This window comes from Streptomyces ovatisporus (genome assembly GCF_042653885.1).
Lineage (GTDB): Bacteria > Actinomycetota > Actinomycetes > Streptomycetales > Streptomycetaceae > Streptomyces > Streptomyces ovatisporus.
On the sequence record NZ_JBHSFH010000007.1, the window covers coordinates 195,278 to 252,225 of the forward strand.

At 70.2% G+C, this 56,948-nt stretch carries 52 protein-coding genes, 2 tRNA genes and 1 other RNA gene (1 of these 55 cut by a window edge); 33 read left to right on the forward strand and 22 right to left on the reverse strand.

Going from position 1 to position 56,948, the window contains the following annotated elements; genetic code table 11:
- From ACFPA8_RS14670 to ACFPA8_RS14680, 3 genes are all read right to left on the reverse strand, one after another.
- On the reverse strand, positions 1-262 hold a 262-nt coding region (locus tag ACFPA8_RS14670), incomplete at its 3' end, for a sigma factor (RefSeq protein ID WP_386448085.1).
- 402 nt (positions 263-664) lie between these two features.
- Positions 665-1,798, reverse strand: coding sequence for an aspartate-semialdehyde dehydrogenase (locus tag ACFPA8_RS14675; protein ID WP_386448088.1), 1,134 nt, complete (start codon positions 1,796-1,798; stop codon positions 665-667).
- Positions 1,795-3,147: an aspartate kinase gene (locus tag ACFPA8_RS14680; protein ID WP_386448091.1), complete on the reverse strand. Its 1,353-nt coding sequence runs from the start codon at positions 3,145-3,147 to the stop codon at positions 1,795-1,797. Before ACFPA8_RS14680 ends, ACFPA8_RS14675 begins: the two co-directional genes overlap by 4 nt.
- A gap of 319 nt (positions 3,148-3,466) precedes the next feature.
- Between ACFPA8_RS14680 and ACFPA8_RS14685 the strand changes: the two genes are divergently transcribed.
- The 4 genes from ACFPA8_RS14685 to ACFPA8_RS14700 all read left to right on the forward strand — a co-directional run bounded on the left by ACFPA8_RS14685 (position 3,467) and on the right by ACFPA8_RS14700 (position 6,138).
- Positions 3,467-3,847, forward strand: a complete 381-nt coding sequence (locus ACFPA8_RS14685) for an ArsR/SmtB family transcription factor (protein ID WP_386448094.1) — start codon at positions 3,467-3,469, stop codon at positions 3,845-3,847.
- Positions 3,844-4,485, forward strand: coding sequence for an SRPBCC family protein (locus ACFPA8_RS14690; protein ID WP_386448097.1), 642 nt, complete (start codon positions 3,844-3,846; stop codon positions 4,483-4,485). Before ACFPA8_RS14685 ends, ACFPA8_RS14690 begins: the two co-directional genes overlap by 4 nt.
- Before the next feature lie 140 nt (positions 4,486-4,625).
- A complete protein-coding gene (locus ACFPA8_RS14695) occupies positions 4,626-5,102 on the forward strand; it encodes an SRPBCC family protein (RefSeq protein ID WP_386448099.1) in 477 nt (158 codons plus the stop codon).
- 271 nt (positions 5,103-5,373) lie between these two features.
- Positions 5,374-6,138, forward strand: a complete 765-nt coding sequence (locus tag ACFPA8_RS14700) for a vWA domain-containing protein (RefSeq protein WP_386448102.1) — start codon at positions 5,374-5,376, stop codon at positions 6,136-6,138.
- Between the two features lie 93 nt (positions 6,139-6,231).
- On the opposite strand, the gene ACFPA8_RS14705 is transcribed toward ACFPA8_RS14700, so the two are convergent.
- The 6 genes from ACFPA8_RS14705 to ffs form a co-directional block, all read right to left on the reverse strand.
- Complete coding sequence (locus ACFPA8_RS14705) at positions 6,232-6,522, reverse strand: DUF1905 domain-containing protein (protein WP_386448105.1); 291 nt, start codon at positions 6,520-6,522, stop codon at positions 6,232-6,234.
- A gap of 209 nt (positions 6,523-6,731) precedes the next feature.
- Positions 6,732-7,406, reverse strand: coding sequence for a DUF5063 domain-containing protein (locus tag ACFPA8_RS14710; RefSeq protein ID WP_386448108.1), 675 nt, complete (start codon positions 7,404-7,406; stop codon positions 6,732-6,734).
- Positions 7,399-7,998, reverse strand: coding sequence for a recombination mediator RecR (recR, locus tag ACFPA8_RS14715; protein WP_386448111.1), 600 nt, complete (start codon positions 7,996-7,998; stop codon positions 7,399-7,401). Before recR ends, ACFPA8_RS14710 begins: the two co-directional genes overlap by 8 nt.
- A gap of 262 nt (positions 7,999-8,260) precedes the next feature.
- Positions 8,261-8,605: a YbaB/EbfC family nucleoid-associated protein gene (locus tag ACFPA8_RS14720; RefSeq protein ID WP_386448114.1), complete on the reverse strand. Its 345-nt coding sequence runs from the start codon at positions 8,603-8,605 to the stop codon at positions 8,261-8,263.
- Between the two features lie 244 nt (positions 8,606-8,849).
- The gene (locus ACFPA8_RS14725) at positions 8,850-11,348 is read right to left on the reverse strand and encodes a DNA polymerase III subunit gamma and tau (RefSeq protein WP_386448117.1); all 2,499 of its coding nucleotides are present in this window, start codon (positions 11,346-11,348) and stop codon (positions 8,850-8,852) included.
- Positions 11,349-11,514: 166 nt separating this feature from the next.
- An RNA gene (gene ffs / locus ACFPA8_RS14730) (signal recognition particle sRNA small type) lies at positions 11,515-11,613 on the reverse strand.
- Between the two features lie 73 nt (positions 11,614-11,686).
- On the opposite strand from ffs, the gene ACFPA8_RS14735 reads away from it, so the two are divergent.
- The 6 genes from ACFPA8_RS14735 (at position 11,687) to ACFPA8_RS14760 (ending at position 18,697) form a co-directional block, all read left to right on the forward strand.
- Positions 11,687-11,771, forward strand: a tRNA-Ser gene (locus ACFPA8_RS14735).
- A 538-nt stretch (positions 11,772-12,309) separates the two neighbouring features.
- Positions 12,310-13,368: a LacI family DNA-binding transcriptional regulator gene (locus ACFPA8_RS14740; RefSeq protein WP_386448120.1), complete on the forward strand. Its 1,059-nt coding sequence runs from the start codon at positions 12,310-12,312 to the stop codon at positions 13,366-13,368.
- 467 nt (positions 13,369-13,835) lie between these two features.
- Entirely contained in the window at positions 13,836-15,341 is a 1,506-nt protein-coding gene (locus tag ACFPA8_RS14745; RefSeq protein ID WP_386448122.1) for a glycoside hydrolase family 32 protein, read from the forward strand.
- 107 nt (positions 15,342-15,448) lie between these two features.
- Entirely contained in the window at positions 15,449-16,792 is a 1,344-nt protein-coding gene (locus ACFPA8_RS14750; protein WP_386448125.1) for an extracellular solute-binding protein, read from the forward strand.
- 73 nt (positions 16,793-16,865) lie between these two features.
- Entirely contained in the window at positions 16,866-17,858 is a 993-nt protein-coding gene (locus tag ACFPA8_RS14755; RefSeq protein ID WP_386448127.1) for a carbohydrate ABC transporter permease, read from the forward strand.
- Positions 17,859-17,860: 2 nt separating this feature from the next.
- Positions 17,861-18,697 (forward strand): carbohydrate ABC transporter permease, encoded by an 837-nt coding sequence (locus ACFPA8_RS14760; protein ID WP_386448130.1) that lies wholly within the window; start codon positions 17,861-17,863, stop codon positions 18,695-18,697.
- 283 nt (positions 18,698-18,980) lie between these two features.
- Here the strand turns inward: ACFPA8_RS14760 and ACFPA8_RS14765 are convergent, their stop codons facing one another.
- Both ACFPA8_RS14765 and ACFPA8_RS14770 read right to left on the reverse strand, forming a co-directional pair.
- On the reverse strand, positions 18,981-19,919 hold the full coding sequence (locus ACFPA8_RS14765) for a sigma-70 family RNA polymerase sigma factor (RefSeq protein WP_386448133.1): 939 nt from the start codon (positions 19,917-19,919) through the stop codon (positions 18,981-18,983).
- 10 nt (positions 19,920-19,929) lie between these two features.
- On the reverse strand, positions 19,930-21,120 hold the full coding sequence (locus ACFPA8_RS14770; protein WP_386448136.1) for an NAD(P)/FAD-dependent oxidoreductase: 1,191 nt from the start codon (positions 21,118-21,120) through the stop codon (positions 19,930-19,932).
- A 725-nt stretch (positions 21,121-21,845) separates the two neighbouring features.
- Between ACFPA8_RS14770 and ACFPA8_RS14775 the strand changes: the two genes are divergently transcribed.
- The 5 genes from ACFPA8_RS14775 to ACFPA8_RS14795 all read left to right on the forward strand — a co-directional run bounded on the left by ACFPA8_RS14775 (position 21,846) and on the right by ACFPA8_RS14795 (position 24,380).
- On the forward strand, positions 21,846-22,148 hold the full coding sequence (locus ACFPA8_RS14775) for a hypothetical protein (protein WP_386448138.1): 303 nt from the start codon (positions 21,846-21,848) through the stop codon (positions 22,146-22,148).
- Between the two features lie 267 nt (positions 22,149-22,415).
- Positions 22,416-22,718 (forward strand): hypothetical protein, encoded by a 303-nt coding sequence (locus tag ACFPA8_RS14780; protein WP_386448140.1) that lies wholly within the window; start codon positions 22,416-22,418, stop codon positions 22,716-22,718.
- 279 nt (positions 22,719-22,997) lie between these two features.
- A complete protein-coding gene (locus tag ACFPA8_RS14785) occupies positions 22,998-23,297 on the forward strand; it encodes a hypothetical protein (RefSeq protein WP_386448143.1) in 300 nt (99 codons plus the stop codon).
- Between the two features lie 228 nt (positions 23,298-23,525).
- Complete coding sequence (locus ACFPA8_RS14790) at positions 23,526-23,831, forward strand: hypothetical protein (protein WP_386448146.1); 306 nt, start codon at positions 23,526-23,528, stop codon at positions 23,829-23,831.
- Positions 23,832-24,071: 240 nt separating this feature from the next.
- Positions 24,072-24,380: a hypothetical protein gene (locus ACFPA8_RS14795; protein WP_386448149.1), complete on the forward strand. Its 309-nt coding sequence runs from the start codon at positions 24,072-24,074 to the stop codon at positions 24,378-24,380.
- A 91-nt stretch (positions 24,381-24,471) separates the two neighbouring features.
- Here the strand turns inward: ACFPA8_RS14795 and fdhA are convergent, their stop codons facing one another.
- The 3 genes from fdhA to ACFPA8_RS14810 form a co-directional block, all read right to left on the reverse strand.
- Complete coding sequence (fdhA, locus tag ACFPA8_RS14800; RefSeq protein ID WP_386448151.1) at positions 24,472-25,701, reverse strand: formaldehyde dehydrogenase, glutathione-independent; 1,230 nt, start codon at positions 25,699-25,701, stop codon at positions 24,472-24,474.
- Positions 25,702-25,853: 152 nt separating this feature from the next.
- Positions 25,854-26,639, reverse strand: coding sequence for an Fpg/Nei family DNA glycosylase (locus tag ACFPA8_RS14805; protein WP_386448154.1), 786 nt, complete (start codon positions 26,637-26,639; stop codon positions 25,854-25,856).
- A 103-nt stretch (positions 26,640-26,742) separates the two neighbouring features.
- The gene (locus ACFPA8_RS14810) at positions 26,743-27,492 is read right to left on the reverse strand and encodes a TetR/AcrR family transcriptional regulator (protein ID WP_386448157.1); all 750 of its coding nucleotides are present in this window, start codon (positions 27,490-27,492) and stop codon (positions 26,743-26,745) included.
- A gap of 101 nt (positions 27,493-27,593) precedes the next feature.
- Between ACFPA8_RS14810 and ACFPA8_RS14815 the strand changes: the two genes are divergently transcribed.
- The 4 genes from ACFPA8_RS14815 to ACFPA8_RS14830 are packed head-to-tail and all read left to right on the forward strand — an operon-like array spanning position 27,594 to position 32,066.
- The gene (locus ACFPA8_RS14815; protein ID WP_386448160.1) at positions 27,594-28,085 is read left to right on the forward strand and encodes a 2Fe-2S iron-sulfur cluster-binding protein; all 492 of its coding nucleotides are present in this window, start codon (positions 27,594-27,596) and stop codon (positions 28,083-28,085) included.
- Positions 28,082-29,146, forward strand: coding sequence for an FAD binding domain-containing protein (locus ACFPA8_RS14820; RefSeq protein ID WP_386448163.1), 1,065 nt, complete (start codon positions 28,082-28,084; stop codon positions 29,144-29,146). Before ACFPA8_RS14815 ends, ACFPA8_RS14820 begins: the two co-directional genes overlap by 4 nt.
- Positions 29,143-31,398, forward strand: coding sequence for a xanthine dehydrogenase family protein molybdopterin-binding subunit (locus ACFPA8_RS14825; RefSeq protein ID WP_386448166.1), 2,256 nt, complete (start codon positions 29,143-29,145; stop codon positions 31,396-31,398). Before ACFPA8_RS14820 ends, ACFPA8_RS14825 begins: the two co-directional genes overlap by 4 nt.
- Complete coding sequence (locus tag ACFPA8_RS14830) at positions 31,395-32,066, forward strand: NAD(P)H-binding protein (protein WP_386448169.1); 672 nt, start codon at positions 31,395-31,397, stop codon at positions 32,064-32,066. Before ACFPA8_RS14825 ends, ACFPA8_RS14830 begins: the two co-directional genes overlap by 4 nt.
- Positions 32,067-32,117: 51 nt before the next feature.
- Here ACFPA8_RS14830 and ACFPA8_RS14835 read toward each other — a convergent pair whose 3' ends face one another.
- The 6 genes from ACFPA8_RS14835 to glgC form a co-directional block, all read right to left on the reverse strand.
- Entirely contained in the window at positions 32,118-33,581 is a 1,464-nt protein-coding gene (locus tag ACFPA8_RS14835; RefSeq protein WP_386448172.1) for an FAD-binding oxidoreductase, read from the reverse strand.
- A 643-nt stretch (positions 33,582-34,224) separates the two neighbouring features.
- Positions 34,225-36,180 carry a tetratricopeptide repeat protein gene (locus ACFPA8_RS14840; protein ID WP_386448173.1) on the reverse strand — a complete coding sequence of 652 codons (1,956 nt, stop codon included), beginning with the start codon at positions 36,178-36,180 and terminating at the stop codon, positions 34,225-34,227.
- 167 nt (positions 36,181-36,347) lie between these two features.
- A complete protein-coding gene (locus ACFPA8_RS14845; protein WP_386448176.1) occupies positions 36,348-36,584 on the reverse strand; it encodes a hypothetical protein in 237 nt (78 codons plus the stop codon).
- A 211-nt stretch (positions 36,585-36,795) separates the two neighbouring features.
- Positions 36,796-38,409, reverse strand: a complete 1,614-nt coding sequence (locus ACFPA8_RS14850; protein WP_386448178.1) for a sodium/solute symporter — start codon at positions 38,407-38,409, stop codon at positions 36,796-36,798.
- Complete coding sequence (locus ACFPA8_RS14855) at positions 38,406-38,960, reverse strand: DUF485 domain-containing protein (protein WP_386448181.1); 555 nt, start codon at positions 38,958-38,960, stop codon at positions 38,406-38,408. The genes ACFPA8_RS14850 and ACFPA8_RS14855 overlap by 4 nt, the downstream gene beginning before the upstream one ends.
- Positions 38,961-39,446: 486 nt before the next feature.
- Positions 39,447-40,667 (reverse strand): glucose-1-phosphate adenylyltransferase, encoded by a 1,221-nt coding sequence (glgC, locus tag ACFPA8_RS14860; RefSeq protein ID WP_386448184.1) that lies wholly within the window; start codon positions 40,665-40,667, stop codon positions 39,447-39,449.
- A 372-nt stretch (positions 40,668-41,039) separates the two neighbouring features.
- Here glgC and ACFPA8_RS14865 point away from each other — a divergent pair, with 372 nt between their 5' ends.
- The 8 genes from ACFPA8_RS14865 (at position 41,040) to ACFPA8_RS14900 (ending at position 50,396) form a co-directional block, all read left to right on the forward strand.
- Positions 41,040-41,861, forward strand: a complete 822-nt coding sequence (locus ACFPA8_RS14865) for a response regulator transcription factor (protein WP_386448187.1) — start codon at positions 41,040-41,042, stop codon at positions 41,859-41,861.
- 15 nt (positions 41,862-41,876) lie between these two features.
- Entirely contained in the window at positions 41,877-43,520 is a 1,644-nt protein-coding gene (locus ACFPA8_RS14870; protein WP_386449446.1) for a sensor histidine kinase, read from the forward strand.
- 58 nt (positions 43,521-43,578) lie between these two features.
- The gene (locus tag ACFPA8_RS14875) at positions 43,579-44,049 is read left to right on the forward strand and encodes a hypothetical protein (protein ID WP_386448190.1); all 471 of its coding nucleotides are present in this window, start codon (positions 43,579-43,581) and stop codon (positions 44,047-44,049) included.
- A 258-nt stretch (positions 44,050-44,307) separates the two neighbouring features.
- Positions 44,308-45,372: a tetratricopeptide repeat protein gene (locus ACFPA8_RS14880; protein WP_386449448.1), complete on the forward strand. Its 1,065-nt coding sequence runs from the start codon at positions 44,308-44,310 to the stop codon at positions 45,370-45,372.
- Positions 45,373-45,885: 513 nt separating this feature from the next.
- A complete protein-coding gene (locus ACFPA8_RS14885) occupies positions 45,886-47,112 on the forward strand; it encodes an acyltransferase family protein (protein ID WP_386448193.1) in 1,227 nt (408 codons plus the stop codon).
- Positions 47,113-47,370: 258 nt separating this feature from the next.
- Entirely contained in the window at positions 47,371-49,017 is a 1,647-nt protein-coding gene (locus ACFPA8_RS14890; protein WP_386448195.1) for a M28 family peptidase, read from the forward strand.
- Between the two features lie 267 nt (positions 49,018-49,284).
- Positions 49,285-49,581 carry a type II toxin-antitoxin system VapB family antitoxin gene (locus ACFPA8_RS14895; protein WP_003949502.1) on the forward strand — a complete coding sequence of 99 codons (297 nt, stop codon included), beginning with the start codon at positions 49,285-49,287 and terminating at the stop codon, positions 49,579-49,581.
- 137 nt (positions 49,582-49,718) lie between these two features.
- The gene (locus tag ACFPA8_RS14900) at positions 49,719-50,396 is read left to right on the forward strand and encodes a LytR C-terminal domain-containing protein (RefSeq protein WP_386448198.1); all 678 of its coding nucleotides are present in this window, start codon (positions 49,719-49,721) and stop codon (positions 50,394-50,396) included.
- A 103-nt stretch (positions 50,397-50,499) separates the two neighbouring features.
- Here ACFPA8_RS14900 and upp read toward each other — a convergent pair whose 3' ends face one another.
- On the reverse strand, positions 50,500-51,135 hold the full coding sequence (gene upp / locus ACFPA8_RS14905; protein WP_386448201.1) for a uracil phosphoribosyltransferase: 636 nt from the start codon (positions 51,133-51,135) through the stop codon (positions 50,500-50,502).
- A gap of 246 nt (positions 51,136-51,381) precedes the next feature.
- Between upp and ACFPA8_RS14910 the strand changes: the two genes are divergently transcribed.
- The 6 genes from ACFPA8_RS14910 to ACFPA8_RS14935 all read left to right on the forward strand — a co-directional run bounded on the left by ACFPA8_RS14910 (position 51,382) and on the right by ACFPA8_RS14935 (position 55,071).
- Positions 51,382-51,585 carry a hypothetical protein gene (locus ACFPA8_RS14910; protein ID WP_386449450.1) on the forward strand — a complete coding sequence of 68 codons (204 nt, stop codon included), beginning with the start codon at positions 51,382-51,384 and terminating at the stop codon, positions 51,583-51,585.
- Between the two features lie 362 nt (positions 51,586-51,947).
- Positions 51,948-52,490 (forward strand): tRNA adenosine deaminase-associated protein, encoded by a 543-nt coding sequence (locus ACFPA8_RS14915; RefSeq protein WP_386448204.1) that lies wholly within the window; start codon positions 51,948-51,950, stop codon positions 52,488-52,490.
- Between the two features lie 132 nt (positions 52,491-52,622).
- Positions 52,623-53,129: a tRNA adenosine(34) deaminase TadA gene (gene tadA, locus ACFPA8_RS14920; protein WP_386448207.1), complete on the forward strand. Its 507-nt coding sequence runs from the start codon at positions 52,623-52,625 to the stop codon at positions 53,127-53,129.
- Between the two features lie 101 nt (positions 53,130-53,230).
- A tRNA-Ser gene (locus ACFPA8_RS14925) sits at positions 53,231-53,315 on the forward strand.
- Positions 53,316-53,501: 186 nt separating this feature from the next.
- A complete protein-coding gene (locus tag ACFPA8_RS14930) occupies positions 53,502-54,116 on the forward strand; it encodes a dihydrofolate reductase family protein (RefSeq protein WP_386448209.1) in 615 nt (204 codons plus the stop codon).
- Positions 54,117-54,393: 277 nt separating this feature from the next.
- Entirely contained in the window at positions 54,394-55,071 is a 678-nt protein-coding gene (locus tag ACFPA8_RS14935) for a hypothetical protein (RefSeq protein WP_386448212.1), read from the forward strand.
- A gap of 265 nt (positions 55,072-55,336) precedes the next feature.
- Here ACFPA8_RS14935 and ACFPA8_RS14940 read toward each other — a convergent pair whose 3' ends face one another.
- Positions 55,337-56,948 carry the 3' portion of a SpoIIE family protein phosphatase gene (locus ACFPA8_RS14940; RefSeq protein WP_386448215.1) on the reverse strand. 137 nt of this gene lie beyond the right edge of the window, so 1,612 of the gene's 1,749 nt are visible here — the last part of the coding sequence; its start codon lies off the right edge, out of view; it ends in the stop codon at positions 55,337-55,339.

Consider the following 56,948-nt stretch of genomic DNA (forward strand, 5'->3'; position numbering starts at 1 on the left):
GATAGGCGAGGGTCTTCTCGGGGTCGCGGACGCGCTTGCGCGCCGAGTGGACGCGGATGAAGGCTTCCTGGACGACGTCCTCGCACGAAGCGGTGTCGTCGAGCAGCAGCGCCGCGAGTCCGAGCAGCGAGCGGTAGTGGACGCGGTAGGTCTCGGTCAGATGGTCGACTGTCGTGCCGGCTGTCATCGCGTCGTCAGAGTCCGCGCCTTCGGCAGCGACGCGCGGCGGGCGGGTGGCGGACCACGGCGTTATCACCGGCATACCCCCGGTGTGGAAACCGGTGGTTCCGGGAGCTGCCGCCAATGCCGATCCGAATGCCTCTGCCACGCTTGTTGGACACACACTCCCCCTGGAGGGTTGTACGCGTTCGGCTCAGCCGTTGACGATTCGTCGAACGTCCCCATGCGTACCAGCTCTTCCTGAATGCCCCTGTTGTCACAACGCCCCGACTCCTGGCAGTGGAGTCGAAGACGCCGTCCGCCCCACCGCCGGTTGCAGCAGCAGGAAGCGAAATTCTCGTCCACGCCGGTCGTACCCGCCAGTGCCAAGACCCCTCCGTACGGCACAACTTCGACCAGCGCCTGCATACCGAGGACTGTCGACGGTCGGCGCACCCGGCCCTCCGGGGCTCCCGCGGAGGGCGTGCAGCACCGCGGACGGCCCCTACGCGACGACCCGTTCGGCGATCTGCGCCATGTTCAGCGCGGCGCCCTTGCGCAGGTTGTCCGCACAGACGAACAGCTCAAGCGCACAAGGATCGTCCAGCGACTGCCGTACCCGTCCCGCCCACGTCGGGTCCGTGCCCGCCACGTCCGCCGGAGTCGGGAAGTCTCCCTGCGCCGGGTCGTCGCACAGCACCACGCCGGGGGCGTTCGCGAGGATCGCGTGCGCCTCCGCTACCGACACCTCGTGTGCGAAGCGCGCGTGCACGGACACCGAGTGCGCGGTGAGCACGGGCACCCGTACGCAGGTCGCCGCCACTCGCAGCTCCGGCAGGGCGAGGACCTTCCGGAGTTCCTCCCGCACCGTGAGCTCGTCGGACGTCCAGCCGCCCTCCGCCATCTCCCCCGTGAAGGGCACGACGTTGTAAGCGACGGGCGTCGCATGCGGGTTGGCCGGGTCCCCGGAGGGTGCCGCCGCCACGCTGCCGAGCCCGTCGGCGACGGCGCGCCTGATGTCGCCCGGGTGTCTGCCGAGTTCGGCACCGGCGGCGTCGGCCGAGGTCAGCGCCGCCAACTGGCCGCGCAGCGCCTCGACTCCGGTCCGGCCGGCCGCGGAGACGGCCTCGTAGCTGGAGACGATCAGCTCCTCGAGACCCCACTCCGCGTGCAGCGCACCCATCGCGACGATCATCGAGAGAGTCGTGCAGCCGGGACTGGCGATGATGCCCTTCGGCCGCGACCGCACGGCGTGCCCGTTGAGCTCCGGTACGACCAGCGGCACGTCCTCGTCCATGCGGAACGCCCGCGAACCGTCCACGACCACCGCGCCGTTGGACGCCGCCACCGGAACCCACTCCGCGGCGACCTCGTCCGGCACGGCGAAGAGCGCGACGTCGACGCCCTTGAGCGCCTCCTCGTTCAGAGCACGGACGCTGACGTCCTCGCCCCGTACCTCCCGTACGCGGCCGGCCCAGCGCGGAGAGGCGATCAGCCGGATCTCTCCCCACACGTCCGCCCGCTCCGAGAGCAGCGAGAGCAGGACCGTCCCCACTGCTCCCGTCGCACCGACGACGGCCAGGACGGGCCTGCCCGTACGGTCACCGGCACGGCCGACCGTACGGGCGAAGGGCGTCACCGCCCTGTGCCTCCGTAGACCACGGCCTCGTCGCTCTCGCTGTCGAGGCCGAAGGCCGAGTGCACGGCGCGCACCGACTCGTTGACGTCGTCCTCACGCGTGACGACGGAGATGCGGATCTCGGACGTGGAGATCAGCTCGATGTTGACCTCGGCCTGGCTGAGCGCCTCGAAGAAGGTCGCCGTGACACCCGGGTTCGTCTTCATCCCGGCGCCGACGAGCGAGATCTTGGCGATCTGGTCGTCGTAGCGCAGCGAGTCGAAGCCGATGGGGCCCTGCGCCTTCTCCAGCGCGGCGATCGCCTTGCGTCCCTCCGTCTTCGGAAGGGTGAAGGAGATGTCCGTCAGGCCGGTGGAGGCGGCCGAGACGTTCTGCACGACCATGTCGATGTTGACCTCGGCGTCCGCGATGGCACGGAAGATCACCGCGGCCACACCGGGCTTGTCCGGCACTCCGACGACCGTGATCTTCGCCTCCGAGGTGTCGTGTGCGACACCCGAGATCATCGCCTGCTCCATCGACTGTTCCCCTTGCCCGCTGTCCTTGCCCTGCCCGCTCTTGAGCGCGGCCTGCGCACCGGGGACGCCTTCTCCCCGGCCGTCGTGCCCGCCCGGCGGTTCACTGCTGACCCAGGTGCCCTGCAGCCCCGAGAAGGACGACCGTACGTGGATCGGGATGTTGTAGCGACGGGCGTACTCGACACAGCGGTGCAGCAGCACCTTCGAACCGGAGCTTGCCAGCTCCAGCATGTCCTCGAACGAGATCCAGTCGATCTTACGGGCCTTTTTCACGACCCTCGGGTCGGCGGTGAAGACGCCGTCGACGTCGGTGTAGATCTCGCAGACGTCCGCCTCGAGCGCGGCGGCCAGCGCGACCGCGGTGGTGTCGGAACCGCCGCGGCCGAGCGTGGTGATGTCCTTGCTGTCCTGGGAGACGCCCTGGAAACCGGCGACGATCGCGATGTTGCCCTCGTCGACTGAGGTCTGGATACGGCCCGGTGTGACGTCGATGATCCGCGCCTTGTTGTGCGCGGAGTCGGTGATCAGACCCGCCTGGCTCCCGGTGAACGACTGCGCCTCGTGACCGAGGGATTTGATCGCCATCGCCAGCAGTGCCATGGAGATGCGCTCTCCGGCGGTCAGCAGCATGTCGAACTCGCGCCCCGTCTGGACCGGGGAGACTTCCTTCGCGAGATCGATCAGCTCGTCCGTCGTGTCACCCATCGCCGAGACCACGACGACAACCTGGTTGCCGTTCTTCTTGGCCTCGACGATCCGCTTGGCAACGCGCTTGATGCCCTCGGCATCGGCAACGGAGGAGCCGCCGTACTTCTGCACGACAAGGCCCACGTGTGCTCGCTCCTCGAATCTCAGTCGTTCTGCACCCTTCCCCGCGACGTTCCGCGAGGGGACCCCGTCCGGGAATCCACGGGTCGGCTCATTTTACCGAGAGAGCGAGCCGCCCTCTCGTCCAGCGACCAAACCTGCCCGTTCACGGGAAGCCCACACGAGAACGTAAGGCACCTCACACACCCTGCCGCCACAGTGCGTGCCGGGACGCATGCGAGCAGCACCGCCGGCCTGCGCAGAAGGACGCCGCAGCCGCACGCCGGGGCACAGCCAGGGCTAAGGCGTGACTTATATAAGCCACGGCTGTAACGTGCGGTCCGTGCACGCATTCGACGTTCTCGGCGACCCCGTACGCCGACGGATCCTGGAACTGCTCGCCGACGGCGAGCAGACCTCCGGCGCGGTCTGCGGCCTGATCCAGGCCGAGTTCGGGATCTCGCAGCCCGCCGTGTCGCAGCATCTGCGCGTGCTGCGCGAGGCGGGCTTCGCCTCCGTACGGGCCGAGGGCCCCCGGCGTCTCTACGCAGTCGAGGCCGGCCCCCTGCGCGAAGTCGACACGTGGCTGGACCAGTTCCGCGGCTTCTGGGAGCAGCGGCTGGACGCGCTCGGCACGGAACTGGCCCGCGGCAGACGCGAACGCCGGAGAAGCGGCACCGCCACGGAAGGCGCCCCGCAGCACGGCAAGGAGGAGCAGCGATGAAAGACATCGTCAGCCAGATCAACGACGTCCACCGGCACGTGGGCAGCCGCACCGTTCCGGAGGGCGAAGCCCGTACGGTCCTGCTGCGCCGCACCTACGACGCGGCCGTGGAGGACGTGTGGGACGCCTGCACCGACCCCGCGCGCATCAGCCGGTGGTTCCTGCCGGTCAGCGGCGACTTGAAACTCGGCGGGCACTACCAGCTGGAGGGCAACGCGGGCGGCGAGATCCTGCGCTGTGAACCGCCCGGACTGCTGAGGGTCAGCTGGGTGATGGGCGAGAACCCGGGGTTCAGCGAGGTCGAGGTGCGGCTGACGCCCGAGGGCGAGGAGCGGACGGTCTTCGAACTGGAGCATGCCGCTGTCGTACCGCCGGAGTTCTGGGAGGAGTTCGGCCCCGGCGCGACCGGCGTCGGCTGGGACCTGGGCGTGCTCGGCCTCGGCCTGCACCTGCGGGGCGGCTCGATCGGCGACCCTTCGGCATGGGAAGCGACGGACGAGGCACGGGAGTTCATGACACGCAGCAGCGAGGCGTGGGGCGCCGCGTACGAGTCCTCAGGCGCACCCGCCGAGGCGGTGGCCTCTGCCGTCCGCGCCACGACGGGCTTCTACGCACCGGAGCGGCCGGAAGACACCTGACCGCTGCCTACCCGCTCCCTGAGACCCGCGGCGCTGCCGCGCGGAGCGGCGGGACCGGCTCCGTTGTCAGTGCCCGCTGCTTCAATTCCGGGCACCGGGAAGGACGACGGAGTCCGGCCCCGCTCCAGGAGGCAGAGCTCATGAGCAAACCGCAGGTGACAGTGGAACGCCGCGTCGCGGCGCCGGCCGACCGGGTGTGGGCGGTCCTGACGGACATCGAGGGCTCTCCCCGCGTCATCAGCGGCATCGACAAGGTCGAGATGCTGAGCGACGGCCCCTTCGGTGTCGGCACCCGCTGGCGGGAGACGCGCCGCATGCTGGGCAAGGAGGCCACCGAGGAGATGTGGGTCACGGAGAGCGAGCCGGCGAAGCGTTACGTCGTCGAGGCCGAATCCCGCGGTGTGCACTACGTCTCGGAGTTCCGCCTCACCCCGCAGGGCGGCGACGCCACGTCGGTGCGCCTGGTCTTCGGCTCCGAGATCACGGCCGGAGGCGGTCTGAAGGGCAAGCTGATGCAGGCGCTGGGCTCCATCGGCGCCAGGGCCGCCGCCAAGGCCCTCGCGAAGGACCTCGCCGACATCGCCGCTTCGGCCGAGGCCGGCGGCCCGGCGGAGTAGCGCACGCCGGTCCACCCGGCCCGGCGGGGAGACGGGTGACCCTCGTGGCGGCGAACCTGCCAAGTGACGGATGATGAGAGGTACTTGACGCGCGAGCTGGACGGTTCCCCCGGAACCCGGACGTCGGCGACCCGCGACCCGATGCGTGCTGCCGCCCGCTCCTGCGACGGATCACCCTCAAGGAGTGCACGACCATGTCCAGATCGCACTATTGGGCCTTAATGTTCGCGTACGCGCCGTATGCAATCGTCGCTCACCCCAGGAGGCCCGCGTGTCCATCGACTATGTGAAGCGCCCCGCAGGCTCCTCCGCCCCGGGTGCCGGCGCCGAGCCGGCGGGGGCCACGACCGGACCTGGTCTGGTGAGCCTCCGCAAGACTGCACGCGTGGCGCTGGAGAAGGCCGGCCTGTCGGGCCGGCGAGCCGCCGTGTACCTGGTGCTGGACCGCTCCGGCAGCATGCGCCGCTACTACAGGGACGGCACTCTCCAGCACTTGGCCGAGCAGGTTCTCGGCCTCTCCGCCAACCTGGACGACGACGGTACGGTCCCTGTCGTCCTGTTCTCCACCGAGGTCGAGGGCGTGGCAGAAGTCCGGCTCGACGCCTACGAGAACCGCATCGGCCCCCTCAACGACAGTCTCGGCCACATGGGCCGCACCAACTACCACCTCGCCATGGAAACCGTCGTCGACCACTATGTGGCGTCCGGGACCACCGACCCCGCCTTCGTCGTCTTCCAGACGGACGGCGCCCCCACCTCACGTGCCGCCGCCCAGCGTGCGCTGTGCGAGGCCGCCCGACTGCCGATCTTCTGGCAGTTCGTGGGCTTCGGGGAACCCGGGAGCAAGCAGTTCGACTTCCTCCGCAAGCTCGACGAACTGCCCGTACCGGCCCTGCGGGCCGTGGACAACGCGGGCTTCTTCGCCGCCGGCCCCGAACCGCTGCGCATCCCGGACGAGACGCTGTACGCGGAGCTGATGCGGGAGTTCCCCGCCTGGCTGGATGCGGCGCGCCGGGCAGGAATCCTCTCCCGCTGACGCACGTACGCACCGGGCCCCGGGCAGCGCCGCGCCGGCTCCTCGACGAGGGCGGCGCGAGGCAGCGCCTCCGCCACGCGACGTCCCGCTCCGCTACGCGATGTCCGCGTGGGCCGGCCCGTCCACACGCTCCGTGAGGTGGACAGTCACCGTCTCCCCCGCCTGCTTGCCGATGGCCTTGCGCACTTCGGCCTTCACCGGCAGCTTGTGCGTACCGTCGCCCAGCGCCATGAACGAACTCCGGAACGGGTGCCCGTCGATCGTGCCGCGCACCTTCACCAGCCCCCGGGTCCCGAAGTACTCGACGGAGTCCGGCCAGACGAGATAGGTCCAGCCGCCCACATCGGGGCCCTTCCGCAACGTGGCGGTGAATCGCTTGTCCATGACCGGCCTCCCTCGTCCGTCCACTCCGTGGGCCTTCCGGGAATTGACCGGGAAAACCTGGACAACTCATCGCCGGGAGGCCGGCCGCACGAGGACCACGGAACGGAAGGACGCGGGCAGGGAGAACGCTGAAGGGAGGCGAGGACCCCCGCTCGACGGCGGGCCGGACCTTCAGCCGCGACTGGCATCCTCAGCCGCGGCCGGGAGCTTCAGCCGCGGCTGCCGCCGGGCTGGATCCCCAGCGGTACGCCGATCTCGGCTGCCATCACGGCGCCGGCTTCCTTCTCCAGCAGGCCGTCGTCCTCGTCCGCGTTGCTGTCCGTGTCCAGCCCGTCGAGCGCGCGGAGCGGGGTGTCGAGACGCACGTGCGCCACGAGGGACTGCAGGGCGCGCAGGGCCGCGGACGCCGTGGGGCCCCAGTTCGACAGGTAGGAGAACTGCCACCACCACAGCGCCTCGCTCACCCGGCCCTCCTTGTAGTGGGCCATGCCGTGCCGCAAGTCCGTGATCACGCCGACGAGATCGTCGGAGATACGGCACGCGACAGGGGCCGTACGCGGCTCGTACGGGTCGAAGACCTCGGAGTAGACGTCGACCGGCTCGAGCAGCGCGGCGAGCTTGAGACGCATCTCGTCGACGTCGGGCTCCGGGCCGATGTCCGGCTCGTACCGCTCGACGGGGACGAAGTCCTCGTGTGCGCCCAACCGGCCTCCGGCGAGGAGGAGTTGAGAGAGCTCGAGCAGCAGGTAGGGGACAGCGCTGTCGGGGTCGTCCCCCTTGGCGACCTCCGTCACCGAAACGATGAAGCTCTCGATCTGATCGGAGATCTGGACGGCGAAGTCGTCCGGATTGTTCTTGATCGCGTTCAGCGTGGCGTCAGACATCGAGCAACCTTCTCCCCTCGAAGGCCCGCCCCAGCGTGACCTCATCGGCATATTCAAGATCTCCCCCGACAGGGAGGCCGCTTGCCAGGCGCGTCACCTTCAGGCCCATGCTCGAGACCATACGCGCCAGGTACGTGGCCGTCGCCTCTCCCTCCAGGTTGGGGTCCGTGGCCAGAATCAGCTCGGTGACCGCACCGTCCGCGAGCCTGCTCATCAGCTCCCGGATCCGCAGATCGTCGGGCCCGACGCCTTCGATGGGGCTGATGGCACCGCCGAGAACGTGGTAACGGCCGCGGAACTCACGCGTCCGCTCGATCGCCACCACGTCCTTCGGCTCCTCGACCACGCAGATGACACTGCGGTCACGCCGCGTGTCCAGACATACGCGGCAGTGCTCCTCCTGCGCGACGTTGCCGCACAGGGCACAGAATCTGACCTTGTCCTTGACCTCCAGCAGCGCGTGCGCAAGCCGCCGGACGTCCGTGGGCTCCGCCTGGAGGATGTGGAAAGCGATCCGCTGCGCGCTCTTGGGACCGACGCCGGGCAGTCTGCCCAACTCGTCGATGAGGTCCTGAACCACGCCTTCGTACACGGATGCTCCCGCTTCTCTCTCCTGCTTCCGGACCCTCTGTGCCCGTCCGCCCACAGCCCGGCGAACGGTAGCCGCCCCACGACCGGGCCACCATCGCCCCGGCCCCCGGAAGATCCCCGAGGAACCGCTCACCGGGCGACCCCGTGACGTGAACGACCTGGTGCCCCTTGGCCGTTCCCTGAAACCGGACCGACCGGCCCAAGCCCCGGCCCTTCCGGATCCGCCGGGCCCCGGAAGACTCCGGCGGCCCGAACTGACAGTCCTAGAAGGGCAGTCCCGGAACGCCCCCGCCGCCCAGCCCCTCGGCGAGCGGGCCGAGCTTCTGCTGCTGCAGCTGCTGGGCGCCGCTCACGGCGTCCCGCACGGCGGCGAGCACCAGGTCGGAGAGCGTCTCGGTGTCTTCCGGATCGACGGCCTTCGGGTCGATGACGAGGCCCTGGAGTTCACCGGCCCCGTTCACGGTCGCCTTGACCAGGCCGCCGCCGGAGGAACCGTCGACCGTACTCTCGGCGAGCTCCTGCTGCGCTTCGGCAAGGTCCTGCTGCATCTTCTGGGCCTGCTGCAACAGCTGCTGCATGTCGGGCTGGCCCCCACCACCGGGAATCACGACTTGGCTCCTGGCTCGTCGACGTCTCTGATGTCCGCGCCCCGCCGCCACCGCCACGGACTCGCGGTACGCAGTACGCGGTGCACGCACCGTGCATGTTCTGGGCGCAGTACGCATACGGCACATGACTCACGTAACCGCCGTACGCGTACTTCTCTTTCCACGCTGAGCCTACGTGCTCGGAGCGGAGCCCGCTGAGCCTGTCCTCATCCTGCCGACGGAGTACGGGGCCGTCCGCCCGAGATCACTCGTGCTCGAACTCCTCGATCACCGTGGCCCCGAGCTCCCGCATGATCAAGTCGTGGCCGGAGAGCGCCGATTCGTCGAGGTCGGGATCGTCCTCGGCGGGCATGTCGTCCTCAAGTCCACTGCTGTACGCACCGGACGCCGCGGAGCCCCCAGCGCCCTGGTCGCCGCGCGAGGCGAACGCGGGCCCGCCGGACTGCCCCGGAACCCCCCTCCCCGGCGCCGCCGCGACAGCCGTACCCCCCGCGCCGCCGGAAGCCGGCCCGCTCCGCGCACCCGCCAGCGCCTGACGGGCGCCCATGGCCGCGCCGGCGGCACCTGGTGAACCCGGGCCGCCCTGCCCCGGCTGCGGCCCGGAACCGGACGCCGGCCCCCCGTCCGAAGACACAGCCGAGGACCCAACCGAGGACGCAGCCGAGGGCCCGCCCACGGCACCGGGGGCGCCTCCGCCGCCGAAGCCGCTGCCACTGCCGCCCCCGCCGAAACCTCCACCGGAGCCGCCGCCCGACGGCCCGGCGCCTCCGGGACCGGAGCCCGCTCCACCGGACGGATCGACGATCGCCTCGACCTTCCACTGCACCCCGAGCGCCTCGCTCACCGCCTGCACCAGGACGTCCTCGCTGCCGCCGTTGGCGAAGCTGTCGCGCGCTCCCGCGTTCGAGAAGCCGAGCTGGAGCGTCGTGCCGTCGAAGCCGACGACCTGCGCGTTCTGGCTGAGCAGGATCCAGGTGAAGCGGCGGCGGTTCTTCACCGCCTCCAGGATCTGCGGCCACATCTGCCGCACCTGAGCGGCGCCCTGAGCCGGGTCCTTCGGCCCGCTCGCCGAGGGGCCGGGCTGCGGGGGCGACGCGGGAGAGGCCGGGGGCTCGGGCGCCTGCTCCGGCGGCGCGCTCGGCGCCCCGTCCCCTCCGCCGCTCACCGGCCACGCACCGGGACGCGACGCTTGTCCGGAAGGCGCTTCGGCGCCGCCTCCGGCACTCGTCCCGGCAGGCCACGCGCCGGGCCGCCGCCCGCCACCCCCACCCGACGAGCCCGGGGCGCCCGGGGCGCCGTCCGCCGGACGCTCCGCGACGGGGCCCGGTTCCGCAGCCGCACCCGCACCCGGGGACCCGGCCGGGGACGCGGCCGGGATCTCGGCCGGAGGCTGAGCCGCACCCGGCACCGGAGACCGGGCCGGCGGGGAAGCCTGCCCCGCAGCACCGGCTGCCGGAGCCGCAGCGCCTTCTCCCCCGGCCACGGGACGTACGGGCGGCTCGGCCACCGCGCCCGCCCCCGCCGTGCCGGTGCCGGTTCCAGTTCCAGTGCCGGTTCCAGTTCCAGTGCCGGTTCCGGCGAACGCCGCCCCGCGCTCCAGCCTGTCGAGGCGCGCCTGTACGGAGCGCTCGTCGCTGTAAGCGGCCGGCAACAGCACCCGGGCGCAGATCAACTCCAGTTGAAGCCTCGGCGACGTCGCCCCGCGCATCTCCGTCAGCCCCGCATTGACGACGTCCGCGGCACGGCTCAGCTCCGCCGCCCCGAAGGTCTCTGCCTGCCCGCGCATCCGCTCGACGACGTCCTCGGGAGCATCGATCAGCCCCTTGTCCGAGGCGTCCGGCACGGCGGCGAGAATCACCAGATCCCGCAGCCGCTCCAGAAGATCCGTCACGAAGCGGCGCGGATCGTGACCGCCTTCGATGACCCGGTCCACGATCTCGAAGGCACGCGCGCCGTCACTGGTGGCGAATGCCTCCGCCACCTCGTCGAGCAACGCGCTGTCCGTGTAGCCGAGCAGGGCCGTCGCCATCGCGTACGTCACGCCGTCCTCACCCGCACCGGCCAGCAGCTGGTCCATCACGGACATCGAGTCCCGCACCGACCCGGCCCCCGCGCGGACGGCGAGCGGCAGCACCGTCTCCTCGACCGGGATCGCCTCCCGGGTGCAGACCTCGGCCAGGTAGTCCCGCAGCGTGCCGGGCGGCACCAGACGGAACGGATAGTGGTGCGTACGCGAGCGGATCGTGCCGATGACCTTCTCCGGCTCGGTCGTCGCGAAGATGAACTTCAGGTGCTCCGGCGGCTCTTCGACGACCTTCAGCAGGGCGTTGAACCCCGCCGGGGTGACCATGTGCGCCTCGTCGACGATGTAGATCTTGTAGCGGCTCGACGCCGGCCCGAAGAAGGCCTTCTCCCTCAGTTCACGCGCGTCGTCGACACCGCCGTGGGACGCGGCGTCGATCTCGATCACGTCGATCGAACCGGGTCCGTTGCGCGCGAGATCACGGCACGAACCGCACTCGCCGCACGGTGACGGTGTGGGCCCCTGCTCGCAGTTGAGGCACCGCGCGAGGATGCGTGCACTCGTCGTCTTGCCGCAGCCGCGCGGACCACTGAAGAGGTAGGCGTGGTTGACCCGGTTGTTGCGCAGAGCCTGCTGCAACGGTTCGGTCACGTGCTCCTGCCCGATGACCTCAGCGAAGGTCTCGGGGCGGTACCGGCGATACAGGGCGAGGGACGACACACCCCCGACGATATCGGTGCGCACCGACAAGTCACGCCGCCCTCTTCCCGCCCGGCTCCCATTCCCGCACGAGCGCGTACGAGCCCGTACGACAAGCCCGCCGGAGGATCTTGGGCCCTGGAGGCCGGTGTTCGAAGCCGCCCTCGCGCCGCGAGGGAGCCGCCCGAACGCGAACGCCCCTCACGCACCCGCCAGAGCCCTCCTACCCTTGCTGCCTTCCGGCCCTGGGGGAGTTCAGAGAGATAGCGCCACGTGAGGGGCTGCGCCCAACACTACCCGATGCGCGTACCGGGGATCGAGTTCGCAAGCACGCCTGAACGTCTTGTAGAGTCTGCGGCGGAGGATTCGCCTAGTGGCCTAGGGCGCACGCTTGGAAAGCGTGTTGGGGGCAACCCCTCACGAGTTCGAATCTCGTATCCTCCGCCCAGCCTCACCGGGCTGTCACGAAGGCCCCGACCGGGAAACCGGTCGGGGCCTTCGTCGTCGCCTGGTCTCAGTTTTGGTCTCAGTCGGGGACACGGCAGCACGAGCAGACCTTGGCCGCCACGGTCGCAGTATCTCTGTGAGCCGGCATCACCTCTGAATCTCTGAAAGCCGGCATCACCCCGGGCGCCGCACTGCAGAACCACGACAGCGATAGCCCGGCGGCTCCTCCGCGCGCGGCAAGCGCCTGGTCGACAAGCTCGCCCGCCTCAGCGCCTCAAGGCCCTGTACCCCGCCTTCCGAGCATCCGCCTTCCGAGCACCCGCCTCGCGACACAGGTGAGTTGCGCCATCAGGCGCTTCCCGGGCTCGGCGGTCGGAGCGGATCTCGTCGCGACCGGACGGGGCGGCCCCGTGGCGCGCGCCTTCAAGAGTTTGTAGCGAGCCATTGACAGGAGCTCCGGCCATGGGCACTCTCATGGGCACGCGACTGGCTAAACGATTTGCCAACGCGATATCCACTACTTTGGGCGGGGGCAATGGCACGCCGGATCGGGATCAAGGATGTGGCCGCGGCGGCCGGTGTTTCGACCGCGACCGTGTCGCACATCCTGAACGGCGTCGAGGGCAAGCGGGCCAGCGCGGAGACGCGACAGCGCGTCCAGCAGGTCGCCGAGGAGCTCGGGTACGCGCCGAACGGCCTCGCCCGGGGGCTGAGGCTGAAGCGCTCGCACACCATCGGCTTCGTCAGCGACGAGATCGCCACCACCCCCCACGCCGGCCGGATGATCCTGGGTGCCCAGGAGGCCGCCGCGGCCGAGGGCCTGGTGCTGCTGCTGGTCAACACGAGTGGCGATGCCGAACTGGAGCGCACGAGCATCGAGATGCTGCTCCAGCGGCAGGTGGACGGCGTCCTGTACGCGGCGATGTACCACAGGATCGTGCGCGTGCCGGAGGTCATGGGCTCGACGCCCACCGTGCTGCTCGACGCGCGTTCCGACGATCCCGCCGTCTCCTGCGTGGTGCCCGATGAGGTCCAGGGCGGGTACACGGGGGTGCGTGAGCTGACCGACCATGGGCACCGCAGGATCGGCGTGATCGTGCAGACCGCCGAAATCCCCGCCCGGCAGGGCCGGTTGGAGGGCTATCGCAAGGCGCTGGCCGAGGTCGGTGTGTCGTACGACCCGTCGCTGGTCGCCGCCGAGACGGCAGTGCCCTACGGGTCGACCACCGGTGACGTGGACGCGGGCTACCGGGCCGCGCGGCGCCTGCTGACGACGGAGCAGCGCCCGACGGCGTTGTTCTGCTTCAACGACCGGATGGCCGCCGGTGCTTACCGGGCTGCCGCCGAGTTGGGACTGTCCGTCCCCCGCGACCTTTCGGTCATGGGGTTCGACAATCAGGAGCTGGTCTGCGAGACCGTCCACCCCGCACTGAGCACGGTTCAGCTGCCGCACTACGAGATGGGGGCGCGGGCCGTGGCCCAGTTGCTCACGCTCACCGGAACGCCGGGCCGGCCACCGGGCCCGGACACCCAGGAGATGCTGCCTTGCCCGCTGGTGGCGCGGGCATCGGTCACTTCGCCGCCCCGACTCTGACACCGGGACGGCGAAGCAATTCGCACTTCGACAGGCGACCGTCGCAACCGGTCGTCATCCCTGTCAGCACTTGGAACACTGTGAGGGTACACACATGGCCCCTGAGACCTTCGATGAGTTGTCGAACTGGCGCAGCCGGCTGATGTCCGGCACTGCCGCCGATGCGTCCGCAGGCGTGGGCGAGTTGGTCTGCGTGACCTCGTCTCATTCCTCCAACGCCCCGGCCTCTCAGGCGCGAGAGCACTGAGCCTCGCGCTCCTCGTCGACCTGGCGTCGCCGCTTCAGCAAGCCTTCCCACACCTCGCCGCCGGCATCCCGCCGAACCGCGCTCCCGTCGCCATGCCGTCGGGGGACTGCAGCGCGTGCCGGTGGGGCCGCCTTCACCGTTCCACGAGGGGTTCGAGGCCGGACCCGTCCGGTAACCGTCCGTAGCCGCAAGCTCTTTGCACATACCGAAAGGCACGTGTGTGTCCACCGCACCCTGTGATCCGTACCGGCCCGTCGCGCATCTGCGTCCGCCCCGGAACTCGGTCCACGACCCCAACGGGCTGGTCTTCCATGACGGCCACTACCACGTCTGCTACCAGTACAACCCCTACGGCGCGACCCACGCGAACATGCACTGGGGCCACTTCCGCAGCACCGACCTGCTCAGCTGGGAGCCCCTGCCGATCGCCCTGTCCCCGACCCCGGACGGCGAGGACGCCGACGGCTGCTTCTCCGGCAACGCAGTCTCCGACGGCGACCGGCTGGTCGCCTTCTACTCCGCGCACCGCGAGGACCGCTCGCCCCAGCATCAGCCGGTCACCAGCGCCACTTCCCGCGACGGCGGCCGGACCTTCAGCCCGCGGGGCGAACTTGTCATCCCCGCATGGCCCGACGACTGCACCATGTACCGGGACCCGTACGTCTGGCGGGACGGCGACGGCTGGCGGATGCTCGTAGGCTCCGCCCTCGCGGACGGGCGCGGCGCGGCCCTGCTGTACGAGTCGCCCGACCTGAACGACTGGACCTACCTGGGCCCCTTCGACGCCCGCGAGCAGGAGCCGGTCGGCGGCACCGGCCTGCACACCGGCGAGGGCTGGGAGTGTCCCCAGTACCTCCCCGCGCAGTCCGGACGGCCCGGTGCCCTCATCTTCAGCGCGTGGAACGATCACGACGGCGAACGGTGCGTCACCGCCCTGGTCGGCGAGGAACGCGGCAACGTCTTCGAGGCCGGCCCGCCAGTCCTCGTAGACCACGGACCGGACTGCTACGCACCCGCGCTGCTGCGAGCGCCTGGGGGCACCACCCACGCCGAAGGCGGTGGGGGAGGCAGATGGCTGCTGTGGGGCTGGTCCTGGGAGGCCCGCGAGGAAGCCTGGTCGGTCGCGGACGGATGGGCCGGCGTGCTGACCCTTCCCCGAGAGATCTCAGTCAGCGGCGACGGCACGCTGCGGCAGCATCCCGCTGCCGAACTGCTCGCCCTGCGCGGCGGGCACGCAGTCCACGCCGAGGACACGACTCACGGCCCGGAGCCGGTCGAACTCGGCAGTGTGGGCCGCGCCTTCGATCTGACGGCCCGGCTGGAGACGACCGGGGCGGCGGGCCTGCGGCTGCTCACCACGCCGGACGGATCCGAGTACCTCGACATCCGTCTCGATGCCGCCGCGGGTGAACTGCTCGTCGACCGCGACCACGCCTCGCTGGACGCCCGCGCCCACGGTGGCTCCTTCCTGATGCCCTGCCCCACTGATCAGCCGGTCGACCTGCGCCTGGTCGTCGACCACTCCATGGCCGAGGTCTTCCTGACCTCCACCGGCCAGGTGCTCACCCTGCGCTTCTACCCGACGGGGGACGGCCCATGGCGACTGCAGGCCCGCACCACGCGTGACGCGCGCCTGAACTACGCGGTCGACGCCTGGGAGTTGCTGCCCCTCGCGATCAAGGAGCAGAGCGCCGACACCGAACTGCCGCAAGGGCGGCCCACATGACGGATCCATCGCCCACGAGGCCATCAGGCCGGCGCCGGTCCCGAATCCCCACGATGCACCTCCACACCGTTCACTCTCACCCGCACCACACACCGGAGGCACCCACCATGAACGTCGGCAGCAGAAGTTACCGCCGGACAGCCTGTACGGCCCTGGCTCTCGTCCTTCCCCTGGCGGCACTCGCCGCCTGTGGCGGAGGCAGCGGCACCGGCACCTCCGCCGAGAAGGGCAGCGGCACGGGCACCATCAAGGTCTGGGCCCACCAGGGTCAGGCGAGCGAAGCCGCCGCCCTGCAGAACGCGGTGAAGACCTTCAACTCCTCGCAGAAGAAGATCAAAGTCAAGCTGACGCTGATCCCCGACACCGACTACACCAAGACCATCACCACCACCGACGCCGCCAAGCTGCCGGACGTGATGGAGTTCGACGGCCCGACCATGGCGAACTTCGTCTACAACAAGAAGCTCGCTCCGATCGACGGCTACGTCTCCGCCAAGACCCGGACCAACGCCACGGACGCCATCAAGGCGCAGGGCCGGGTCAAAGGCAAGCAGTACGGGCTGGGCATGTACGACTCCGGGCTCGGCATATACGGCAACAAGAAGCTGCTGGACGACGCCGGGGTGAAGTACCCCAGCGGCCTGTCCGACGGCTGGACCTCAGCTCAGTTCACCGACGCCGTGAAGAAGCTGGCAGCCGAGGACTCCGACGGCAAGAGCCTGGACCTGCAGGAGAACAGCGGCCTCGCCACCGAGTGGGGCACCTACGGCTTCGCCCCGATCGTCTGGTCGGCCGGCGGCTCCCTGCTGAAGAACGGCAAGGCCGCCAGCGCCGTGGACAGCCCGGCCGTGGTGTCGGCGATGAAGACCTTCCAGTCCTGGAAGAGCTACACAGACCCCAACACCGACGGCAATGCCTTCGCCAAGAGCCGCGTGGCGCTGAGCTGGGTCGGCCACTGGATGTACCCCGCCTACAGCAAGGCTCTCGGCAAGGATCTCGTCGTCCTGCCGCTGCCCGACTTCGGCAACGGCCCCAAGACCGGCCAGGGCTCCTGGGCCTGGGGCATCGGCGCCAACACCAAGAACGGCAAGGCCGCCGGCGCCTTCCTCGACTCCCTCCTGAACGACGCCAACGTCACCGCGATGACCAAGGCCAATGGCGCCCCTCCCGGCACCCGGTCCGCGCTTGCCAAGAGCGAGCTGTACAAGCAGGGCGGCCCGCTCCAGCTCTTCGCCGACCAGCTCGCCAAGCCCTGCGGTGACACCGACATCGACAAGTCCTGCGTCGCTGTGACCCGCCCGGTCACCGGCGGATACCCGACCGTCACCGCCAAGTTCAGTCAGGCGCTGAAAGCCGCCTACGGCGGCGCCGCCCCGAAGACCGCCCTGGCCAAAGCCGCCCGCGCCATCGACCAGGACTTCTCGGACAACGCCGGCTACAAGCTGCCGTAGCCGGCATCCATCGGCCGGGAGGGACACACGCCGACGGCGCCCATCCCTCCCGGCCGGGAAGGGGACTCCCATCGTGACCACCGTGAACCCGGCACCGGCCACGCCCGACGGGCGGAAGCCAGGCCCACCACCGACATCCGCCGAGCCCGTACGATCCAGGCGCCGCCCCAACCGCGACTGGGTGCACGGACTGCTGATGTCCGCACCCGCCCTCGGCGGGCTGATCGCGTTCGTCGGCGTGCCGTTCGTCTACGCCGTCTTCCTGTCCTTCCACAACGTGCTGCTCGGCTCACCGCTCGCGCCGCGCTTCTTCGGCCTGGAGCAGTACCGGCGGATCTTCACCGACCCCGACCTGTCCGGCCCCTTCCTGCGGGCCCTGCTCAACAACCTGACCTTCGCCGTGGCCGTCGTCCCCCTGCAGACCGCCCTCGCCCTGGGCCTGGCCATACTGCTGAACCGCAAGCTCAAGGCCATCGGCGTCTTCAGGTCCCTGTTCTTCATGCCGGTCGTGTTCCCCATGGCGCTGGTCGCGGTCATCTGGCGGCTCATCCTGGCCCGCAGCGACCAGGGCATGCTCAACTCCGCGCTGCATGCGGTGAGTTTCGGCGACTGGGGCGCATTCGACTGGCTCGGCAACGGTGCCACCGCCATGGCCTCGATCATCGTGCTGTCCATCTGGCAGGGCGTCGGCTTCCAGATGGTCATCCTGCTCGCCGGTCTCCAGCAGATCCCCGGCGAACTCTACGAGGCCGCCCAACTCGACCGGGCCTCCCGCTGGCAGCAGTTCCGCCACGTCACGCTGCCCGGCATCCGCGGCACCCTCGTCTTCGTCGCCATGCTCACCTCGGTGCTGTCCTTCCGCGTCTTCGACCAGGTCTACGTCCTCGTCAAGGGCGGCGGACTCGACGAGGACGCCACCCGCACGGTGATGTACCAGGCCGTCACCACCGCCTTCGACCAGAACAACATCGGCCAGGCATCCGCGATCACCATCGTCTTCTTCCTGATCGTCGTCGTCCTGACTCTCATCCAGCGCCGCTTCGTCCGCCCCGGCAACGAGGACTGATCATGCCCCGCACACCCCTGCGCCGCTTCCTCGACTACACCGTCCTGAGCGTGCTGGCCTTCATCTTCAGCCTGCCCGTCCTCTACCTGATCCTCGGCAGCTTCAAGCCCTCCGACGAGGTGCTCAACGGCCTGACCGGCTTCCTGCCGACCCACCTGTCCTTCCACAACTACGCCGCCGTCCTGAACAACTTCAACTCCGAGGCCACCGGCTACTTCTGGCGCTTCATGGGCATCTCACTGCTGCTGGCCACCGTCGTGGTCCTCGGGGGCCTGATCGTCAACTCCATGGCCGCCTACGGACTCACCCGACTTCGCTGGCGAGGCCAGCGCGCCGTCTTCACGCTCGTCCTGCTCCTGATGCTGGTGCCGTTCGAAGCGGTCGCGGTCCCGCTCTTCTACATGTTCAACGAACAGCGCAACACCATCTACATCCAGGCCATCCCCTTCATCGCCTACGCCTTCTCCATCTACCAGTTCGCCACCTTCTTCCGCGCGATCCCGTCCAGCATCGAGGAAGCCGCCCGCATCGACGGCGCCGGCCCCTGGCGTACCTTCTTCGCGATCATCGTCCCCATGAGCAAACCGGCGTTCGCGTCGGTCGCGATCCTGACCTTCCTCATCCAGTGGGGGTCCTTCCTCTGGCCCGTCCTGATGGTCTCCGACCCGTCACTGCGCCCGCTGCCCCTGGCGATGAGCGTCTTCCAGGGCCAGCAGCCCGTGGACTGGGGCCAGGTACTCGCCTTCGGCGTGCTGTTGGTCCTCCCCGTCCTGGTCGTCTTCGCGTTCTTCCAACGATGGTTCGTCCAGGGCGTCGCGAGCTCCGCGGTCAAGGGCTGAGCATTCCGGACGTCAGAAGCAGCCGGGGTGCGCCATCCGGCGCGGGACTTGGCCGACTTGGCCAACTCGGGCTCACGCCATACCTGTTCACGCCGCGCGCAGTGACCGGCCTTCCTGCCGGACGGCGAACTGCCGCAGCCATGGCGGTACCGGACGATCCGTAGTCGGCCGCTGTGCCGACCCGATCGTCGTCGGCGATCGGGGGGTCCGAAACTGCACGGCCGAGTCCGATTCGGGAGTCCGACGTGCTCCGGCCCGGGTCACTGGATTCCGGCGGCTCCGGTCACCATGCGTCGATGACCGGCGCACCGGGTTCGTGCTGCCGCCAGGCCTCGTTGAGGCGCGCGAGCCGGTCCGCGGCGGCCATGCCGTGCAGGGACGCGACCTTGCCGTCGCCGACTTCGAACACAACGGCGCCCACGACCCTGTCGTCGACCACGGCGAGGACGGCCGGGGAACCGTTGACCAGCGCGAAGTGCATCGCGGGCGAACCGCCGGCCAGCCGCCGCTTCGCCGGCGTGGGCTTGAAACCGGCCCGCACGTAGGAGGCGACCCGCTCGCGCGTCTTGTACCGCAACAGCCGCTTGCCCAGTCCGGCGCCGTCCGAGACCGCCGTCACGTCGTCGGTGAGCAGCGCCACCAGACGCTCGGTGCGCCCCGACGTGGCGGCGGCGAGGAACTCCTCGACGACCCGGCGCGCGGACGCGGGGTCCGCCTCGCCGCCACGGCGGCGCTCGGCGGTGACCCGGATCCGGGCCCGGTGGACATGCTGCTGGCTCGCGGACTCGGTGATGTCGAGGATTCCGGCGATCTCGGCGTGGCTGTACGAGAAGGCCTCACGCAGGACGTAGACGGCCCGCTCGACCGGCGAGAGCCGCTCCAGGAGGGTCAGTACGGCCAAGGACACCGACTCGCGCTGCTCGAAGGTCTCGGCCGGTCCGAGCATCGGGTCGCCCTCGAGGAGCGGCTCGGGCAACCAGTCACCGGCCGCACGCTCGTGACGCGCCTGCGCCGAGCGGAGCCGGTCGAGGCAGACGTTGGTGACCACCTTGGTCAGCCACGCTTCCGGCATCTCGACCCGTTCACGGTCCGCGGCCTGCCAGCGCAGGAAGGTGTCCTGCACGGCGTCCTCGGCGTCGGCGGCCGAGCCGAGCAGACGGTACGCGAGCGAGGCCAGCCGGCCCCGGCTGGCCTCGAACCGATCGATGGCTGCGCTGTCCATGCGCAACAACCTATGCGGCGACCCTGACAGCGGCCCGGTCAGTCGCGGTGGCCAGGCGGCGCTTGCGCTTCGGCATGCCGAAGGTCGGGTGGGCGATGCTCCACCCGGCTCCCTTGAGCACACCCGACTTGAGCCGCGCGGCGGTCCGCCCGCCCAGGTACCAGGACTTCGACCGGACGTCCCCGTCCACCATCTGGAAGATCGCGTCCCGCCGCCCGAGGCTGATGTGGTTGCCGTAATACTTCAGCCCGGTGGCCGGGACCTCGCCGCCCGTCAGGCGCGCGATGATCGCGGCGGTCGCCTGCATGTTGGTGAGACCGGCCGAGGCGCAGGACATCGGCAGCGGCCGGCCGTTCGCGCCGATCGCGTAGGCGCAGTCACCGGCGGCGTAGACGTCCGGGTGCGAGACCGAGCGCATGGTGCGGTCGACGACGATCTGGCCGGTCCCGGCGACCTCCAGGCCGCTGGCGGCCGCGATGGGGTGCACGGCGAACCCGGCCGACCACACGGTCACGTCGGCCGGGACGGACGTGCCGTCGGCCGCGACCGCCCGTGCCGGCTCGACGGCTTCGATGACTGTGTGCTCGTGGACGGTGATGCCGAGCCGGTCGAAGGCACGGCGCAGGTGACGGCGGGCCTTCGGGGAGAGCCAGGCGCCCAGCTCGCCGCGGGCGGCGAGCGCGACCGAGAGGTCGGGCCGGGACTCCGCGAACTCGGTGGCGGTCTCGATGCCGGTCAGCCCCTCACCGACGACCAGTACGGTGCCGCCCTCGCCCAGGCCGGCCATGCGCTCGCGCAGGCGCAGCGCCGAGGACCGGCCGGACACGTCGTAGGCGTACTCGGCCACGCCGGGGACGCCGTGGTGAGCCACGGAGCTGCCGAGCGCGTAGAGAAGCGTGTCGTACGCGAGCTCGCCATCGCCGTCCTCGCCGGTCACGGCGACGGTCCTGCGCTCGGGGTCGACCCCGGTGACGCGCGCCAGGCGCAGCCGCACCCCCGTGCCCGCGAACACGTCGGCGAGCTTGCGGAACGCGAGGTCCTGGCCGATCGCGAGCTGGTGGAGCCGCATCCGCTCGACGAAGTCGGGCACGGCGTTGACGACGGTGATCTCGGTGTCGGCGGAGGAGAGCCGGCGGGCCAGGTTTCCGGCGGCGAAGGCCCCGGCGTATCCGGCGCCGAGTACGACGATGCGGTGCTTCATGGCGTGCTCCTGTCTCGTTCGCGTGCCCTTCGAACGAGACGGCGCCCCGATAACTGACAGGTGCCGGGTGTGACACGGATCACCTCACCAGGACGAGCAGCTGAGCCTCCGGCAGACGCTCGGGCCGTCCCGGGCAGTCGGAACGGGGCGATGGCCGACCACCGGCCGGCGTCACATGCGCTCGCTCGCCATCGCGGACAGACGCACCTCGGGCCTCAATTGGGCAGAGGCAAGCGCTCGGCCAGGTCGCCACCGTCTCAGTTTCCGTCTCGTTCGCCGTCGTTCGCGGACGTTCGCGGACGTTCGGACAAGGCCGGAAGCCGATCTCGTATCCGCCGCCCAGCCTCAACGGGCCGAACGCAGGCCCCGACCGGAAACCGGTCGATGCCTTCGTCGTTGACCACACTCCGGCGGCACTTCTCGCAACTCCCCGCGCAGCTGGGCTTCCCGACCCGGCCGACCCATCGGGTTCAGCTCTCCGGGTCCGCTTCCGCCTCTCACTCCGCCCGGACGCGTCGGGCAGCCGGCGCACCCCACCCCCCGTCTCACTGACGGGTCCCGATCGCGCAGTTGCGTCCCGTCACGGACTGCACGGGGCAGCTGACGCCCAATCAGCTCGAACGGCGTGTTGCTGACTAAATGCATAACTCCTCCCATACCGTGTGTCACTGCCTACATGCGATCGATTACTGATCGTGTACAGCCCTCATGGAAGTGGAGATGAAATGCGCAAGCTTCGCGAAGCTGCCGTAGTGGCCGCCATGGTCGGTAGCGTCAGCATGGTCGGTGCCGGCATCGCAACCGCCGGAGGCTGGGAGCCCGAGCCCGAGCAGCTCCCGACGGTCACCTGCACCCAGGACGCGAGCGAGACCAACGCCGACGTGATCATCGGCGGCACCGTCGACCTCCTCGGCGGTGGCGGCGACGCCGACGCCAGCGCCACTCAGCAGATCTGCGGCATCGGCAACGAAGAGAACGAGAACACCGCAGGCGAGGCCACCGGCGGCGCCGGCACGGACGCTCTCTGATCCGCAGGACCTGACCCGACAGGGCAGATTCAGGGACCGGGCCCCAGCGGCCCGGTCCCTGAGCCATGTCGAGCGCCTCATTCCTCTGTCCGCTCGACGAATCCGGGCCGGTCGACGGCCGGAGATTCAAGGCGCTCGTAGCTTCCGGACATTCCATATCAAACGGCGTGTTGCCGGTGAAACCGGTAAACGCTGTTCTACCGTCTGTCACTGCCTACATGCGATCGATTACTGATCGTGTACAGCCCTCATGGAAGTGGAGATGAAATGCGCAAGCTTCGCGAAGCTGCCGTAGTGGCCGCCATGGTCGGTAGCGTCGGCATGCTCGGTGCCGGCGTCGCAACCGCCGGAGGCCACCCGGAGCCCCAGGAGTTCCCGTCGGTCAACTGTGAGCAGGACGCCAGCAACACCAACGTGGACCTGATCGTCGGCGGCACCGTCACCGTTGCGGGCAGCAGCGGCGGCGACGCCGACGCCAGCGCCACCCAGCAGATCTGCGGCATCGGCAACGAAGAGAACGAGAACACCGCAGGCACCGCCGTCGGCGGCGCCGGCACGGACGCTCTCTGATACGCAAGACCTGACCCGACAGGGCAGATTCAGGGACCGGGCCCCAGCGGCCCGGTCCCTGAGCCATGTCGAGCCACCGCCGCGAGGGATCGTGACCCTGGCCAGTGCTGCGAACGAGCCGATCGAGGAAAGCCAGGGCCGTTGATCAGCCACGGCGCCAATAGGGACGTAACAGCGTGTTGCAGATCAAATGCTTCTCAACCGGGGAATATGGTTCAGCCACTGACTACATGCGATCGACAACTGATCGTGTACAGCCCCCTGGAAGTGGAGATGAAAATGCGCAAGCTTCGCGAAGCTGCCGTATTGGCCGCCATGATCGGTAGCGTCGGCATGCTCGGCGCCGGCATCGCGACCGCCGGAGGCCACGAGGAGCCCGCGACGGTCAACTGCGAGCAGGACGCCAGCCGCGTCAACGCAGACGTGACCTTCGCGGGCACCATCACCGCTGCGGACACCCCGGGCGGCGACGCCGACGCCAGCGCCACCCAGCAGATCTGCGGCATCGGCAACGAAGAGAACGAGAACACCGCAGGCACCGCCGTGGGCGGCGTCGGCACCGAGGTCCTCGGCGGCTGACCTCCACCCCTTGCCCCATCGGAACATCTCAGGGACCGAGCACGGCAGCTCGGTCCCTGAGCCGTGTCACGGCCACTACCGACTCGGACCGCACGCGAGGCGGAGAGTGCGCAGCTGCGATCAAGCGGCGTGTTGTCGAAGCGAATTGCCCGATTTGCGAAATATGCTTTCACACTGCGCCATGCGACCACCCCTCGGTCGCGCCAAGCCTTTGGAAGTGGAGACGAAATGCGCAAGCTTCAGAAAGCCGCCGTAGTGGCCGCCATGATCGGTAGCGTCAGCATGGTCGGTGCCGGCGTCGCAACCGCCGGAGGCTGGGAGGAGCCCCAGGAGCTCCCGACGGTCAACTGCGAGCAGGACGCCAGCAACACCAACGTGGACCTGATCGTCGCGGGCACCGTCACCGTTGCGGGCAGCAGCGGCGGCGACGCCGACGCCAGCGCCACCCAGCAGATCTGCGGCATCGGCAACGAAGAGAACGAGAACACCGCAGGCACCGCCGTAGGCGGCGTCGGCACCGACGTTGTCGGCTGATCGGTCTCGACTGACGGGCCATCTCAGGGACCGAGTCCAGCAGCTCGGTCCCTGAGCCGCGTCGGACACCTGAATGAATTCGGTCCACGCATCGCTCTGCCGACGGGATCCGGCGACGTCCACAGCTGTGGACGAACGGCGTGTTGGTAAGGGGAATTGCCCTATTTCCGGAATACGCTTTTTCACTGCGCCAGCGATCAGTTATTGGTCGTGTCAAGCCCTCATGGAAGTGGAGATGTAATGCGCAAGCTTCGCGGAGCTGCTTTTGTGGCCGCCACGCTCGGTAGCGTCAGCATGCTCGGTGCCGGCGTCGCGACGGCCCAGGGCGGCGAGGAACAGCCCAGGCCCGTGACGGTCAACTGCTACATGGACGCCAGCCGTACCGACAACTCGACGCAGTTCGGCGGCCTCATCACCGTCACCGGTCCTCTGATCGACCTGGGTGACGCCGACTCGAGCGGCACCCAGCAGGTCTGCGGCATCGGCAACGAGGACATCACCAACTCCGGCGGCGACTCCACAGGGGGCACCGGGACCGACGTCGTCTGACCGATCGGCACGGCACGATCCTCCGGGCAGCTCAGGAACCTGGTCACCGGGTTCCTGAGCTGCCCGTCGTCATGCCCGGACGCGTAGTCCGTCAGGCGGCCTTCTTGAAGCGCTGCAGCGCGCCGTGAGGGTCGAGGACGTATTTGCGGCTGGCGCCCTTGTCGAACTCCTCGTAGCCGCGCGGGGCTTCGTCCAGGGAGATGATCTGGGCGTTGACGGCCTTGGCGATCTGTACACGGTCGTGGAGGATCGCCATCGCGAGCTCACGGTGATACTTCATGACCGGGCACTGGCCGGTGGTGAAGCTGTGGCTCTTGGCCCAGCCCAGACCGAGACGGAGCTTGAGCGAGCCCGACTGGGCGTCGCTGTCGATGCCGCCGGGGTCCTCGGTGACGTACAGGCCGGGGATGCCGAGGGAGGCGCCCGCCCTGGCCACCGACATGAGCGAGTTGAGCACGGTGGCGGGGGCTTCGTGGGCGTCCTTGCCGTGGCCCTTCGCTTCGAAGCCGACGGCGTCCACGGCCGCGTCCACCTCGGGTTCGCCGATGATGTCCTCGATCTGGTCCTCCGGGGCGCCGCGTGTGAGGTCGACCGTCTCGCAGCCGAAGCTGCGTGCCTGGGCGAGGCGCTCACCGTTGAGGTCGCCGACGATGACGACGGCCGCGCCCAGCAGTTGGGCCGACGCCGCGGCGGCGAGTCCGACCGGTCCGGCGCCCGCGATGTAGACGGTGCTGCCGACGCCCACACCCGCGGAGACGCAGCCGTGGAATCCGGTGGGGAAGATGTCCGAGAGCATGGTCAGGTCGAGGAGCTTCTCCCGGGCCTGGTCGGCGTCGCGGAAGCGGAGCAGGTTGAAGTCCGCGTACGGGACCATCACGTACTCGGCCTGACCGCCGGCCCAGCCGCCCATGTCCACGTAGCCGTAGGCGGAGCCGGGGCGAACCGGATTGACGTTGAGGCAGATGCCTGTCTTGCGCTCCTTGCAGTTGCGGCAGCGTCCGCAGGCGATGTTGAAGGGGACGGACACGATGTCGCCTTCGTGGATGTACTCGACGTCCGGGCCCTTCTCCACCACTTCACCGGTGATCTCGTGGCCCAGCACGAGGCCCGCGGGTGCGGTGGTGCGTCCGCGGACCATGTGCTGGTCGCTGCCGCAGATGTTGCTCGCCAGCACCTTGACGATCACTCCGTGGCGGCAGTCGCGGCCGACGTTGCGGGGGTCGACCCCCGGACCGTCGTGCAGCCGCAGGTCGGGATAGTCGATGGTCTCGATCTCGACGACGCCGGGTTCCACGTAGGCGACGGCCTTGTTTCCACTCATGCGCTGTCCCTCCGGCCTTGTACGGGCACACCATTCATCCCTTTCGTGGCAGTTTGCGGCACGCGCCACGTGTCGGCCAGTGCGGACCTGCGGGAGGGCTTTGACCTGCGGATTCGCTCCGTACGGGCTCCCGGGCCGTGGGGTGTCCCCCGTCAGGACGGCGCGGGCTGGCAGTCCGGGCACCAGACGGTGCCGCGGCCCGCGACGCGGTCGCGGTGCAGGCCGGTGCCGCAGCGGGGGCACTTCGGGTCGGCGTCGTCCCGGTGGCCCGTGAGCCAGGACCGGCGGGGCGGCACGCAGTCGGCCTTCATCGAGGAGCGCAGGACCGTGCGCATGTCCGCGTGGAGGCGCCGGCGTTCGCCGTCGGCGAGGTCGCGTGCCTGGCGGGCCGGGTGCAGCCGGGAGCGCCAGAGGATCTCGTCGGCGAGGAGGTTGCCGATTCCGGCGAGCACGGACTGGTCGGTGAGGCCGGACTTGACGGTCCCGCGCCGGTGGGCCAGCGCCGCGTCGAACTCCTTGCGGCCGACTGCCGCCGCGTCAGGCCCCTGGGCTTCCAGGGTGCGCGCGACGGCCGCCTCGTCGGCGAGCCAGAGGCCCTTGAGCTTGCGCTGGTCCCGGTAGCGGAGTTGGCGGTCGCGGCTGAGGGTGAAGGTGATCCGGTCGTGGGGGGCGAGTTCGTCGCGCGGGCTGCAGCACAGCAGCCCGCCCGTCATGCCGAAGTGGAGCAGGACGGTGGGCCCGTCGGTGCGGGCCAGGAGCCACTTCCCGTGCCGCTCGGGCTCGGAGAACGTACGGCCCTCCAGGTCGCGGCGGAGGCGTTGCGCGCTCACGCCGTGCAGGACGCCGCTGTCGTGCACCTCGACCCGCGCGATGCGCCGGCCCCGGGCGCAGGAGGCGAGCACCTTGCGGAACCCTTCGACGTCCGGCAGTTCGGGCATGCCGTCACCACCAATCCTCGTGGAGGCCGTAGCAGCGACTCCGGGACGGGGTCGTTCCGAGCGTACGGCTGCGCAGGTCGCCCGGCAGCACGGCCGGGGCTGCTCAGGCTCCCGGGGTGCGGAGCGCCGGGAGCCCGACGGCGAGGGCCGAGACGGCCCGGTGCAGCGTGGGGAGCATCCGGGGGCAGGCGGCGGCGAGTTCGGGATCGGCGGCGTAGAGCTCGGCCAGGACGGGTGAGGGCGTGGCCACGGGGTAGAGCGTGCCGGCGAGGGCGGCGGCGGCCTGCACCAGCTCCGCGCCTTCGCTCTCGCTGAGCTCGGGGCATGCGGCGGACACCTGGGCTCCGAGGCGCGAAATCACGCCGTGCGCTGCGTACTTGAAGCTGCGCGCCGCCTCCAGGGAGATGTTGTGCTCCAGCGTGGTGGTGGTGTGGCTGAGGAGGTCGCAGAAGAAGGGACGCTCGGCGAGGGTCTCGGCGAGAGCGGAGACCGTCCGGGTGCGACGGGCCTCGGCCTGTCCGCCTTGCTCCCGGGCGCCTTCCGGGGCGGCCTTGCCCGTCGCCCCGGTTCCGGTCCCCGTTCCCGTCTCCGTCTCCGCACTGAGCCGTGCCTGCGTGGCGAGCTCCCACTCCTGCCAGCCGGCCGCCGCGAGTTCCAGGAAGATCTCCTCGCGGGTGCCGAAATAGCGCACGACGTTGGATTTCGCCAGGCCGACGGCCTGAGCGACGCCTCCGAGGGTCACGTTGCGCACGCCGGACTCCGTGCCGAGCTCCCGCGCGGCGGCGAGGATCGCCTCGCGCCGCTGCTCCTTCTGTTCCGGCCGCCGGGCCCGGACAAATCCCGCATCTGTCATGACGGTGCCAGCATACGAGGCACTTAAAAGACCGCCGTTCCTTTAATAATAGAACGACGTTCTGTTAGTGTCCTTGGCACTGCGCCACACAGGAGGACGCCATGGTTGAAGTGCGCCTGCGGGTCAACGGAACCGCCCGCGAGATCGACGTAGAACCCCAGGTCAGCCTGCTCGACGCGGTGCGCGAGCGACTCGGCCTGACGGGGACGAAGAAGGGCTGCGACCAGGGCGCCTGCGGTGCGTGCACCGTGCTGGTGGACGGGGAGCGCATCTGTTCCTGCCTCGCCCTGGCCGTGCAGTACGACGGACGCGAGGTCACCACCATCGAAGGCGTCGACCATCCGCTTCAGGCGGCCTTCACCGAGCACGACGGCTTCCAGTGCGGCTACTGCACGCCCGGCCAGATCTGCTCGGCGATCGGCATGCTGGCCGAGCACAAGGCCGGTGCGCCCAGCGCCGTGACGGAAGAACTCGACGGCGGCGAAGCCGAGTTGACGGACGACGAGATCCGCGAGCGGATGAGCGGCAACCTGTGCCGCTGCGGTGCGTACAACGGAATCGTGGACGCGGTCAGAGAGGTGGCCGGCCGATGAGGCCCTTCGCCTATGTCAGCGCGCCCGACGTGGAGACCGCCGTCGAGGCCGTCTCGGAGCATCCGGGGGCGAAGTTCCTCGGCGGCGGCACGAACCTCGTCGACCTGATGCGCGAGGGCGTCGAACGTCCCGTGACGGTCGTCGACATCAGCAGACTGCCGCTCACCGAGATCGAGGAACTGCCCGACGGGGGACTGCGCATCGGGGCCCTCGTACGCAACTCCCGCCTGGCCGCGGACCCGTTGGTCCGCAGCCGCTACCCGGTGCTCGCCCAGTCGGTGCTCAACGGCGCCTCGGGACAGTTGCGGAACATGGCCACGGTCGGCGGCAATCTGCTGCAACGCACCCGTTGTCCGTACTTCTACGACACCGCCGCACGCTGCAACAAGCGGGACCCGGGCGCCGGTTGTGACGCGATGGAGGGCTTCAGCCGGTCCGCCGCCGTGCTCGGCACGAGCGAGAGCTGCATAGCCGCGCACCCGTCCGACATGTGTGTGGCGCTCGCCGCCCTGGACCCGGTCGTCGAGGTGCGGAGCGTACGCGGGACGCGGCGCTTCCCGTTCGCGGAGCTGCACCGGCTCCCGGGTGCCACACCGCACATCGAGACCCGGCTCGACGAGGACGAGCTGGTCACGGCGGTGGAGCTGCCCCCGCTGCCGCCGGCCGCCCACTCGCGGTACAGGAAGGTCCGGGACCGGGCCTCGTACGCCTTCGCGCTGGTGTCGGTGGCGGCGGCGCTGGAGGTACGGGACGGCACCGTCGCGGACGTGCGGCTCGCTCTCGGCGGAGTGGGGGCGAAGCCGTGGCGGGCGCACGGAGCGGAGGCGCTGCTGCGGGGTGCGCCTGCGACCGAGGAGTCGTTCCGGCGTGCGGCGGAAGCCGAATTCGCCGCCGCGGTGGGCAGGTCGAGCCGTACCGGCATGCCGGACAGCCGGAGCGGGGCGGAGTCGGCGCCCGGCGGTCAGGGCGCCCGGGCAGGCAACGAGTTCAAGATCGAGCTGGGGCGCCGCACGGTGGTAGCCACCCTGCGCCGGCTCGCCGACGAGGGGAGCAAGGCATGAGCAGCCCGGAGAGCCCCGACGGCCCGGTCGCCGCCGGCAGCACCGCCGTGGCCGCCGTCCCCGCGGAGGCGGCCGGACCCGCCGCCGTGGGCAGGGCCGTCGACCGCGTCGACGCGCCGGTGAAGGTCACCGGCCAGGCCCGCTACGCGGCCGAATTCCCCTACGTGGGGCAGGCCTACGCGGCGTTCACGTACGCCACCGTCACGCGTGGCCGCATCACCGCGATCGACACGGCGGCGACGTCCGCCCTTCCGGGCGTGGTGGCGGTGATCACCCATCTCGACGCGCCGCGGATGAAGCCGTCACCGAAGCCCAATCCGCTGCGGAGCATGGAGAGCATGGCGACGGCCACGTCCGTCGACTACCTCAACACCTCCGAAGTGCACTGGAACGGGCAGCCGGTGGCAGTAGTCGTGGCAGAGGACGTCGAAACCGCCCGGCACGGCGCCGAGTCGGTCTCGGTGACGTACGAAGTCCTGCCCCACAGCGTCGACTTCGCCGCCGAGGAGCACAACGCCGTACCGCAGAAGAGCAGCATCATCCAGCACGCGTCCGGTTCGAAGGGGGACGCCGACGCGGCCCTCGCCGACGCGCCGGTCTCCGTCGACCTGCGCTTCACCACACCCCGCCACCATCACAACGCCCTCGAACCGCACGCCACCACGGCCGTCTGGGACGGCGACCGGCTGACCGTCCACGACGGCACCCAGAACATCCACTGGCTCCGCTCGCAGCTGGCGACGAAGTTCGACGTCCCCCTCGGCGACGTCCGCGTCGTCTCCCCGTTCGTGGGCGGCGGATTCGGGGGCAAGTCGATGGTGTGGCCCGGCACGATCCTCACCGTGCTGGCCGCGCGGGTCACCGGCCGTCCCGTACGCGCGGCCCTCACCCGCGAGGGCGTCTACCGCTCCGTCGGGGGACGGCAGCCGTCCGTGCAGCGTGTGGCGATCGGCGCGGAGCGGGACGGAGGGATGACCGCGCTGATCCACACCAGTACGGCTCCGATGGGCAAGGTCGGCGGGATGCCCGAGCAGATCACCACCGTCGCACGTCACATGTACGGCGCCGGGAACATCCGCCATCAGCAGCGCACACTCGGGCTGGACACGCACAGCACGACGAACATGCGCGCCCCCGGCGAGTCGATCGGTTCGTACGCGATGGAGGCCGCCGTCGACGAACTCGCCTACGCGCTGCGGATGGACCCGGTCGAACTGCGGTTGCGCAACGAGCCGTCCAGGAACCCGATCGACGGAAAACCGTTCGCGCACCGGCAGTTGCGGGAGTGCTTCGTCAACGGCTCCTCCCTGTTCGGCTGGTCGGCGCGGAGCTTCGAGCCCCGGTCGGTGCGCGAGGGCCGTTCGCTGATCGGCTGGGGGACCGCCGCCGCCTACCACCCGGCCTGGCAGTTGCCCGCCAACGTGACCGTACGGCTCGACGCCGCCGGACAGGCCCTCGTGCGCTGCGCCTTCCACGAGATGGGCATGGGCACCGCCACCGCCCAGGGACAGATCGCCGCCGACGCGCTGGGCGTGCCCTTCGATGCCGTGACCGTGGAGTACGGCGATTCGGAACTGCCCACGGGTCCGGGCGCCGGCGGCTCGGCGCAGACCGCCAGCGTGGCGAGCAGCCTGCTGGAGGCCTGCGAGAAGCTGAAGAAGTCGATCGGGACGCCGCGTGAGGGGGAGTCGTACGCACAGCTCCTCGCCAGGACGGGCAGGGATCACGCGGAAGCCGCCGTCGGCTCGGAGACACGGGTGGGAAAGACGGTCGGGCAGGTCAAGTTCACCGCCAAGTACCTGAAGGACCAACGGCGTTGGATGAAGGCGGCGTGCGGGGCGCACTTCTGCGAGGTGCGGGTCGACGCCGATACCGGGGAAGCGCGCGTCACCCGCTGGGTGGCCGTCTTCGACGTCGGCCGGGTGATCAACGCGAAGACGGCTGCGAGCCAGTTGCGCGGCGGCGTCGTCATGGGCATCGGCCAGGCGCTCACGGAACAGACGCTGCTCGACCCGCGCACGGGGCGGATCATGAACCCGAGTCTGTCCGAGTACCACGTGCCGGTGCACGCCGACGTCCCGCGCATCGACGTCAGTTGGCTCGACGATCCCGATCCGACGATGCCGCTGGGCCTCCTCGGTATCGGCGAGGTCGGCATCACGGGCGTGGCGGGCGCGATCGCGAACGCCCTGCATCACGCGACCGGCAGGCGCCTCTACGACCTGCCGCTGACCCTGGAGAAGCTGCTGTGAAGATCGTCCTGTTCGGCGCCTCCGGCATGATCGGCCAGGGCGTGCTGCGCGAATGTCTGCGGGACGGGGGAGTCACGGACGTCGTCTGCGTCGTACGCGCTCCCCTGGGCGTCCGGCATCCCCGGCTGCGGGAGATCGTGCAGGAGGACTTCTCCGACTTCTCGTCGGCGGCCGGGGAGTTCGCGGATGCCGATGCGTGCTTCTTCTGCCTCGGCGTCTCGGCCGCGGGCAGGAGCGAGGAGGAGTACCGGCGGATCACCTACGACTGGACCCTCGCCGCAGCGCACGCGCTCACCCGGGAGGGAGGCGAGCCGCCGGCCTTCGTCTACGTCTCCGGTGCCGGCACGGACAGCACCGGGAACGGCCGGGTCATGTGGGCGCGGGTGAAGGGCCGTACGGAGAACGCGCTGCTGGCGATGCCCCTCCACGCGTACATGTTCCGGCCCGGCTACATCCATCCGCTGAACGGCGAGACGTCGCGGACGCCCGGCTACCGCAGGCTGTACGCGGCGCTCTCCTGGCTCTATCCGGTGCTGCGGCGCGTCGCCCCCAAGCAGGTGACCACGACGGAGCATCTCGGCCGCGCGATGCTCGCCGTCGCCAGGCGCCGGGGCGGCGGCGAACGCGTACTCCACAGTCCGCAGATCAACGCCGCGGCGCTGGAGTGAGCACGGCGCCCGGCAGGCGCGGGACCGGGGGCAGCCGCCGTGAGCAGCGGGTCACGGCACGAGGTAGGAGTGGAAGAGGTTGTCCGGGTCCCAGTGGGCCTTGAGGCGCTTCAGCCTCTCCCAGTCGGCGGGCGCGTACGAGCGGCGCGAGCGGGACGCGCCCGCCGCCAGATCGGCTTCGGCGATGTAGTGACTGCCGGTCCCGAGCGGGTCGAGAGTGTCCATGGAACGCCGCAGCCAGCGCGTGTTGGCCTCGTCGTGCGCAGGATCGTCCCAGATCGCGAAGGCGGCCAGGTAGGACTCGCCCAGGGACGAGAACGCCATGTCGCGCCCGCCCCCGGGGTCGGGGGCGACCGGTTCCACGGGCACCAGCACGAGGGACTTGCCCGACGGTGCTTCGGCGATCCGCCGGGCGCCACGGGCGAGTTGGGTCTCGTACGGCTCCGTCGACCACAGCGTGTCGACCGCGTACCGCTGCTCCCCCGGCCAGCTTCCGTCGGCGCCTTCGTGCAGGGCGACGTAGGACGTCGGTTCCGGCGGCTGCCGGGACAGGGCCCGGTCGGCGAAGGGGCAGCCGGTCAGGGGTGCCAGGACGTCCGTCGCCTCCCGGGGCGAACCGGTGAAGACGGTGGCGGTCAGGGTGATCCCGGGGGACGGATCGGCGGTGGCGGGTTCGGTCCCGTCGGCGGTCGCGGTCCCGTTTGCGGTCGCGGTGGCGGTCCCGTTGGCGGGTTCGGTCCCGTCGGCGGTCGCGGTGGCGGGTTCGCCGGCCGTCAGCACGAAGGAGGTCTCGACGGACGGCGGCAGCCGGAGCGCCATGGGCACGGCCCACGCAGCCAAGCGCTCCACTTCGGGCAGCGGGAACGTGAGCGACGTCGTGATGATCGCACCGGGCTGCGGGCGGAGCCGTAGCCGGAAGCGGGTGACGACGGCGAAAAAGCCCGGCCCCGCACCGCGCGCCGCCCAGAACAGCTCCGGATTCTCCGTCGCGCTGCACACGAGCCTGCGGCCGTCGGCGGTGACTGCCTCGACCGCCTCGACGTACTCGCAAGCGGGGCCCCAGGCACGGGAGTTCCAGCCAAGGCCGCCGCTGAGCAGGAAGCCGCCCATCGCGACCGTCGGGCAGTGGCCGAAGGGGAAGGCGAGGCCGTGCGGCTCCAGCGCGGAGGCGAGCACGCGGCTGGTGGTGGCGGGGCCGACGGTGGCCGTCCTCGAAGCGGGGTCGATGACGCAGCGGTTGAGCCGGGAGAGGTCCAACAGCATCGCACCGTCACGGAGTTGAGCGCCGGACCAGTTGTGCCCGCCGGACCGGAGGGACACCCGCAGGCCCTCTGCGCGGGCGCGGGCGAGGGCTCGGGGAACGTCGTCCTCGGTGGCGGCGAGGACGATCACTTCGGGGAAGCGGTCGGGCTTGAGCCCGTTCCAGACCGCCTGTGCGCGGGCCCGGTCGTACCCGACGTCACCACGCCTGATCAGCGCTCCGTCGATGCTGCCGGCGGACGTCGGGTCGGTCATGGGGGCCTCGCTCATCGTGGACGCAACGGGGCGGTCGGTCGGCGCGCAGTCGGGGCCGAGGACGCCGAAGACCACCAGGAAGATGAGATAGCACAGCTCACCCCGGGATCAGCCACCTGCGTCCGGCGGAAGTGGGTCCGCAGCTTGCGTGGCGGCTCATCTCAGGTAGCGTAGGCAAATGTGATTTTCGGTGCAACTTGGACATTCACCTGTTGAGTTCGCACGCTCACGCTGCGGAACCGGGGCAGATCGCTCGGCCCGGTGGCATGAGCGCGATCCACTGGCCGACCATCGACAGCGCCTGCTTCAGTTGCGACCCGGACGGCACACGGCGCATAGGATTCGACGACTTCCTCCGGTACGAGGACTCCCGGAGACACTTCAAGAGAGCCCCGGCTGCACAAGGAGCAGGTCCACCCCGAGTCCGGGCTCAGGGGTCCGAGGCGTGGACCAACACGACGGACCGGCACCCCTGTTGAGGGGACGGCCGGTCGACCAGACCCGGCGGCGGACCAGTTCGCGTCCCTTCCGTGACAGTTCGCGGACCTGTCCGCCGCCGCGGCCGCGCAGCCACCTTTCGCCTCCGCCCTGCGCAGAAGGCTGGTAGCAAATCGGCCCGCACAGCCTCATGGCCGCGCGGGGCTCAGGAGTTCTCGTACTCCTCGAGACGCTGCTTGACCACCGTCGTCCAGGGATGTTCCTCACCCAGTACCCTGATGCGGCCTCGGATCACTGCCTTCAGGTGCTCGACTGCCTGCTCCTTCTCTCCCAGGGCAGCGAGCGTCCGGCTCAGGGTCGAGCGGGCGTTGAGTGTGATCGGGTACTCGCTGCCATAGCGCTCCTCATGCGCAGCAAGGGCTCTTTGAACGTGAGGAAGAGCGTTCTCGTACTTTCCCACACGAAACAATGCATAGGCATAGTCCAACTCGGCCATGAGTGAGATGGGATGACGCGCGCCGAGTGCGCTTCGGCAATCCTCGAGAAGTTGAGGACCTGATGAGATGGCATCGTTCAGCTCGGGCCCGAGTTCGAGAGTCAGCAGGAACTTCCGCGCGTTGAGCGTCAACGGGTGAAGCGGTCCGAGAGATTCGACTCGCCCCGCCACTGACCGCAGAATGAGACCGGCTGCCTCATCCGCCTTACCAAGCTGGAGCAGTGGGTTCGACAGCGCCAGGCAACTCTCGTACGTATCGGCAGATGTCGGCCCCAACAGTCGCTCGCAGTCCGCAAGCACACGGCGATGCAGAACCTCGGACTCCTGGAAGCTGCCAACTCGGTACAGACCGCGCCCGATCCGCCGGCGAAGCCTCAGGGTCAGTACGTGCCCCTCACCCAAGCGCGTATCGGAGAGACTGACCGCATTGTTCGCCAGCGACAGGGCTGACGCGTAATCTCCGGCGCGGTGCTGAGCAATCACAAGGCGCAGCGCACATGCGATTGCTTCTTCCACGGTCTCCTCGGACACGGTGGGCCAATCAGCCACACGACGCAGCAGAGCCAGGACGTGCGGTGCCAGAAGGCTGAAGCGGGCGTCCGGGGCTCCACGTTCAGGGATCGCCGGAAGCTCGGCTGTGATCAAATGCGCTGCCGCGGACGCCAGTCGGTCGCGCTCCTCCAATGCGATGTCGCGAACGACACTCTCGAGCAGTACCGGATGGGTGCGCACGCATCGTTGCTCACCGTTCACGAGATCAGTGAGCGAGTGGTCGAGAAGTCCGCGCAGCGCGACGTCGACACGCGAATTGGCAAGACCTGGATCGAGGGAAGCGCGCTGCAGCACCGAGAGTGGGAGCGGGTCACCAGCCCAGCAGGCGAGCAGGTTCATCAAAGTGACGGACTCCGGCAGGCCCTGTGCGACAAGCGCCTTCAGCGAAAGCTGCCACGTCGAGCTCACCAGGAGCCGAGGAGGATCCACACCCCTGCGCGCCCCCTGATCCATCAAGTCGATGGCGTCCGGTGTGCTGACGTCGAGCCGGACCCCGTACTCAGCCATCGTCATGGGGACCAACACCTGCTGAGAGAGAAAGCCTCCGGCGAGCGTCAGGGCCAGAGGCAGGCGGCCCAAACGGTCGGCGACATCGCTTGCGTCCTTGACGGACCCCAGCCCAGGAGCAAGGTCACGAAGTACCTGAGCTGCGTCTTCACGGGGTAGCACTCCGACATGAAGGAGTTCGGCACCGGGCCACCAGGATTCGGCGGCTTGTCGCGTCGTCACCAGTACGGTGCCCCGTCGGCTGCTGCGTAACCAGCCGTTCCCGAGGATTCCGGGGTCGTCCGCGTTGTCAATCACCAGGAACCAGGGTGCGGGAGACCGGTCCAAGTAATCCCATACGAGATCGGCCGCTGCTCGCAGCCCGCTGCGTGCTGCCGACAGTTCACCCTCGTGCGCTCCCCGGTCTGCCGCCACTGCGAGCATGCCGGCACGTAAGGAAGCATCGTCTGAGGAGTTCACCCAAAGACCGACACGGTCGAATTCTTCGGTTGCGCGGTTGAAAAGCTCATGGGCCACCGCGGTCTTGCCGCTTCCTCCGAGACCGTGGAGCACGAACAACTGGCCGCCAGTGCCTGGTGCGATGGCCGCACACACGCGGCCGAGCACATCGGTACGGTCACGCAGAACGGATGGAGCTCGGCCTGCGGCGGGCCTGCGCACCGAACTCGGCCCTGTCCAAGCGGGGCTGTGATGATGGTGCTCCGAGATGTACTGATCACCAGAGGCTTGGTAGACGCGAGCCTGACCCTCGGCCCGGGCCCTGTTGTGGCTGTTCACTGCGGACCGAGGTGCATGTCTCGACCAGCCTGATATGCGCGGCCGTGCCCGGAAGCGGTGGCGTTCTGCACGATATTGGTTCCTCCGATGTTCCACGCCGGGGCCCAATCATCGAGCAGACGATGGAGGTCGTCGGCGAGTTCTTCCTTGAAGCCCTGCCACACTTCGGTTGCCGGCAGAGTGACGATGGTCGATCCCACTGTCCCGGCCGGCACGGCCAGCTCCGGCTCCATGTTTCCCCCTAGCTCTGAACGCAGTTCACCAACATTAATTCAGAGTGGAGTTCGGAGCCGGGGGAACCGATCGCCCTGACGGCTCAGCTCCTGCGGCTCCAGCGTGGCCGCATCAGATCTGACGGTGCACGAGCGCGCGGGCAGCCACGCCCGCCGGCGGGAGCCGTGCTCCCTTCCCACGCCTGGAAGCCGCACAACTCCGTGCCGCCCGTCAAGGCCGGAGCGTTCCGGTCGCGTTGACCGGCTCGGCTTCCTGCGGGCCCGGTCGAGCCGGTGTGCCCTTGTCGGGTCTGCGCAACGATCCGAGCGCTCCCAGCAGGAACGCCGCTGGGATGCTGACCAGCCCGGGGGCGTGCAGGGGGAAGAGGCTCCAGTCCGCATCGGGCACCAGCGCGTGCGGACTGCCGGACACGGCCGGAGAGAGTGCCAGCAGGACGACGGTCACGAGCGTGCCCCCGTGGACGCACCAGCGGAGCCCGCGAACGGTGAACCGCCTCCACAGCAGGCTGTAGGCGACGCCGGGCAGTACGACCGTGGCGGCCTCCGTGTACGAAAGCGTGAGCCAGAACTGCGCGTTGGCGGTGCGTCCGGTGACGGCGAGTCCGATGCAGACGCCGCCGACGAGCAGCAGAGCCGTCCTCGCCCGGAGGCGTCGGGGAACGGGCCCGTGTCCCGACAATGCGTGCCTGTCGCGCCCCAGGTCGTGGACGATCGCGGCCGACCCGGCGAGCAGCAGCACCATGGCGGAGGCCAGCACGATGAGGAACGCGACGCAGGAGACGAAGGTCAGCAGTGTGCCCGGGGGGGCCTTGCCGGCCGGATCGCCGCCGTCGAGGGCCGCGGCGAGCAGCAGCACGTTGTCACCGCCTCGCGGTCCTGCCTCCCGCAGCGTCTCGCCGTCGATCAGGGCCTGGATGCCGTAGCCGGTGACCGCGGCCGTGGCGCACAGGAGGCAGCTTGCCAAGACGGCCCAACTGCTGGCGCGGCGCGCGGCGTTGACGGTCGGGCTCGCCGACAGCCGCGTGAGGAGGTGCGGCAGGAACGCCGTCCCGAGCAGCACGGTGAGGGCGAGGCTGAGGGTGTCGAGACGGTCGGTCGTCCCGGTGCCGAAGAGCATGCCCGGTGCGAGGTAGGCGTCCCCGGCGCCGCTTCCCTGTGCTGCCCGGGTGAGCAGCTCCCCGTAGTCCCAGTGGAAGTTGGCGAGTACCAGCACCGCCAGCAGCGGCGCGACGACGACGAGCGCGACGGCCTTGCCGATCTGAAGAAGTGTCGCCCCTCGTACGCCCCCTATGCCCGCGCAGGCGCAGATCAGCACGCCCACGAGCACGATCCCCGTGATCTCGCCGGTGCGTCCGGGCACTCCCATCAGGGCGGCCGTGATCCGGCCGATCGGCACCAACTGGGCGACGAGCAGCGGCAAGGAGACCACGAGCGTCGCCACTCCGGCTGCCCGGCGCGCCGGTCCGGACGGCAGGCGGCGGGCCAAGACGTCACCGAGGGACCTGCCCGGCCCGCCGGGCAGCCGTTCGGCCAGCCACACCTTCAGCAGCAGCGGTGAGAGGGCGGCGGCGACGATGAGGAAGACGCCGTCGTAGCCGGCGACGGCGACGATGCCGCAGAAGTACAGCACGCCCGCCGCGGAGACGAAGTCGCCGGTGAGCGCGAGACCTTGGCGCAGGGGCCTGGAGCGGGCCGGATGCGTGTAGAAGCCGCCCCCGCCTTGCTGCAGGTCGGGGCTGGCGAGCATCGACACGAACAGGCAGCCGGCGATGAAGAGCAGGAAGAGGGAGATGGCCGCGGCGCGGTCGCCCACGAGTCCGGTCACAGAGGTGCCCTCCCGCCGAACGCCCTGACGGAGTCGAAGGCGTCGAAGGGCGCGGACGGGCCGGGGGTGCGCGTCGCGGCCCCGGAAGCCGGACCCGTGCCGGTGACCGCGCCCGTGACCGCGCGCGTGACCGCACCGGTGTCCGCGCCGGTGAGCGCGGGCTGCCGGCCGAAGCCGTCCCGGTCCCTCGCGGTGACCCGCCGGGCAAGCGGGTCGACGCGCCGCCGCGCGCCCCGGTCGTGCGTCCAGACGCCGAATCCGATCACCAACACCTGTGCGGCTGCCGCCAGTTCACCGACCTGGAGGCTGCCGGAGACGGAGCGGCTGAGCATCTCCGGTACGCAGCAGAAGGCCAGCCCGTGCAGCAGGAAGGCGCCCAGCACCAGGGCGACGCCCCTGCGCAGCAGACTGCGGCGTGCAGCGCTCAGCGCCTCGGTGGAGGAACCGGTGCCGGAGGGGCGGGACGGGAATCCGGTGGGGACGGGACGGACGGCGCCGGGGCCCGAACCCCTGCTGCCCGCCGTCGTTCCGGCAACTCGGCGCCAAGACACCGGACTTGTCTGTTCGCTGTGGCCCGTCGGTCCGCTCTCCGTCCTCTGCGACACCCGGCGGCGGGAACGTGCGGGCATGCCGAGGCGGGGGGTCACAGTCACGGAATCTCCAGCGAAAGGGATGCGGGCAGCCTGAACGCCCGGGAGAGGGCGGAGGCCGCAGAAAGGGGAGTCACCAGTGATTACCGGTGGTTACGCAGGAGTTTAGAGCCACGCATCGTGATCGTCCAAGGGCTGTGCGTGAAGGGGCCGGTGAAGGTACCGTGTTCGGCCGCTCACAGTCCGTGCTCCCCGGCTGCCGCGCCGCCGCCGCGGATGCGGCGGCGGCTGCCTGCTGCCCGCCTGGCACCTGCCGCCCGCCGCCTCCGGACCTCCAGACTTCCGGACCTCCAGGCTTCCGGATCTCCGGATCTCCGGACTGCGGTGTGCAGTACGGCACTTGACGCGGGCCGGGGTTCGTCCGTCGGCTCCGTCGGGGGCGGCGGGTCACTCCCGGACGCGCTGCCCCTTGCCCAGTGCCACGATCCCCTCGGGGGAGATGGTGCAGTATTCCGCGTCGTGTTCCGGGTTCACGCCGATCGTCGCTCCGGGCGGCACCACGACGTTCTTGTCGAGGATCGCCTGCCGCACGACCGCGCCGCGTCCCACCCGTACTCCTTCGAGCAGCACCGCCCCCTGCACCATGGCGCCCTCCTCGATCACGACTCCGGGCGCCACGACGGAGTTCGCCACCTGTCCCGCGAAGATGCCGCCCGCGCTGACCATCGACTCGTTCGCGATGCCCCCCGCCACGAACTTCGCAGGCGGCCGCTGCGCCTGCATGGTGAAGATGGGCCAGTCGCGGTTGTAGAGGTTGAAGACGGGCTGAGGCGAGATCAGGTCCATGTGGGCGTCGTAATAGGCGTCCAGGGTTCCCACGTCGCGCCAGTACCCGTGGTCGCGGTCGCTCTCCCCCGGCACCTCGTTGGCGTCGAAGTCGTAGACCTGAGCCTGCCCGCGCGCCGTGAGCAGCGGCAGGATGCTTCCGCCCATGTCGTGCACGGAATCCTCGTCCCCGGCGTCCTCGCGCAGCGCGTCGAGGAGTACGTCCGTGGAGAAGATGTAGTTGCCCATCGAGGCGAAGACGTGATCGGGGTCGGAGGCCAGCACCGGCGGATCGGAAGGTTTCTCGAGGAATTCGCCGATCTTGTCGCTGCGCGACTCCGTGCAGATCACACCGAACGAACTCGCCTGATCCCGTGGGACCTTGATGCCTGCGACCGTCACACCCGCACCGCCGGCGATGTGCTGCCTGAGCATCTGCCACGGGTCCATGCGGTAGACGTGGTCCGCACCGAACACGACGACGTAGTCGGGCTGTTCGTCGTGGACGAGGTTGAGCGACTGGTAGATGGCGTCGGCGCTGCCGAGGTACCAGCGCGGGCCGAGGCGCTGCTGCGCGGGTACGGGCGTCACGTAGTCGCCGAGCAGTCCGGTCAGACGCCACGTGGTCGAGATGTGCCGGTCCAGGGAGTGCGACTTGTACTGCGTGAGCACGCAGATGCGCTGGATGCCCCCGTTGACGAGGTTGGACAGGACGAAGTCCACCAGCCGGTAGACCCCGCCGAAAGGCACCGCCGGCTTGGCGCGGTCCGCAGTGAGGGGCATGAGCCGCTTGCCCTCGCCGCCCGCGAGCACGATGCCCAGCACGCGTGGTTTTGCTGCCATCACGACTCCTCCGCCGCCTTCGTCCACCGCCGGGTCCGCTTCCGGCCACGTGTCGAGTCGATCACGCCGCCGGCCCGCAGCGCCGGTACGGCGCACCTCGGACGCGGCACGCCGCGGGCACCGCGCCTCAGCGGGGCCTGTCGGCCCGGAACGGAGGCGCGAGGCGGCGGTCCGGAGCCGGGGCCCGGAAACGGAAGCCGAAGCGGAACGGTGGTGGACGCGAACCCGTGTACCCCTTGTGCGCCTGTTCGACGGGCGGCAAACGTCCCGGGCGGGGCGGCGGAGAGGTGCCGGAGGGTCGCGCGCCGGAGCAGGTCCGCGTAAGACTGCGCCGGACCGACGCAGTCCGAACGGTTCCGACAGGGAGGACGGATGAGTGAGGCGGGCGGTGACCGCGGCCGTGTACTGGTCGTGGACGACGACGCCGCGATCCGGCGCTCGCTCCGCCGCGGTCTGCGGCTGAACGGTTTCGCCGTCGACCTGGCCGACGGCGGACGCAGTGCCCTGGCGCGCGTACGGCAGCAGCCCGCCGACGTCGTCGTCCTCGACATCTCCATGCCCGACCTCGACGGCATCCAGGTGTGCAGGACGCTGCGCGAGCAGGGCGACGACGTACCCGTCCTGATGCTCTCCGCGCTCGACGAGACCGCCGACCGCATCGCCGGACTTCAGGCAGGCGGAGACGACTATCTGATCAAGCCGTTCGCGCTGCAGGAACTGGTGCTGCGGCTGGACGCGCTGCTGCGAAGGCGTCCCTCGCCCGGCAGGGACGCGACAGCCGAGACGGCGGCTGCGGGGCCGCACGCGGCAGGCGGGCCGGGGAGGCCCACAGCGGCATCGGGTACGTCCGCACCGGCGCACGCGGTCCCGCCCGCTTCACCGGCCCACGGGGACGTCGTACGCGTCGGTGGCCTCGTCCTCAACCCCGCGACGCGCGAAGCACACCGCGACGGCGAACTCCTCCCGCTCACCCGCCGCGAGTTCGAGCTGCTCCAGGTCCTCGCCCGCAACGCGGGCATCGTGCTGACCCGCGACCAGCTGCTGGAACGCGTCTGGGGCTACGACTTCGAGGTGCGCACCGACGCCGTCGACACCTTCGTCAGCTACGTGCGGCGCAAGACAGAGAGCGGCGGCCGTCCGCGGCTGCTGCACACGGTGCGGGGCGTGGGCTTCGTACTGCGCGAGGAGAGGTGAGGCGGCGCCGTGAAGATGAAACTCTCCACCCGGATCGCACTGGCGGTCGGCGTCACCGTCCCGCTCCTCGTACTGGCGTCCGGCTGGCTGCTGTTCCTGCTGGTCGCACGGGACATGCACGCGGAACAGGACGCGCACCTGCGCGAACGGGCCGCCGTGACGAAGGCCGACGCGCGGCGCCTCCTGCGAGTGACCGCCTCCGACCGTCCCGCCGCCGAACAGGCCCGTGAGCGGAAGCTGTACGCGTCGGCCCTCGATGTCGGCATCCGCGTCTCCGGTCCGTACGGCACCGTCGCCGGCGGTCCGCAGCCGGACGAGGCGACGCGGCTGCCCGCGGCGGCACCGGAGCCGGTGACCGTCCAGGAGAAGGGCACAGGCCGAGCCGAGGGGATGCCGGGCGGTCAGCGGGTCAAGAGCTGGCGGGTCCTGTCCGTGCACGTCGAGGGCAGACGGCCCGGCGTCGAGGGCACGCTGTGGCTGTTCTCGCCGGACACCGCCGGGCAGGCCCAACTCGCCTTCGTACGCAGGCGGGTGGCGGTCGTCGCCATCGTGGCCGCACCCGTCTCCGCGCTGCTGGCGTGGGCTGCCGCGTCCAGGGCGAGCCGGCCGCTGCGCCGTCTCCAGCAGCGCACCAGCGGCCTCGACCCGCGCTCCGACACCTCACGGCTCGAACACACGCCCAGCGGGATCACGGAGGTCGACGACCTGGCCGGAACGCTGCGCACGGTCCTGGCGCGCTACGACGAACAGGCCGCCCGTACGACGCAGGCGCTCGCCACGGCCCGCTCCTTCTCCTCCGCCGCGGCACACGAACTGCGCACCCCGCTGATGAGCATGCAGACCAACCTCGAAATCCTCGCTGCACACCCCGAACTGGCGGGCGCGGACCGCGACGAGGTGCTGGAGGACCTCCAGCAGGAGCACAGCCGGCTCCTCGGACTGCTGGTCATGCTCCGTCAGCTCGGGCAGGGGGACCTCGTGGAGGCGGACGCCTTCGCCCCACTGGATCTGGGCGAGGTGGCCGAGGCGGCGGTCTCCGACGCACGACGGCGCGACCGTACCGCGGACGTCACCTTCACGACCGCGGCCGACGCTGCCGGGGGCGGGGCGGACCCCGGCCGGAGCCGGGCGGACCGGACCGACCGGACCTGGCCTGCCTCCGGCGCCGGTCCGACCGTGCACGGCTGGGAACCCGGACTGCGCTCCCTGCTCGACAACCTCATCGCCAACGCCCTCGCACACGGACGCGGCGCCGACGGACGCGCACACGTCGAGGTCTGCGTGCGCGGCGACACCTCACCCCTGGGGCCCATCGCGGTGCTGACCGTGGACGACCACGGCCCGGGCATCCCGCCCGAACAGCGCGCGGCCGTCTTCCAGCGCTTCCAGCGCGGGCCCGGAAGCACCGGTTCCGGGCTCGGCCTGACTCTCGTCGCGCAGCAGGCGGCACTGCACCGGGCGACGGTCGAGGTACGGGACCGCCCCTCCGGCGGCAGCGGTACGCGCGTCGAGCTGCGGATTCCGCTGGCGTACCGGGAGGGGGCGGCGCAGGCCACGCAGGCTCTGCCGGCGCAGCGTGACTGGCTGATCGGAGCGGCACCCGGAACGTCCGCGCGAACGGCCGCCGGATCACAAGGAATTCACAAGAACGGTCTCTAGCGTCTTCGACCGCGCGGGGCGAACCGCACTCGTGCTGTCCCGAAACGGAGGAGACACCATGATCAAGGTGAAGACGACCACCGTCGCCCTGACGACCGTCGCCGCGCTGCTCGCCACGGGCGGCGCAGCCGCAGCCGTCGCCACCTCGGACTCCGGAGCGAGCCCGGCGTCGGCCGACGCCTCCAAGTCGGAGGCGACCTCGGCGAAGCACGCGCCGAAGAAGGACGGCGCCAAGCGCCTCTGCAAGCGTGCACCGAAGATCGACAAGAAGATCGACCGGGTGCTTCGCCGCCTCGACGGGGACGTCAAGAAGCGCGGTTCACTCGAGAGGCTCGAGAAGCGCATAGACAACGCGAAGAAGCTCGATCACGGCGCCGTCGAGGAATTCCTCGGTGAGCGGCTCAAGGACCGCCGCGCACTCGGCCCGAGGCTCGAGGACCGCAAGAAGGACCTGGCCAAGCTGCGGACCTGGTGTGAGAAGCAGCAGGACGAGAAGAAGACGGACGAGGAGAAGACCGACGAGAAGTAGGGCAGGCTCCGTCGGCGAGGACTGACGCGCACGTCTGCACCTGATTCCTTCCCCGGCCGGGGGAGTCGAGGCCGTCCCGCGACGCGGGGCGGCCTCGACGTTCGTCCGGGTCCGCAGTGCTGCGCGGATGCGTCGACGCTGTGAGGTGTCCCTGGCGGTGAGTCGCGGTGGGGCCTCCTGGAGATCTATACATTGCGTGTATACATGCTGTGTATAGTCTGCCGCGTGAGCCCCCACAGGACCGCGGAAAGGCAAGGCATGTACGGCAAGGCATTCGCGCCCGAGTACCAGGGCACCCTCGACTCGCTGTCGGTCAACTCCTCACTCGCCGACGTACTCGCCCAGGCGGACGCCCGGTTGAGAGCCGCCGAGAGCGCCGGAGCGGTGCAGGAAGCGGCCCGCTGCGGCCTCGCCGTCGCCGAGGCGAACCGCCGGCTCGGGAACGTCGGCGCAGCGGAACGCGCCTGGAGGGCCAGCTACCGCGCGGCCCGAAGCGCCGGCGACCCCGCCGCGATGGCCTGGGCCGCGTGGAGCGGAGGCACCCTGGCCCGTCAGCGCGGTGCGATGGCACTGGCCCGCCGGCTGCTCGCGCTCGCCGCCGAGCTGGGCGAACGCGGCGGCAGCGTCCACGCCCGCGGGTACGCCCTCGCCGGACTCGCCGAGACGGGACGCATCCAGGGCGACTACGAGGCCGTCGAAGCGCTGCACGAGCAGCTGCTCGCCGAGGCGCGCCGGCGCGGCGAGGCCCGCCACATGGTGTGGGCGCTCGAAGGCATCGCGCAGATGCACCGAAACACCGGCCGGTACGACTCGGCGCTCGCCATGTTCGAAGAGGCAGCCGAGATCGCTGCACGCGCCGACGACAGGCGGGGCCTCGCGTGGGCGCTGCGCGGCATGGCCGACGTCGTCTCGGTCCGCGACGGTGACACCGCACGCGCCCTCGGCCTGCTCACCGAGGCAGCCGCGCTGTGCGGCGCCATGGACCTCGCCGGAGCCCTCGCGTACAACCACAAGATGCAGGCCAACGTCCTCTACCGTGCGGCCCGTTGGGCCGAGGCGCGGAAGCTGTACGAGCAGGCGCTGGCCGAGTTCCGCGACCTGGGCGAACCGCGGGGAGAGGCACTGGCACGGCTCGGCCTGGTCAAGTCTCTTGCACACCTGGGCCGTGACCCCGCCCGTACGTCTGCCGACCTGGACGAACTGCACCGGACCCTCGAAGCGATCGGGCTGCGGCACGCCCGCCGGATGGTGGACACCGCGCGGGTCCAACTGGGCGTCGCGGTGCGCCCGGAGGGGGAGGAGGACGAGGCGATGGCCGCCTGAGCGGCGCCGCGGGGCAGCGCCTCGCGGGGCAGCGCCTCGCGGAGCAGGCGGAGGGCGGCGTACCGGGCCGCTTCCGGCGGGGCGGGCACGAGCAGTCCGGTGCGGCCCGTCGGGCTGGCCGTCCGTACGCTCGGAATGAGCCATCCGGCCCGGTGTGACGAATCCGGTCCGCCGATCGGGCCGGATCCGGCCGATTTCGGGGAACGCGGGGGCCATGAGCCCCTCGACAGCGCCAATCCGCGCACTCCGAGTACGGGCTGCCGCCCGTACGCCGATGAGACGCAGACCGGAAGCCTCCGCCCGGCTCGCCCGCCTTTCCGCACCTCACAGGCCCTCACCCCGCACGCGGGGACGGCCCCACGCACCGTCGAGACTCCCGACGCCCCGTCAGGAAAGCCGGGAACGCGGCGAGTTTGCGAACCGTGAGAGCACAATTACAGTGATGCCGATGCTCTCCCCCTCCCCTTTCCCCGCTCAGGCAGCGCGTCCGCCACGGCCTTCCCTGGAGGTCCGGTGAGACAACAACTCGCGAAGCACAGTTCGACTCGCGCACCGCTCCCCCCGGCCGCGCCGGCCGAACCACAGCCGGCCCGCCCGTCATCGGCCGCCGGCGAGCAGCAGCACCGCGCTCCCGCCTCCTCGGAAGCCCTCGCCGGCAAGCCGGCAGGCCGGGCCGAGCAGGCCGGGAACGCCAAGTCCCGCGACCCGTACTTCGACAACGCCAAGTACCTGGCCATCGTGCTCGTCGCCCTCGGCCACTCGTGGGAACCGCTGAGGGCCGATTCGCGAGCAGCGGGTGCCCTCTACATCTTCGTCTACACGTTCCACATGCCGGCGTTCATGGTGATCTCCGGTTACTTCTCGCGCAGTTTCCAGGGCAAGCCGCATCAGCTGAAGCGTCTGGTGACCGGGATCGCGGTCCCGTACCTCCTCTTCGAGGTCGCCTACACCTTCTTCAAGCGCTGGGCCGACGACGACCCGAGCCAGCCGATCAGCCTGCTCGACCCGTGGTATCTCACCTGGTTCCTGGGCGCGTTGTTCCTGTGGCGGCTGACGACGCCGCTGTGGAAGGTCGTCCGCTGGCCGGTCGCGCTGGCGCTCGCCATCGCCGTGCTGGCTTCGATCTCCCCCGACATCGGCGACGACCTGGACCTCCAACGCGTACTGCAGTTCCTGCCGTTCTTCGTGATCGGGCTCTTCCTCAAGCCGGAGCACTTCGACCTCGTACGGCGCCGCTCGGCCCGCCTGCTGTCGGTCCCGGTGCTGGTGGTCGCGCTGGTCGTCGCGTACTGGGCAGTCGAGCGGATGAACGCCGAATGGTTCTACCACCGCGACAGCGCGCAGGAGATGGGCGCTCCCTGGTGGGTCGGCGTCATCATGACGCTCGCGCTGTTCGGCTGCTCGATGGTGCTCACCGCGTGCTTCCTCGCCTGGGTTCCGCGGCGCCACATGTGGTTCACCGCATTGGGCGCCGGCACGCTCTACGGCTATCTGCTGCACGGATTCGTCGCCAAGGGCTCCCGCTTCTGGGAGTGGTACGACGTCAGTTGGGTGAACACCCCGCTGGGTGCGATCGGCGTGACGTGCCTCGCCGCCGCCCTCATCACCGTGCTGTGCACACCGCCGGTGCAGCGGATGTTCCGCTTCACCATGGAGCCGAAGATGCCGTGGGCCTTCCGGGAGGACCCGGCCGCGACGGCCCGTCAGCGGATGGAGAGCAGAACTCCCGAGCGGAGGTAACTCCCGCGGGGAGAGCGGCGTTTCCCGAGTATGTCGAGGCCCGGACCGGCCGGTCCGGGCCTTCGCCGTGCGCGCGCCGTGTGGGCGGAACCGCTCGCCGGAGGCCGCGGGCGCGGACACGAGGTGCGCCCGGCACGTTCCCTGTACGCCCCCGGGCCGCTAACTTTCCGGTACGCGCGCTCTGTCCGTAACCCGGACACGGAGCACACCGAGCCGAACAGCGCCGTCGCCACCGTACGCACCGGAAGGACCCCGACAGTGCCCGTACCGCTTTCCACCACTCGCCTCTCCGCCCGCGGAGCGGCCCGAAGAGCCCGAGCTCCCAGGTCACTCGCAGCCCTGGCGGCCGCCGTACTGGCCGCCCCGCTGCTCGTCACAGCAGCGGCGTCGCCCGCCGCCGCCGGCACCACGGCAGCAGCAGCGCCCTCCGAGTCCCCCGGCTCGGAGGGCGCTTCGTACGGGTCCGGCGACGACGGCTCGCAGCTCGCGAAGAAGCTCGTCCGCCGTACGGGCGTCAAGGGCGCCATGCGGCACATGAAGGCGTTCCAGGCCATCGCCACGCACACGGGCGGGGGAAACCGCGCCGCCGGGTCCCGGGGACACGAACTCTCCGCGAAGTACGCGGGCGCGGTCCTGAAGGCGGCCGGCTACGAAGTCACGTACCAGGACTTCGAGTTCATATACCGCGAGACCCTCGCTGAGAAGCTCACCGTGCGCACGCCCGGCGAACGCGACGTCCCCGTCAAGGTGATGACGTACACCAAGAGCACCCCCGAAGGCGGCACGGAAGCGGCGGTGACGCCCGTGCCCGTCGACGAGGACGGCACCACGGGCTGCACGGCCGAGGACTACGAGTCCGGGGACTTCGACGGCAGGATCGCGCTGATCCAGCGCGGCGGCTGCACCTTCGCGGAGAAGCAGGCGGCGGCGGCCGACGCCGGCGCAGCCGTGGCGGTCATCTACAACAACGAGGACGGCGAACTCAGCGGCACCCTCGAAGAGCCCTCCAAAGGGCGCATCCCCACGGGTGGAATCACCAAGGAGGACGGCGAGGCCCTTGCGGCCGAGGCCGAATCCGGCGACGTCACGGTGAACGTGGAACTGCGCGAGTTCCAGGAGGAGCGCAGCACCCCCAACGTCATCGCCGAAACCCCCGGGGGCGACGCCGACAACGTGGTGATGCTCGGCGCGCACCTCGACTCCGTCGGCGAGGGCCCCGGCATGAACGACAACGCCTCCGGTTCGTCCGGAATCCTGGAGACCGCGCTGCAGTTCGCCGCGGCCGGCGGGACGAAGCACCACGGCGAGAACGGCAAGGGCGACAAGGGCAGCAAGGGCGCCAAGGGCGACACAGGCGGCTACGACGGCAACAAGGTGCGCTTCGCGCTGTGGACGGCGGAGGAGGTCGGCCTCCGCGGATCGGAGCACTACGTCTCCGAACTCTCCGACGCGGAGCGGAAACAGATCGCTCTCTACCTCAACTTCGACATGATCGCCTCCCCGAACTACGGCCTGTTCGTCTACGACGGTGACGACTCCGACGGTGAGGGCTCCGGCCCCGGCCCGGAGGGCTCCGCCCTTCTGGAGCGCGACATCGTCGACTTCATCGCGTCCCGCGGCGAGGAAGCACGCGGCGCCGACTTCGACGGACGCTCCGACTACGGTCCCTTCATCGAGGCGGGCATCCCCGCGGGCGGTTCCAAGACCGGAGCGGAGGGCCTCAAGACGGCGGAGGAGCAGAAGCTGTGGGGCGGTGAGGCGGATGCCGCGTACGACGGCTGCTACCACCTCAAGTGCGACGACCTCGGCAACATCGACAAGAAGGCGTTCGATCTGAACATCAAGGTGATGGCGAACGCGGTCGGTCACTACTCCCGTGACGTCAGCGGGCTGCCCCGCCCGTAGACCGTCGCAGCCCTCCCTCCGGGGAGTCGTGCTACCGCCGGTGCCCGCCCCGTCGCGACACCTCGTCACCCGTCGCGCGGCGCGGGCGCCGGCGGCGCACCACCCCTCGTCCAGCGCACGCCCATGAAAACGCTTCACCCCTTACCGGGTGGGCACAGCGACGCGCCTGCCGCCCGCCTCGCCCGGGCCGGTCCACTGTCCGCCAACCGGCCCCGTAAGAGCCACAGGAAGCTGCGCCCGGAGCCGCTGGCCCGGTAGGCTTTCCGTGTGATCTTCAAGCGAATCGGAAACGGGCGGCCGTACCCCGACCACGGCCGGGAAAGCACCCGCCAGTGGGCGGATGTAGCCCCACGCCCGGTGCGCCTTGACCAGCTCGTCACCACGAAGGGCCAGCTCGATCTCGAAACGCTGCTGGCCGAGGACTCCACCTTCTACGGAGACCTGTTCGCCCACGTCGTGAAGTGGCGCGGCGATCTCTATCTGGAGGACGGGCTGCACCGTGCCGTGCGTGCGGCCCTGCAACAGCGACAGGTACTGCACGCACGCGTGCTGGAACTGGACTGAGCGGACTGACGCTCCGTGAGACTGCCGGGCTGTCACGCCCGCAGCCCTCATTGCTGCCCTAGCCCTTTCAGGGTCGGCACGTCACGATCACTGATCATCTAGTAGGCATTGCGTTCATACGGCATTACCCTGCGCCTATGAGCATGCTGACTCCCCCCGGCATGGGCGGAAAGTACCGGATCACGGGAAACCGCTACCCCCGCATGCGTCGCCCTCGCCACCGGCGCAGGATCGTGCTCGCCTCCATCGCAACCGTCTGCGCCCTGAGCCTCGCTGCGTGGGGAACGCTTCAACTCATCGACATCTTCTCGGGAAGCAGCTCCGCCAACGCCTCCAGCGGCCACGACAAGTCCAAGGGCAAGGGCGCGGAGTGCACCACCGACGCGAAGTCCCAGGCCGCCGAGAAGGGAAAGCCCGGCGACGCCGCGAAGCTCCCCGAACCCGACACCATCGAGGTCAACGTTCTCAACGCCACGGACCGCAGCGGCCTCGCCAAGTCCACGGCCGACGAGCTGAAGAAACGCGGCTTCAAGGTCGGCGAAGTGGCCAACGCCCCCGACGAGTTCGACGGGAAGGTCAAGAAGACCGGGGTCGTCCTCGGCGCTCCCGGCGAGGACGGCGTCGCCCGTCTGAAGGTGCTGAGCACTCAGCTCACCGACGCCGACACCCGGTTCGACGAACGCAAGGGCGACGACGTCGACCTCATCATCGGCGACGCCTACAAGAAGCTGGCCAAGGAGAAGGAAGCCGAGGACGCCCTCGAAGGGCTGACCGCCACCGCACCCTCGTCGTCCGGCCGCGGCTGCTCCGACTGACGGACCGTCCGAAGGGCTGTCCGGGGGCGCGGCGCCCGCGTCGCCCGTGTCGCTTCGCTGATCCGGGCCCCTTCGCTGATCCGCGTCGCTTCGCCGGAGCCGCTCAGCCCGCCGTCCCGTACATCCGGTCACCCGCGTCGCCGAGCCCCGGGACGATGTAGCCGTGCTCGTTGAGGCGCTCGTCGATGGATGCCGTCACGACGGTCACCGGCGTCCCCGCCAGCTCCTTCTCCATCAGACGTACGCCCTCGGGGGCCGTCAGCAGGCAGATCGCGGTCACGTCGTCGGCGCCCCGGCGGATCAGCTCCTTGATCGCGGCGACGAGCGTCCCGCCGGTGGCCAGCATCGGGTCCAGCACGTACACCTGACGACCGGACAGATCGTCCGGCATCCGGGTCGCGTAGGTGGATGCCTGCAGCGTCTCCTCGTCGCGGATCATGCCGAGGAAACCCACCTCGGCTGTCGGCAGCAGCCGCACCATCCCGTCGAGCATGCCCAGCCCGGCCCGCAGGATCGGCACCACGAGGGGGCGCGGGTGTGACAGACGCACGCCGGAGGTGTCCGTGACCGGCGTGCGGATGTCGACGGGCTCGGTACGCACGTCCCTCGTGGCCTCGTAGGCGAGCAGAGTCACCAACTCGTCGGCGAGGCGCCGGAAGGTCGGCGAGTCGGTGCGCTCATCACGCAGGGTCGAGAGCTTGTGCGCCACCAACGGGTGGTCGACGACGTGGATCCGCATGACTCGACAGTAGCCGAGGGATGGGAACGGCTGTACTGGCGTACCCCTTCGATGCGGGGGAAGGCGGTCCAGTACGGCGGAGGTGTCCACATGCCCGACTCGCAGAACCAGCGGAAAGCCGAGCGCACGGCCGAGGCCCGGAGGCCGGCCGGAGAGACGGCCGGCCCGGCCGACCCGGGCCACGTACGCGCACGCAGGATCAGCGCGGAACGCAAAGAGGTGAAGGCCCGTGGCAGCGCCGCCCCGGTGGACGGGCGCCGCACGGCCGGAGATACGCGCTCAGCGGGCGGCAAGGACACCGGACCCGCCGACACCGAGCGGCTGCGGCGCCGCGCACGCTTCCTGCGGGAGCGCAGCGAGGCGAAGGAACTCCGCGAACGCGTCCAGCCACGCCGTACCCGCAGCGCCCGCATGCGGCAGGCACTGCGTATGCGCACCTTCCGCTGGTGAAACGGTCACCGCGGCCGGACAGCGGCAGCGGGGGTTCCGCGCTCGTCGGGCGAGACAGTGACAGCCGGGAAGTGACGGCCGTGACAGTGGGGACGCACGGTACGGCGGGACGGTGGGACGGCGGACGGCCTGGCGGCGAGGCAGCCCGCAGAGGCGTCGGCCCGCCTGCGACACCAGGTCGAATACAGGTAACCCTGCGTCCTCATTTCGGGGCTTGTGCTGCAGAAACGCACAAACACCCGCACGACGCACTGTCGAAGACCCTTCGCATCGCCCCGGTTTCTGCCACGATTCCGATGGGGCGGGGGTGCAGTCCTCGTCCGCAGCCATCGGGCACCTCAGATATCAGTGGGAGAGTCACGGTGTATTTCGCCGCACTGCTCGCGCGCACCGAAGACGGGTGGGAAGCGAGCGACACAGAGCTCGACGATGTGGAGACCCTGGCCGACCTGGCCGATCTGGCCCGGGAGGCCGCGACGGACGACGAGCCTGTGCTCGCCTGCATCGAGCAGGAGGGCGAATGGTTCGGGGTCGTGAGAGTCGAGGGCGAGGACGACCCGCGTGTCTTCGTCTCGGACGCCGCCGCTGCCATGCGCAGCTCGTACGGCGAGATCCTGCTCTCCGACGAACTGCTCGGGCGCGAACCGGAGGACCTGGAAGCGCTCGACCAGCTCGTCGACCTCGACGGTACGGAGGACGGTGAGCCCGAGTCGAAGGAGAACGCCGACGCGAGCGACCAGTCGGAGAGGGCGGAGAACGCGCCTCCCGGTCCGATCGGCGATTCGAAGGTGCTGGCCGACCTCGGCTTGGACGACAAGGCGCTGCTCTCGCTCGCTCCCGAGGACGCGCTGAGTGAGATCGCGGACGCGCTCGGGTGCACGGACGTACTGGAGGCCGTCCGGTAAGCGGCCGCAGCCGCCCGTGCACGAGCCCCGCGGCCGAGTGGTGGCCCGGCGAGCGGCGCGTTCCACCGGGCATTCCGTACCGCAGTCGGTGCAGATGCACGCGCAGTGCCACGCGGTAGCACACTGACTGCCATGACCGACGTCCCTTCCTCCGTCCCCGTCCCTCCCCCGCCCGACCCTGTCCGCGACCCCTGGCGTGCGCCCATGCGCCTCGCCCTGGCGGAGGCAGTACGGGCGCGGGAGACCGGCGACGTACCGGTCGGCGCCGTCGTGCTCGGTCCGGACGGTGCGGTGATCGGACTCGGTCACAACACCCGTGAGGCGAGCGGCGATCCGACTGCCCACGCGGAGATCCTCGCGATCCGCGCGGCAGCCGGGACCCTCCACGGCGAGTGGCGCCTGCACGGCTGCACCCTCGTGGTCACCCTGGAGCCGTGCACCATGTGCGCGGGCGCCGCTGTACTGTCCCGGCTGGACCGCGTCGTATACGGCGCGATCGACGCCAAGGCCGGGGCTGCGGGCTCCCTGTGGGACGTCGTACGGGACCGGAGGCTCAACCACCGGCCCGAAGTGATCTCCGGCGTCCTCGCAGCGGAGGGCGGTGACCTCCTCACCGACTTCTTCCGCCGCTCCCCCTGAACCGTCCCCGCAGCGGCGCCCGGTGCAGCCGCTCCGCCGTCGGTTGCCGGCCGCCGGAACGGATTTCGGGACACGGCACCGATTGGGCTAGAGTGCCTCTCGGTAGCGTGTCCGAGCGGCCGAAGGAGCTCGCCTCGAAAGCGAGTGAGGGGCAACCCTCCGTGGGTTCAAATCCCACCGCTACCGCAGGTGAACGAAGGGCCGGACCCCACGGGGTCCGGCCCTTCGTCGTGCTCCGTCTCCGACCGGGTCGGCGACTGCCGTCCCCTGCCTCCGCCGCTCAGCGGTTCCCGGCGGCTCCGATGAGTTTTCTCCACGCGCGCCGTCCGACTGGGGAAGGGCTCACCGGCTATCCGTCTTTGGAGCGGCACCATGAGGAAGATCGCAGCAGGGTTGTTCATCGCACTCGACGGGGTGGTCGAGGCACCGGACCAGTGGCACTTTCCGTACTTCAGCGACGAGATGGGCGCGGCTGTCGACGCGACACTCGGCTCGGCGGACACCATTCTGCTCGGCCGCAAGACCTACGACAGTTTCGCCGGTGCGTGGCCGGAGCGTGAGGCGGCCGGCGGCGAGGACGCGGCCTTCGCCAAGAAGCTCGGCGACGCGCGAAAGGTGGTCGTCTCTCGTCAGAAGCTCGACTTCCACTGGCGGAACTCCGAGCAGCTCGCCGGCGACTTCACCGAAGCCGTCACACGCCTGAAGGAGGAGCCGGGCGGAGACATCGCCATGAGCGGCTCCGTCTCCGTCGTCCGCCGGCTGCTGGGAGTCGGCCTGCTGGACGAGTTGCACCTGCTGGTGCACCCCATCGCAGTCCGCAAGGGCATGCGGCTGTTCGAGGAGGGCGACGCTCCGGTCCCGCTGCGGCTGATCTCGTCCGAGACCTTCCAGACCGGCGTGCTGAATCTCGTCTACGCCCCTGCCGAATCTGCCGGCGAAGGCACCTACGAGGACGCCAAGGCGCACCTGCCCCAGGGCGAGCAGTAACCCGGCGCTGCACGGCACGGAGGGGCGGGCCCGCGGGGTCCGCCCCTCCGTCGTGCCCTTCCTGGTCGGCCGCGTGTCCAAAGTCCATAAGAATGGCCTCAGTTGACTGTCCCCAGGGACATGGCATGCCGTGGCGCCTGCACGTGATCCTGTCGATCCTGGGAACCTGTGGTGCGATCAGAAGGCGCAGGGGGCTGAATTGAGTGCAGTGTTCTCAAGCGGGTTCGACAAGCGGTCCCCACGGGGGAGTGCGTACCGGGAAAGGTTCGGCACCGGAGTGCTCAGCGGACTCGTCGAAGGGATCGACGAGTACCGCGCCGGCCTGGAGCGTCAGCCGCACCGGTCCCGCAGCCTCGGTCCGGCCATTCTCGGCGCCTTCCACCAGCTGGACGACGAGGAGCTGGTGGAACGCGTCGCCGGCTACCCGGCCGCCTGCGTCGTGATCAGCACCGAGCCGCACATGGTCCTGGCGAACGTGGAACTGCTGCGGGATGCCGCCAAACGCAGCGCGGGCTTCCCGGCCGGCGCGCTGCCGGGCCTGCCCGGTCTCGCGCTCGCGGCCAAAGGCGGAACCCCCGTCGCCGGTCCCACGAGCCCCATGGAGGACGTACGCCTCTCCGCGCTGCGCACCCTCGGCTCCTCCGGCGAGCACGACGGACACGGGGCCGAATCCGTACTCCACACGAAGCTGCTGATGCTCGGCGAACTGTGGTGGCACGACGAGGCGACCCTGGGCGAAGCAGCCGACGTCGCCGAATTCACTCCGCACCGGCTGTGGTTGGGGAGTGCGAACGGCACCGCGCGCTCCAGGACGAATCTCGAGTTCGGCCTGTGGCTCGACGACCGTGCACTGCTGGAGAGCGCCCGTCAGTTCATGGTCCAGCTCCTCGCGCGTTCGGAGGACTGGGACCCGGACGGCGCGGCCCCTGCCCCGGGCCTGACGGCACCGGCCTGAGACGGGCAGTTCCGGTCCCGGCGTCGGGCCGCCGCGCACGGAAACGTCAAGGCCCGCTGCGCGCACGGCGGTTGAGGAGCGCGGCCGCTGTCCTGGGGTGCCCGGAGGTGTCGGGTGAGGTGTACGGACGGGAATCGCGGTTACCCGGCGACCGCCTCGCTGCTTCGGCAGAGAGGCAGTGAGGAAGTACCTGCGGGTCGGCCGCGGACGGCGTGCAGGTACGCCTCACGTCATTCGTCGGGCCGGCACGGGTCCGGTCGCTCCGTCACGTCGCCGGCGCCGGTGCGGCCTCCGGCCCGTGCTCCGGCGCGGCGGGCACGCGGAAGGCGAGCAACGCGACGTCGTCGCCGTTGTCGTCGGATCGCACGCGGTCGAGGAGCCGGTCGCAGAAGGAGCTCAGGGGCCGCTGCGCGAGCGGCACCGCGCTCCGGCGCAGCTTGGCGAGTCCGACGTCGATGGATTCCCCCGGCGACTCGACCAGGCCGTCCGTGTAGAACACCACGGTGGAGCGCGGAGGCAGCGTGATGACGGCGTCGCTGCGTTCGGGAGCCATTCCCGTGCCGAGCAGGATGCCGTGACCGTATTCCAGGAAGCGCGCCTCGCCGTCGGACGCCACCAGCAGCGGCGGCGGGTGTCCGGCGTTGGTCCAGCGCAGCAGCCACTGCCCGTCGTCGGTGCCCTCGACGTGGGCGAAGACGACGGTGGCCATCGATATGTCGGTCAGATGCAGCAGTGCGCGGTCCAGCCGTTCGACGATCGCGGCAGGACGTTCCTGGTGGGACCAGGCGAGAGCGCGCAGCATGTTCCGTACCTGCGCCATGCCGGCCGCGGCGTCGAGGTCGTGGCCGACGACGTCGCCGATGACGAGGGCGGTGGGGCCGTCCGGCAGGACGAACGCGTCGTACCAGTCGCCGCCCACCTGTGAGGCGTTCGGCGCCGCGAGGTACCGGGCGGCCATCTGCACGCCCGTCACGCTGGGCAGTTGAGGCAGCAGGTGCCGCTGCATCGTCTCCGAGACGCGACGCTGCTGCTGGTACAGGTGGGCGTTGGAGAGGGCGAGCCCCGCCCGGCGGGTGATGTCCTCCAGCAGGGAGAGCTCACCCGCGTCGAAGTGCCCGGCCCGGTCGGCACGGCCCAGGGTCAGCGCCCCCAGCACCTCGCGCGGGCCGCGGATCGGCGCGATGGCGGCCGAGTGGATGCCGGTCGCCTCGAACAGTTCCCGCTGTACGACCGCGACGCCGGAATCGGGAGGCCCGTGGTAGGTCCGCGGGCCGGCCACTGTGGCGGAGCCCCCGCGCAGCGCCCGGCACAGCGGCATCGACGATTCCTCGGGCACCGGCGGCATCGGACCTTCGAGGCCCTCCTTGCGGACGAGGGCGCCCTCCTCGTAGTGGAGCACGGCGGTCCGCCTGACGTCTCCCCCACCCGTGAACAGATCGATGACGGCCCAGTCGGCCAGCAGCGGAACCACGAGCCGCACGAGCCGGTCCAGCGCATCGTCGACGTCCAGGGTCGAGGTCAGTGTCGTCGTCGTCTCGGCGAGGAGGGCCAGACGGTCGAGTTCGGTGAGCGGTGCGGTGGGGCGGCCGTCCCGGCCCGGGGCGCTCGTGGACGTGTCGGGCTGCTCCTTGTGGAAGAGGACGACCGCGCCCCGCGCCTCTTCACCGACCCTGCAGGGAGTGACCGTCCAGGCCAGCTCCAGCAGCGACCCGTCCCCGCGCTCGAACCAGTCCTGGGTGCCGTGCGCGGTGCGGTTGCTGAGGAAGGCCTGCATCAGCAGGCACTGGGCGCGCGGCATCGTCTCCCCGCGGCTGTTGCGGCGCAGCAGGTCGTGGGCGTCCTGCCCGACGAGTTCCTCGGCGGAGCGGGCCAGCAGC

Bases quoted from the DNA above. Each gene is read 5' to 3' on its own strand.
- ACFPA8_RS14820 (WP_386448163.1), top strand. From the start codon at position 28,082: ATGAGGCCCTTCGCCTATGTCAGCGCGCCCGACGTGGAGACCGCCGTC.
- ACFPA8_RS14695 (WP_386448099.1), top strand. From the start codon at position 4,626: ATGAGCAAACCGCAGGTGACAGTGGAACGCCGCGTCGCGGCGCCGGCC.
- ACFPA8_RS14760 (WP_386448130.1), top strand. From the start codon at position 17,861: ATGCCCCGCACACCCCTGCGCCGCTTCCTCGACTACACCGTCCTGAGC.
- ACFPA8_RS14900 (WP_386448198.1), top strand. From the start codon at position 49,719: ATGAGCATGCTGACTCCCCCCGGCATGGGCGGAAAGTACCGGATCACG.
- fdhA (WP_386448151.1), bottom strand. From the start codon at position 25,701: ATGAGTGGAAACAAGGCCGTCGCCTACGTGGAACCCGGCGTCGTCGAG.
- glgC (WP_386448184.1), bottom strand. From the start codon at position 40,667: ATGGCAGCAAAACCACGCGTGCTGGGCATCGTGCTCGCGGGCGGCGAG.
- ACFPA8_RS14790 (WP_386448146.1), top strand. From the start codon at position 23,526: ATGCGCAAGCTTCAGAAAGCCGCCGTAGTGGCCGCCATGATCGGTAGC.
- ACFPA8_RS14930 (WP_386448209.1), top strand. From the start codon at position 53,502: ATGAGGAAGATCGCAGCAGGGTTGTTCATCGCACTCGACGGGGTGGTC.
- ACFPA8_RS14765 (WP_386448133.1), bottom strand. From the start codon at position 19,919: ATGGACAGCGCAGCCATCGATCGGTTCGAGGCCAGCCGGGGCCGGCTG.
- ACFPA8_RS14825 (WP_386448166.1), top strand. From the start codon at position 29,143: ATGAGCAGCCCGGAGAGCCCCGACGGCCCGGTCGCCGCCGGCAGCACC.
- ACFPA8_RS14690 (WP_386448097.1), top strand. From the start codon at position 3,844: ATGAAAGACATCGTCAGCCAGATCAACGACGTCCACCGGCACGTGGGC.
- ACFPA8_RS14845 (WP_386448176.1), bottom strand. From the start codon at position 36,584: ATGGAGCCGGAGCTGGCCGTGCCGGCCGGGACAGTGGGATCGACCATC.
- ACFPA8_RS14785 (WP_386448143.1), top strand. From the start codon at position 22,998: ATGCGCAAGCTTCGCGAAGCTGCCGTATTGGCCGCCATGATCGGTAGC.
- ACFPA8_RS14870 (WP_386449446.1), top strand. From the start codon at position 41,877: ATGAAACTCTCCACCCGGATCGCACTGGCGGTCGGCGTCACCGTCCCG.
- ACFPA8_RS14750 (WP_386448125.1), top strand. From the start codon at position 15,449: ATGAACGTCGGCAGCAGAAGTTACCGCCGGACAGCCTGTACGGCCCTG.
- ACFPA8_RS14875 (WP_386448190.1), top strand. From the start codon at position 43,579: ATGATCAAGGTGAAGACGACCACCGTCGCCCTGACGACCGTCGCCGCG.
- ACFPA8_RS14705 (WP_386448105.1), bottom strand. From the start codon at position 6,522: ATGGACAAGCGATTCACCGCCACGTTGCGGAAGGGCCCCGATGTGGGC.
- ACFPA8_RS14835 (WP_386448172.1), bottom strand. From the start codon at position 33,581: ATGACCGACCCGACGTCCGCCGGCAGCATCGACGGAGCGCTGATCAGG.
- ACFPA8_RS14710 (WP_386448108.1), bottom strand. From the start codon at position 7,406: ATGTCTGACGCCACGCTGAACGCGATCAAGAACAATCCGGACGACTTC.
- ACFPA8_RS14795 (WP_386448149.1), top strand. From the start codon at position 24,072: ATGCGCAAGCTTCGCGGAGCTGCTTTTGTGGCCGCCACGCTCGGTAGC.
- ACFPA8_RS14775 (WP_386448138.1), top strand. From the start codon at position 21,846: ATGCGCAAGCTTCGCGAAGCTGCCGTAGTGGCCGCCATGGTCGGTAGC.
- ACFPA8_RS14805 (WP_386448154.1), bottom strand. From the start codon at position 26,639: ATGCCCGAACTGCCGGACGTCGAAGGGTTCCGCAAGGTGCTCGCCTCC.
- ACFPA8_RS14780 (WP_386448140.1), top strand. From the start codon at position 22,416: ATGCGCAAGCTTCGCGAAGCTGCCGTAGTGGCCGCCATGGTCGGTAGC.
- ACFPA8_RS14770 (WP_386448136.1), bottom strand. From the start codon at position 21,120: ATGAAGCACCGCATCGTCGTACTCGGCGCCGGATACGCCGGGGCCTTC.
- ACFPA8_RS14880 (WP_386449448.1), top strand. From the start codon at position 44,308: ATGTACGGCAAGGCATTCGCGCCCGAGTACCAGGGCACCCTCGACTCG.
- ACFPA8_RS14815 (WP_386448160.1), top strand. From the start codon at position 27,594: ATGGTTGAAGTGCGCCTGCGGGTCAACGGAACCGCCCGCGAGATCGAC.
- tadA (WP_386448207.1), top strand. From the start codon at position 52,623: ATGACCGACGTCCCTTCCTCCGTCCCCGTCCCTCCCCCGCCCGACCCT.
- upp (WP_386448201.1), bottom strand. From the start codon at position 51,135: ATGCGGATCCACGTCGTCGACCACCCGTTGGTGGCGCACAAGCTCTCG.
- ACFPA8_RS14740 (WP_386448120.1), top strand. From the start codon at position 12,310: ATGGCACGCCGGATCGGGATCAAGGATGTGGCCGCGGCGGCCGGTGTT.
- ACFPA8_RS14865 (WP_386448187.1), top strand. From the start codon at position 41,040: ATGAGTGAGGCGGGCGGTGACCGCGGCCGTGTACTGGTCGTGGACGAC.
- ACFPA8_RS14810 (WP_386448157.1), bottom strand. From the start codon at position 27,492: ATGACAGATGCGGGATTTGTCCGGGCCCGGCGGCCGGAACAGAAGGAG.